59 protein-coding genes (2 of these 59 running past the window's edge) are annotated in these 54743 nt (G+C 64.3%); 31 read left to right on the top strand and 28 right to left on the bottom strand.

Translation table 11 applies throughout. The features are described 5' to 3' along the window. The 6 genes from fliS to ACSQ25_RS05665 form a co-directional block, all read left to right on the top strand. Positions 1-135, top strand: the 3' end of a protein-coding gene (gene fliS, locus ACSQ25_RS05690) for a flagellar export chaperone FliS (RefSeq protein ID WP_436104738.1). It extends 354 nt beyond the left edge of the window; 135 of the gene's 489 nt are visible here — the last part of the coding sequence; its start codon lies beyond the left edge, outside the window; the stop codon is at positions 133-135. After that, entirely contained in the window at positions 132-470 is a 339-nt protein-coding gene (locus ACSQ25_RS05685) for a flagellar protein FliT (protein ID WP_436104737.1), read from the top strand. Before fliS ends, ACSQ25_RS05685 begins: the two co-directional genes overlap by 4 nt. Positions 471-517: 47 nt before the next feature. Further along, entirely contained in the window at positions 518-1627 is a 1110-nt protein-coding gene (gene fliK, locus ACSQ25_RS05680) for a flagellar hook-length control protein FliK (protein WP_436104736.1), read from the top strand. After that, positions 1620-2000, top strand: a complete 381-nt coding sequence (locus tag ACSQ25_RS05675) for an EscU/YscU/HrcU family type III secretion system export apparatus switch protein (protein ID WP_436104735.1) — start codon at positions 1620-1622, stop codon at positions 1998-2000. The genes fliK and ACSQ25_RS05675 overlap by 8 nt, the downstream gene beginning before the upstream one ends. Next, a complete protein-coding gene (locus ACSQ25_RS05670; protein WP_436104734.1) occupies positions 1993-2742 on the top strand; it encodes a flagellar brake protein in 750 nt (249 codons plus the stop codon). The genes ACSQ25_RS05675 and ACSQ25_RS05670 overlap by 8 nt, the downstream gene beginning before the upstream one ends. Before the next feature lie 114 nt (positions 2743-2856). Then, entirely contained in the window at positions 2857-3321 is a 465-nt protein-coding gene (locus tag ACSQ25_RS05665) for a carboxymuconolactone decarboxylase family protein (protein WP_436104733.1), read from the top strand. On the opposite strand, the gene ACSQ25_RS05660 is transcribed toward ACSQ25_RS05665, so the two are convergent. Next, the gene (locus tag ACSQ25_RS05660; RefSeq protein WP_436104732.1) at positions 3322-3942 is read right to left on the bottom strand and encodes a response regulator transcription factor; all 621 of its coding nucleotides are present in this window, start codon (positions 3940-3942) and stop codon (positions 3322-3324) included. Positions 3943-4127: 185 nt separating this feature from the next. Between ACSQ25_RS05660 and ACSQ25_RS05655 the strand changes: the two genes are divergently transcribed. Next, positions 4128-4589: an RrF2 family transcriptional regulator gene (locus tag ACSQ25_RS05655; RefSeq protein WP_436108026.1), complete on the top strand. Its 462-nt coding sequence runs from the start codon at positions 4128-4130 to the stop codon at positions 4587-4589. A 69-nt stretch (positions 4590-4658) separates the two neighbouring features. Here ACSQ25_RS05655 and fliE read toward each other — a convergent pair whose 3' ends face one another. After that, the gene (fliE, locus tag ACSQ25_RS05650) at positions 4659-5027 is read right to left on the bottom strand and encodes a flagellar hook-basal body complex protein FliE (protein ID WP_436104731.1); all 369 of its coding nucleotides are present in this window, start codon (positions 5025-5027) and stop codon (positions 4659-4661) included. Positions 5028-5202: 175 nt separating this feature from the next. Here fliE and fliF point away from each other — a divergent pair, with 175 nt between their 5' ends. From fliF to ACSQ25_RS05575, 15 genes are all read left to right on the top strand, one after another. Continuing rightward, entirely contained in the window at positions 5203-6891 is a 1689-nt protein-coding gene (gene fliF / locus ACSQ25_RS05645; RefSeq protein ID WP_436104730.1) for a flagellar basal-body MS-ring/collar protein FliF, read from the top strand. Beyond that, the gene (gene fliG / locus ACSQ25_RS05640; protein ID WP_436104729.1) at positions 6884-7888 is read left to right on the top strand and encodes a flagellar motor switch protein FliG; all 1005 of its coding nucleotides are present in this window, start codon (positions 6884-6886) and stop codon (positions 7886-7888) included. Before fliF ends, fliG begins: the two co-directional genes overlap by 8 nt. Next, complete coding sequence (locus ACSQ25_RS05635) at positions 7888-8592, top strand: flagellar assembly protein FliH (protein WP_436104728.1); 705 nt, start codon at positions 7888-7890, stop codon at positions 8590-8592. Before fliG ends, ACSQ25_RS05635 begins: the two co-directional genes overlap by 1 nt. Next, the gene (gene fliI, locus ACSQ25_RS05630) at positions 8589-9989 is read left to right on the top strand and encodes a flagellar protein export ATPase FliI (RefSeq protein WP_436104727.1); all 1401 of its coding nucleotides are present in this window, start codon (positions 8589-8591) and stop codon (positions 9987-9989) included. The genes ACSQ25_RS05635 and fliI overlap by 4 nt, the downstream gene beginning before the upstream one ends. Before the next feature lie 34 nt (positions 9990-10023). Further along, on the top strand, positions 10024-10467 hold the full coding sequence (gene fliJ, locus ACSQ25_RS05625; RefSeq protein ID WP_436104726.1) for a flagellar export protein FliJ: 444 nt from the start codon (positions 10024-10026) through the stop codon (positions 10465-10467). A gap of 20 nt (positions 10468-10487) precedes the next feature. After that, a complete protein-coding gene (locus ACSQ25_RS05620) occupies positions 10488-11765 on the top strand; it encodes a flagellar hook-length control protein FliK (protein ID WP_436104725.1) in 1278 nt (425 codons plus the stop codon). Between the two features lie 134 nt (positions 11766-11899). Beyond that, entirely contained in the window at positions 11900-12427 is a 528-nt protein-coding gene (gene fliL / locus ACSQ25_RS05615; RefSeq protein WP_436104724.1) for a flagellar basal body-associated protein FliL, read from the top strand. A 10-nt stretch (positions 12428-12437) separates the two neighbouring features. After that, on the top strand, positions 12438-13421 hold the full coding sequence (gene fliM / locus ACSQ25_RS05610) for a flagellar motor switch protein FliM (protein WP_436104723.1): 984 nt from the start codon (positions 12438-12440) through the stop codon (positions 13419-13421). Between the two features lie 48 nt (positions 13422-13469). After that, a complete protein-coding gene (fliN, locus tag ACSQ25_RS05605; protein ID WP_436104722.1) occupies positions 13470-13904 on the top strand; it encodes a flagellar motor switch protein FliN in 435 nt (144 codons plus the stop codon). Continuing rightward, positions 13901-14695, top strand: a complete 795-nt coding sequence (gene fliO, locus ACSQ25_RS05600) for a flagellar biosynthetic protein FliO (RefSeq protein ID WP_436104721.1) — start codon at positions 13901-13903, stop codon at positions 14693-14695. The genes fliN and fliO overlap by 4 nt, the downstream gene beginning before the upstream one ends. Continuing rightward, entirely contained in the window at positions 14685-15434 is a 750-nt protein-coding gene (fliP, locus tag ACSQ25_RS05595; RefSeq protein WP_436104720.1) for a flagellar type III secretion system pore protein FliP, read from the top strand. The genes fliO and fliP overlap by 11 nt, the downstream gene beginning before the upstream one ends. Before the next feature lie 10 nt (positions 15435-15444). Further along, entirely contained in the window at positions 15445-15714 is a 270-nt protein-coding gene (fliQ, locus tag ACSQ25_RS05590) for a flagellar biosynthesis protein FliQ (protein WP_436104719.1), read from the top strand. 16 nt (positions 15715-15730) lie between these two features. Next, on the top strand, positions 15731-16579 hold the full coding sequence (gene fliR, locus ACSQ25_RS05585; RefSeq protein ID WP_436104718.1) for a flagellar biosynthetic protein FliR: 849 nt from the start codon (positions 15731-15733) through the stop codon (positions 16577-16579). A gap of 39 nt (positions 16580-16618) precedes the next feature. Beyond that, positions 16619-17017: a DUF5329 domain-containing protein gene (locus ACSQ25_RS05580; protein ID WP_436104717.1), complete on the top strand. Its 399-nt coding sequence runs from the start codon at positions 16619-16621 to the stop codon at positions 17015-17017. Positions 17018-17047: 30 nt separating this feature from the next. Further along, the gene (locus ACSQ25_RS05575; RefSeq protein ID WP_436104716.1) at positions 17048-17662 is read left to right on the top strand and encodes a pyridoxamine 5'-phosphate oxidase family protein; all 615 of its coding nucleotides are present in this window, start codon (positions 17048-17050) and stop codon (positions 17660-17662) included. A 39-nt stretch (positions 17663-17701) separates the two neighbouring features. Here ACSQ25_RS05575 and ACSQ25_RS05570 read toward each other — a convergent pair whose 3' ends face one another. The 12 genes from ACSQ25_RS05570 to flgB form a co-directional block, all read right to left on the bottom strand. Continuing rightward, positions 17702-18670 (bottom strand): IS1595 family transposase, encoded by a 969-nt coding sequence (locus ACSQ25_RS05570; RefSeq protein WP_436104715.1) that lies wholly within the window; start codon positions 18668-18670, stop codon positions 17702-17704. A gap of 172 nt (positions 18671-18842) precedes the next feature. Beyond that, the gene (flgL, locus tag ACSQ25_RS05565) at positions 18843-20072 is read right to left on the bottom strand and encodes a flagellar hook-associated protein FlgL (protein WP_436104714.1); all 1230 of its coding nucleotides are present in this window, start codon (positions 20070-20072) and stop codon (positions 18843-18845) included. Between the two features lie 19 nt (positions 20073-20091). Next, positions 20092-22050, bottom strand: coding sequence for a flagellar hook-associated protein FlgK (gene flgK / locus ACSQ25_RS05560; protein ID WP_436104713.1), 1959 nt, complete (start codon positions 22048-22050; stop codon positions 20092-20094). Between the two features lie 183 nt (positions 22051-22233). Continuing rightward, positions 22234-23193, bottom strand: a complete 960-nt coding sequence (gene flgJ, locus ACSQ25_RS05555) for a flagellar assembly peptidoglycan hydrolase FlgJ (RefSeq protein WP_436104712.1) — start codon at positions 23191-23193, stop codon at positions 22234-22236. A gap of 14 nt (positions 23194-23207) precedes the next feature. Then, positions 23208-24311, bottom strand: a complete 1104-nt coding sequence (locus ACSQ25_RS05550; protein ID WP_436104711.1) for a flagellar basal body P-ring protein FlgI — start codon at positions 24309-24311, stop codon at positions 23208-23210. 8 nt (positions 24312-24319) lie between these two features. After that, positions 24320-24970 (bottom strand): flagellar basal body L-ring protein FlgH, encoded by a 651-nt coding sequence (locus tag ACSQ25_RS05545; RefSeq protein WP_436104710.1) that lies wholly within the window; start codon positions 24968-24970, stop codon positions 24320-24322. 2 nt (positions 24971-24972) lie between these two features. Beyond that, positions 24973-25755 (bottom strand): flagellar basal-body rod protein FlgG, encoded by a 783-nt coding sequence (gene flgG / locus ACSQ25_RS05540; protein WP_436104709.1) that lies wholly within the window; start codon positions 25753-25755, stop codon positions 24973-24975. A gap of 64 nt (positions 25756-25819) precedes the next feature. Next, positions 25820-26560: a flagellar basal-body rod protein FlgF gene (gene flgF / locus ACSQ25_RS05535; protein ID WP_436104708.1), complete on the bottom strand. Its 741-nt coding sequence runs from the start codon at positions 26558-26560 to the stop codon at positions 25820-25822. Between the two features lie 23 nt (positions 26561-26583). Continuing rightward, positions 26584-28110: a flagellar hook protein FlgE gene (locus ACSQ25_RS05530; RefSeq protein WP_436104707.1), complete on the bottom strand. Its 1527-nt coding sequence runs from the start codon at positions 28108-28110 to the stop codon at positions 26584-26586. Positions 28111-28120: 10 nt separating this feature from the next. Then, complete coding sequence (locus ACSQ25_RS05525) at positions 28121-28831, bottom strand: flagellar hook assembly protein FlgD (protein WP_436104706.1); 711 nt, start codon at positions 28829-28831, stop codon at positions 28121-28123. 10 nt (positions 28832-28841) lie between these two features. Further along, positions 28842-29243, bottom strand: coding sequence for a flagellar basal body rod protein FlgC (flgC, locus tag ACSQ25_RS05520; RefSeq protein WP_436104705.1), 402 nt, complete (start codon positions 29241-29243; stop codon positions 28842-28844). 11 nt (positions 29244-29254) lie between these two features. Next, positions 29255-29671 (bottom strand): flagellar basal body rod protein FlgB, encoded by a 417-nt coding sequence (gene flgB, locus ACSQ25_RS05515; protein WP_436104704.1) that lies wholly within the window; start codon positions 29669-29671, stop codon positions 29255-29257. 158 nt (positions 29672-29829) lie between these two features. Here flgB and flgA point away from each other — a divergent pair, with 158 nt between their 5' ends. The 3 genes from flgA (at position 29830) to ACSQ25_RS05500 (ending at position 31454) form a co-directional block, all read left to right on the top strand. Further along, a complete protein-coding gene (gene flgA, locus ACSQ25_RS05510) occupies positions 29830-30528 on the top strand; it encodes a flagellar basal body P-ring formation chaperone FlgA (RefSeq protein WP_436104703.1) in 699 nt (232 codons plus the stop codon). Between the two features lie 125 nt (positions 30529-30653). After that, entirely contained in the window at positions 30654-30977 is a 324-nt protein-coding gene (gene flgM / locus ACSQ25_RS05505; RefSeq protein ID WP_436104702.1) for a flagellar biosynthesis anti-sigma factor FlgM, read from the top strand. A gap of 6 nt (positions 30978-30983) precedes the next feature. Further along, a complete protein-coding gene (locus tag ACSQ25_RS05500) occupies positions 30984-31454 on the top strand; it encodes a flagella synthesis protein FlgN (RefSeq protein ID WP_436104701.1) in 471 nt (156 codons plus the stop codon). Between the two features lie 68 nt (positions 31455-31522). On the opposite strand, the gene ACSQ25_RS05495 is transcribed toward ACSQ25_RS05500, so the two are convergent. Continuing rightward, positions 31523-31969 carry a hypothetical protein gene (locus ACSQ25_RS05495; protein WP_436104700.1) on the bottom strand — a complete coding sequence of 149 codons (447 nt, stop codon included), beginning with the start codon at positions 31967-31969 and terminating at the stop codon, positions 31523-31525. Between the two features lie 326 nt (positions 31970-32295). On the opposite strand from ACSQ25_RS05495, the gene ACSQ25_RS05490 reads away from it, so the two are divergent. Beyond that, positions 32296-33465 carry a sensor histidine kinase gene (locus ACSQ25_RS05490; protein ID WP_436104699.1) on the top strand — a complete coding sequence of 390 codons (1170 nt, stop codon included), beginning with the start codon at positions 32296-32298 and terminating at the stop codon, positions 33463-33465. Further along, positions 33458-33814, top strand: coding sequence for a response regulator (locus ACSQ25_RS05485; RefSeq protein ID WP_436104698.1), 357 nt, complete (start codon positions 33458-33460; stop codon positions 33812-33814). Before ACSQ25_RS05490 ends, ACSQ25_RS05485 begins: the two co-directional genes overlap by 8 nt. A 3-nt stretch (positions 33815-33817) precedes the next feature. Here ACSQ25_RS05485 and ACSQ25_RS05480 read toward each other — a convergent pair whose 3' ends face one another. After that, positions 33818-36391, bottom strand: a complete 2574-nt coding sequence (locus ACSQ25_RS05480) for an EAL domain-containing protein (RefSeq protein ID WP_436104697.1) — start codon at positions 36389-36391, stop codon at positions 33818-33820. Between the two features lie 279 nt (positions 36392-36670). On the opposite strand from ACSQ25_RS05480, the gene ACSQ25_RS05475 reads away from it, so the two are divergent. Further along, positions 36671-37717, top strand: coding sequence for a M35 family metallo-endopeptidase (locus ACSQ25_RS05475; protein WP_436104696.1), 1047 nt, complete (start codon positions 36671-36673; stop codon positions 37715-37717). Positions 37718-37944: 227 nt separating this feature from the next. Beyond that, complete coding sequence (locus ACSQ25_RS05470; protein ID WP_436104695.1) at positions 37945-39033, top strand: M35 family metallo-endopeptidase; 1089 nt, start codon at positions 37945-37947, stop codon at positions 39031-39033. 44 nt (positions 39034-39077) lie between these two features. Here ACSQ25_RS05470 and ACSQ25_RS05465 read toward each other — a convergent pair whose 3' ends face one another. From ACSQ25_RS05465 to ACSQ25_RS05435, 7 genes are all read right to left on the bottom strand, one after another. Beyond that, the gene (locus ACSQ25_RS05465; RefSeq protein WP_436104694.1) at positions 39078-39572 is read right to left on the bottom strand and encodes a hypothetical protein; all 495 of its coding nucleotides are present in this window, start codon (positions 39570-39572) and stop codon (positions 39078-39080) included. A gap of 18 nt (positions 39573-39590) precedes the next feature. Continuing rightward, a complete protein-coding gene (gene motD / locus ACSQ25_RS05460) occupies positions 39591-40319 on the bottom strand; it encodes a flagellar motor protein MotD (protein ID WP_436104693.1) in 729 nt (242 codons plus the stop codon). A gap of 12 nt (positions 40320-40331) precedes the next feature. Then, positions 40332-41075 carry a flagellar motor protein gene (locus ACSQ25_RS05455; RefSeq protein ID WP_436104692.1) on the bottom strand — a complete coding sequence of 248 codons (744 nt, stop codon included), beginning with the start codon at positions 41073-41075 and terminating at the stop codon, positions 40332-40334. Then, complete coding sequence (locus ACSQ25_RS05450) at positions 41057-41788, bottom strand: RNA polymerase sigma factor FliA (protein ID WP_436104691.1); 732 nt, start codon at positions 41786-41788, stop codon at positions 41057-41059. The genes ACSQ25_RS05455 and ACSQ25_RS05450 overlap by 19 nt, the downstream gene beginning before the upstream one ends. 140 nt (positions 41789-41928) lie before the next feature. Beyond that, complete coding sequence (locus ACSQ25_RS05445) at positions 41929-42726, bottom strand: MinD/ParA family ATP-binding protein (RefSeq protein ID WP_436104690.1); 798 nt, start codon at positions 42724-42726, stop codon at positions 41929-41931. Continuing rightward, entirely contained in the window at positions 42719-44155 is a 1437-nt protein-coding gene (gene flhF / locus ACSQ25_RS05440; RefSeq protein WP_436104689.1) for a flagellar biosynthesis protein FlhF, read from the bottom strand. Before flhF ends, ACSQ25_RS05445 begins: the two co-directional genes overlap by 8 nt. A gap of 255 nt (positions 44156-44410) precedes the next feature. Beyond that, positions 44411-44641 (bottom strand): hypothetical protein, encoded by a 231-nt coding sequence (locus ACSQ25_RS05435; RefSeq protein WP_436104688.1) that lies wholly within the window; start codon positions 44639-44641, stop codon positions 44411-44413. A 478-nt stretch (positions 44642-45119) separates the two neighbouring features. Here ACSQ25_RS05435 and ACSQ25_RS05430 point away from each other — a divergent pair, with 478 nt between their 5' ends. Further along, positions 45120-46538, top strand: a complete 1419-nt coding sequence (locus ACSQ25_RS05430) for a mannose-1-phosphate guanylyltransferase/mannose-6-phosphate isomerase (protein WP_436104687.1) — start codon at positions 45120-45122, stop codon at positions 46536-46538. Between the two features lie 104 nt (positions 46539-46642). Here the strand turns inward: ACSQ25_RS05430 and flhA are convergent, their stop codons facing one another. Beyond that, positions 46643-48763, bottom strand: a complete 2121-nt coding sequence (flhA, locus tag ACSQ25_RS05425) for a flagellar biosynthesis protein FlhA (RefSeq protein WP_436104686.1) — start codon at positions 48761-48763, stop codon at positions 46643-46645. Beyond that, the gene (gene flhB, locus ACSQ25_RS05420) at positions 48763-49944 is read right to left on the bottom strand and encodes a flagellar biosynthesis protein FlhB (protein WP_436104685.1); all 1182 of its coding nucleotides are present in this window, start codon (positions 49942-49944) and stop codon (positions 48763-48765) included. The genes flhA and flhB overlap by 1 nt, the downstream gene beginning before the upstream one ends. A 308-nt stretch (positions 49945-50252) precedes the next feature. Between flhB and ACSQ25_RS05415 the strand changes: the two genes are divergently transcribed. Next, a complete protein-coding gene (locus ACSQ25_RS05415) occupies positions 50253-50588 on the top strand; it encodes a hypothetical protein (protein WP_436104684.1) in 336 nt (111 codons plus the stop codon). Between the two features lie 103 nt (positions 50589-50691). Here the strand turns inward: ACSQ25_RS05415 and ACSQ25_RS05410 are convergent, their stop codons facing one another. From ACSQ25_RS05410 to rfbA, 3 genes are all read right to left on the bottom strand, one after another. Next, positions 50692-53532 carry a YjbH domain-containing protein gene (locus tag ACSQ25_RS05410; protein WP_436104683.1) on the bottom strand — a complete coding sequence of 947 codons (2841 nt, stop codon included), beginning with the start codon at positions 53530-53532 and terminating at the stop codon, positions 50692-50694. A gap of 110 nt (positions 53533-53642) precedes the next feature. Then, a complete protein-coding gene (gene rfbC, locus ACSQ25_RS05405) occupies positions 53643-54194 on the bottom strand; it encodes a dTDP-4-dehydrorhamnose 3,5-epimerase (protein ID WP_436104682.1) in 552 nt (183 codons plus the stop codon). Between the two features lie 10 nt (positions 54195-54204). Next, positions 54205-54743: the 3' portion of a glucose-1-phosphate thymidylyltransferase RfbA gene (gene rfbA / locus ACSQ25_RS05400; protein ID WP_436104681.1), read on the bottom strand. It continues 340 nt past the right edge of the window; only the last 539 of its 879 coding nucleotides appear in the window; the start codon falls outside the window, past its right edge — the gene reads right to left on this strand; the stop codon is at positions 54205-54207.

The raw sequence follows: 54743 nt of genomic DNA, 5'->3' as shown, positions 1-54743 counted from the left end.
GAGCTGAAAAGCGCATGGGAGGCAATCGCCCCGTCGCCGGCCGCGCCTGGCGTCCAGGGAGCCGCCGCGGCACGTCCGCAAAGCAGCCCTTACGATGCACTGGGTCCCCGTACCGCCGCATTTGTGAGCGCATGATGATGAATAGCGACGAAGTGATTTCGCTGTACGAATCGGTCGGCGACCTGACCGGCAAGATGCTGCAGGCGGCCCGCTCCGGCGACTGGGACCATCTGGCCGAACTCGAGTCGCGCTGCGCGAGTCACGTGCAGGTGTTGCGCGAAGGCGAAGCCGTGGTCGGACTGTCCGGCGAGAGACGTTCACGCAAGGTCGCCCTCATCCGCAAGATCCTTGCCGACGACCGCGCCATCCGTGATCTGACCACGCCCTGGATGGCCAGGCTCAGTGCGATGATGCAAAGCACCGGTACCGAGCGCAAGCTGGCCAATGCCTACGGCGGCCAGGGTTTCTGAAAGATCCGCTCCATGGCGTGTGCAACGCCATGCCAGCCTTTTGAATCATGTTACCAGCCGATAGCAACGGGCTTGCATCAGTCAGCCGCATCCTGCCGACGCAAGGCGCCGCCGACCCGCGACAGCAAGCCTTCCAGCGCGCCCTTGCCCCCCAGCTGGGCAAGGCGCTGCACGGCGAAGTCCTGGCAAAACTGAGCGACGGCAGTTTCGTCGTCAAGGTCGCCAACATCCCCGCCCGCATGCAGCTGCCGGAAGGCAGTAAAGTGGGCGCCGACGTGCCGCTGACCCTCGTCTCGGTGCAGCCGCGCCCCACCTTCCAGGTCGGGCTCGGGGCCAATCCCGTCTTCAGCGAAGCCGGCCCGCCGCTGCCCCAGGGCGCCGACCCGGGCAAGGCGCCGCTCGCCATGCGCGAAGGCAGCGCCGTGGGTCGCGCCGCCGCGCTTCTGCAGGCCACCGCGGCGGGAACGGCCGCCCAGACCCTCGGCACGGAAGCCGACAACACCACCCTCAGCCAGGCCGGCAAGACCATCGGCGGCGTGCTCGCGGCCGCCCAGAATGCCGGGGCGCCGCTGACGGCGGCCCTCGGCCGTGCACCCGTGGTGGCCGCTGCCGGCATGGATGCCTCCAGCATCGCCGCCGGCCTGCAGCAGGCCGTCGGCAAGAGCGGCCTGTTCTACGAATCGCACGTGGCCGAATGGGCGCAGGGAGCGCGCCCGCTGGCCGAGCTGAACGCGGAACCGCAGCAGCAGCTGGCGAAGGAAGGCCTGCGCCAGCTTCCCCTCGACCCGGCCACCGCCCAGTTCATCAACCTGCAGCTGGCCACCCAGGAACAGGCCCAGCTTGCCTGGCAGGGCAACCTGTGGCCGGGACAGCCGATGCAGCTGGAAGTGCAGCGTGACAGCCGCGAAGGCCACGACGGGGCTGGCGAGGAAGAGACGCCCTGGCACAGCCGCCTGCGCCTGCGCTTTCCCGAGCTGGGCGAACTCGACGCCCGCCTGACGCTCACCGGCGGCCGCCTGCAGCTGCAGTTCGCGGCCGGCAGCGAGTCCACCGCCGCCCTGCTGCGCCGGCACATGGGCAGCCTGGCCGGCGCGCTGGATGCGGCGGGCACCCAGCTGGCGGGTTTCGAGGTGCGCGCGCATCCAGGCGATGACTGAACCGAAGAAGGAACCAGGCCAGCGCCGCCAGAGCGCCGTCGCCCTCGCCTACGGCAGCGGCGACCCGGCGCCGAAGGTCGTGGCCAAGGGCCAGGGCCTGGTCGCCGAGCAGATCATGCGCCGGGCCAAGGACGCCGGCGTGTTCGTCCACGAATCCAAGGAACTGGTGTCCCTGCTCATGCAGGTGGACCTCGACCGCGAAATTCCGCCGGCGCTGTATCGGGCAATTGCGGAACTGTTGGCATGGCTATATCATATTGAGTCGGCTCAGAAACAAGGGTTGCCGCTCGAACAAGCGCTGCCGCCCCCACCCGATCCGACGCCCCACCTCAACCTGGACGACGCGGCGAACGCTGGTACAAGCAATGAATAATCAGGAACTCGACAATTGGCACGACTACGAGGTGGGGTCGCGCCGTGAAATCGTGCAGCTGCTGCGCCAGATCGGCGAAAAGCACCAGCTGGTGCGCATGCTGATCAAGGGCGAGGCCGACGTCTGCGTCACCACCGTCCTCGACGTCGACCAGGACAGCAACACGGTCGTGCTCGACCGCTCGATCGAACGCATGCAGAACGAGCGCATCATCGACGCCGGCAAGGTGCGCTGTGAGACCACGCTCGACAAGATCCGCATCCTGTTCACCGCCGAGAACCTGCGCCCCACCCTGTTCGAGGGCGAAGCCGCGCTGCGTGCCGACATCCCGCCGAGCCTGATCCGCCTGCAGCGCCGCGAGTACTACCGGATGGAGACGCCGGTATCGAACCCGGTGCGCGCGATCATTCCGCTGCCGCTCGATGCGGGCGCCGGCACCGGCGTGTTCCCCCTGCATGACATCAGCTGCGGCGGCATCGCCATCCTCGACAACAAGCTCCAGCTCAGCACGACGATCGGCGAGGTCCTCCCCAACTGCCGCATCGAACTGCCCGAGATCGGCCCGGTCACGGTCTCGCTCGAGATCCGCAACTCGCTCGACCTGACCCTGCTGAACAACAAGACCAGCCGCCGCATCGGCCTGCAGTTCGCCGACATCTCGCGCGGCGGCATGGCCGGGGTGCAGCGCTACATCACCAAGCTCGAACGCGAGCGCAACGCGCGCCTGGCCGGCCTGGCCTGAGCCGGCGACAGCGCAAAAAAAACGCGGCCGCATGTCACACCTCGCGCGGCTGGCTCGTCTTGCAGGCATGGAGGGCGCAAAGGGCGCCTTCCCCACCCTGAAAGGACTTGTACCATGAGCCACACCGCCCGCATTCCCCTGTTCACCCTGGCCCCCGCCAACCTGAAGGCGATGATCGCCCTGTCCCAGTCCACCAAGAACAGCTCGCTCGGTGCGCGCCTGGTGGAACTGGTGCAGCTGCGGGTGTCGCAGGTTAATGGTTGCGGGGTCTGCGTCGACATGCACTGGCGCGACCTGATCAAACAAGGCCTTGATCCGCGTCACCTGAACGCCCTTGCCGCCTGGCGCGAAGCGCCCTTCTTCAGCGAACGCGAACGCGCCGCCCTGGCCTGGGCCGACGCCGTCAACGCGCTGCCGGGACGCGACGATACCGACGCCGCCTGGCCGGCGCTGCGCGAGCATTTCAGTGACGTGGAGATTGCCGAACTGGCTTATACGATTGCCGCCATCCGCGGCTGGAACGCCATCAACCTGAGCCTGCGCAACCCGGTGCCCGAGCATCCGGCACCAGGCATGTAATCAGACGGACATCCCGGCGCCGCCGCCCGGCCGGATCAGGCCGCGCTGGGTCGCGACCACCACGGCATGGGTGCGCGCGGTGGCGTCGAGCTTGCTCATGACGCCCTTCACGTGGGTCTTCACGGTGCCCACGCCGATGCCGAGCTTGCGGGCGATCGACTTGTTGCAGCAACCCTGGGCCAGCAGCTGCAGCACGTCGGTCTCGCGCCCGGTCAGCGATTCGCGGGTGAGGCTGTCGGCGACGCTGCGCGTCATCGACTCGCTCAGGTAGCGCTGGCCGCGCGCCAGCAGCTCGACGGCGTGCGCCAGTTCGTCGGTGCCGCAGGACTGCAGCAGGTAGCCGGCCACGCCGGCATCCATCGCCAGGCGCACTTCCCACTCCTTGTCGAACTGGGTCACCACCAGCACGCCGGGCGGCTGGGTGCCTGAGGCCGGCTGGCGCGCCAGCGCGACGCCGGTGTCGTAATCGGTGACCAGCACGCGCGCGACGCGCTGGGCCTCCGGCTGGCGCATGTGGGTCGTGACGCGCAGGCCGGGGTGGTCGGCCAGAATGGCATGCAGCCCGACGGTCATGATCGGGTCGGCGTGCATGATATGGACGGCGGAAGAGATCGGTAGCATGTGTTGACTCCGGCATACGACGGCGGACGGTGAGGCCTGGTCTTGCATGGCCCGGACTTCCGACATATTGAAACGACAAGAACAGTAAGGCAAGTAATGCTTTGTAATAACTGGTCAATATGTATGCCATCTGTATGAGGAGCCAATGCCCGCCCGCAGTAGGTATGGGATATACTTCCCTGATCATGCGCCTGACTTCCTTCACCGATTACACCTTGCGGACCCTGCTCCACCTCGGCAGCAATCCGGGCCGTCTGGTGACGATCCAGGAAATCGCGGACCTGCACAACATCTCGAAGAACCACCTGATGAAGGTCGTGCACGAGCTGGGCCGCAACGGCGTCATCGAGACCATCCGCGGCCGCAACGGCGGTTTCCGCCTGGCGCACAAGCCGGAAGACATCAATGTCGGCGCGGTGGTGCGCCAGAGCGAGAGCGATTTCTACATGGCCGAGTGCTTCGACCCGGGCGGCAACCCGTGCGGGCTGGTCAAGAACTGTTCCCTGAAAGGCGTGCTCAGCAACGCCACCGCGGCCTACCTGGCCGAGCTGGACCGGCACACCCTGGCCTCGCTGCTGCCGGAACCGGCGCCGCGCGACGGCACGATTCCCATCACTTTCCACCGTAAGGAAACGCAGGCGGCCTGAGCCATTCGGCCGGATCGCGAAAAAAAACCGGCCTCGTGGCCGGTTCCTTTTTGGTACTGCTTGCCAGGCTTACACCTGCATGTTCATGATGTCGTGATAGGCTGACACCAGTTTGTTGCGTACTTGCACCGTACCCTGGAAGGCGATGCTGGATTTCTGCATCGCAATCATGGTGTCGGACAGACTCACGGTATCATCCCCCATCGCGAAACGCTTGCCGAGTTCTTCCGCATGCTTCTGGGTATTGCTGACTCCCTGCAGCGAGGTCTTCAGCGCATCGGCGAAGTCGAGCTTGGCAACACCGCCCTGAGGGGCCACCCCGCCCAGGCCCGCGGGCGCAAGGGGGCTCGCCGCCGGCTTGGTCGCCGCGGATTTCAGTTGTTCCATCATCGCCTGGATGCGGCTGCTGTCGATGCCGCCGATTCCGCCAATACTCATCGTTTTCTCCTGCTCGTGAGGCAATCCACTTTGTTCAGGCTGTCAGATTACCAGCGGCGCGGCAAATTCCTCCTTCGAAGAAGCATGGATTTCCACCCCTATTTCAGGGTTTGAATGTTGCTTTGAGGCTTCATAATCCTGCTTAATCTCTCCCTCCTGGACCCACACCCACACCATGGCAGCAGCTGCTGATGAACTGATCGACACCCCGGCGCCCGACCAAGAGGCGAAACAGGGATTTTTCCAGACCACCATGGGAAAGCGCGTCGCCATCGGCGGCGGTATCGCGCTGGTCACCGCCATCATGATCGCGCTCTGGATGTGGAGCCAGGCGCCGGAATACCGCGTGCTGTTCTCGAACTACAGCGACCGCGACGGTGGTGCGATCACGGCCTCGCTCGACCAGATGGGGGTGGAGTACAAGTTTTCGGAAGGCGGCTCGGCGATCCTGGTCCCGGCCGAGAAGATCCATGACCTGCGCCTGAAGCTGGCCGCGCAAGGCCTGCCGAAGGGCGGCAACGTCGGCTTCGAGCTGCTGGAAAACCAGAAGCTGGGCGTGTCGCAGTTCCTGGAACAGGTCAATTACCAGCGCTCGCTCGAGGGCGAGCTGGCGCGTTCGATCCAGTCGCTCGGCTCGGTGAGCGCCGCGCGCGTCCACCTGGCGCTGCCGAAACCCTCGGTCTTCGTGCGCGACCAGCAGAAACCCACCGCCTCGGTACTGCTGAACCTGCAGCCGGGCCGCGCCCTCGACCCGGGCCAGGTCAGCGCCATCGTTCACCTGGTCGCCTCGAGCGTGCCGGAACTGACCATCGGTAACGTCACCGTCGTCGACCAGAACGGCAACCTGCTGTCGGACACCTCCAACAAGGCCGCCGGCAACAAGGGCCTGGACGCGACCCAGCTCAAGTACGTCGAGCAGGTCCAGCAGAACATCATCAAGCAGGTCGAATCGATCATCGCCCCGCTGGTGGGCAAGGAAAACGTGCGCGCCGAGGCAACCGCCGAGATCGACTTCGCCCAGGTCGACACCGCCGCCGAGATGTACAAGCCGAACTCGCCGCCGGAACCGCAGGCGATCCGCAGCCAGCAGACCTCGGAATCGAGCCAGCCGGGCGCCGGCGCGTCGGGCGTGCCGGGTGCGCTGTCGAACCAGCCGCCGGGCGTGGCCACGGCGCCGATCGACGGCCAGCCGCCCGCCGCGGCAGCTGCAGCCGGCGGACCGACCCGCAAGGACGCGACCACCAACTACGAAGTCGACAAGACCATCCGCTACGAGCAGCGCCCGATGGGCGGCATCAAGCGCCTCACCGTTGGCGTGGTCGTGAATCACCGCCGCAGCGTCGATCCGAAGACCGGCAAGATCGTCGTCAAGCCGCTGGCGGCCGCCGAAGTGGCCCAGATCAACGAGCTGGTGAAGCAGGCGATGGGCTATTCGCAGCAGCGCGGCGACACCCTGAACGTGACCAATGCCCCGTTCGACGGCGTCGACCGTCCGGACGACACCCCGCAGCAGCTCGACTGGTGGCGCGATCCGGCCAACCTGCCGCTGGCCAAGGAAATCGGCAAGTACCTGCTGCTGTTCGCGGTGCTGGCCTTCCTCTACTACCGGATCCTGCTGCCGCTGATGCGCCCGGCGATCAAGAAGTTCGACGAGGTCACGGCCCTGCCGCCGCAACCGGAACCGGAAGAAGAGATGTCGAAAGAAGTCGCGGCCGAGATCGCCGAAGAAGAAATGGAAGAACAGGAAGTCGAGCGCCGGAATCAGGGCTACCGGGCGAACCTGGAGATGGCGCAGGAACTGGCCCGCAAGGACCCGCGCATCGTCGCTAACGTCGTGAAAGCATGGTTGGGATCAAATGAGTGACAAGGACAAGGAAGGCGTAACCCAGGCAGCGATCCTGATGCTGGCCCTGGGTGAGGCGGAAGCGGCCGAAGTGATGAAATTCCTCGGCCCGCGCGAAGTGCTGAAGCTGGGCGGCGCGATGGCGCAGATGAAGGCGGTGCAGCACGGCGAAGTGGTGAAGGTGCTGGAAGCCTTCGTCGAAGAGACCAACCTGCATTCGACCGTCGGCCTCGATTCGGACGAGTACATCCGCCAGGTGCTGACCAAGGCGCTGGGCGACGACAAGGCCGCCGTGCTGCTCAACCGCATCCTGGGCGGCAAGGACGCGTCGGGCATCGAGAGCCTGAAGTGGATGGATTCGCCCTCGGTGGCCGAACTGATCCGCAACGAGCACCCGCAGATCATCGCCACCATCCTGGTCCACCTCGAGCGCGACCAGGCCTGCGAAATCCTGGCCCACTTCACCGAGCGCCTGCGCAACGACGTGGTGCTGCGTATCGCCACCCTGGACGGCGTGCAGCCGGCCGCCCTGCGCGAGCTGAACGACGTGCTGACCAAGCTGCTGTCGGGTAACGAGAACATCAAGAAGTCCTCGCTGGGCGGCGTACGCACCGCGGCCGAGATCCTGAATTTCATGAGCGGCGAGCAGGAAGCGGCCGTCATGGACAATATCAAGAACTACGACAACGACATGGCGCAGAAGATCATGGACGAGATGTTCGTGTTCGACAACATTATCGACATCGACGACCGCGGCATCCAGCTGCTGCTGCGCGAAGTGCAATCCGAGATGCTGATCATCGCACTCAAGGGCGCCTCGCAAGACCTGCGCGAGAAGATTTTCAAGAACATGTCGCAGCGTGCGGGAGAGATGATGCGCGAAGACCTGGAGTCCAAGGGGCCGGTGCGCCTGTCGGAAGTGGAATCCCAGCAGAAACAGATCCTGCAGATCGTGCGCCGCCTGGCGGACGAAGGCCAGATCGTGCTGGGCGGTAAAGGTGAGGATTCCTTCGTCTGATGATTCCTAAGGAACAGCAAAGCGCTTACCAGCGCTGGGAAATGACCTCGTTCGGCGACGAACGCCCGAGCACCCAGGCGCGCCGCGCCGCGATGGCGCCTCCTCCTGCCCCCGAGCCGGTGGAAATCGTGCCGCACATGGCGCTGCCGACCATCGAAGAACTGGAAGCGATCCGCGAGCAGGCCCGTGCCGAGGGTTACGCCGAAGGCTTGCAGGAAGGCCGCGCAGCCGGCCATGCCGAAGGCTATGCCGACGGCGCCCGCGCCGGCCAGATCGAGACCGAGGGCGAGCTGGAAAACCTGCGCGCGATCGCCGCCGGCTTCAGCGACGCCGTGGTGCAGGCCGACGAGACCATCGCCCACGACGTGCTGGAACTGGCCCTGCGCCTGGCGCGCGGCATGGTGCGCACCGCCTTCGACGTGCGCCCCGAGCTGATCCTGCCGGTGGTGCAGGAAGCGATCGGCTACCTGCCGGTGCTGGCCCAGCCGGCCACCCTCACCCTGAACCCGGAAGACGCCGAGATCGTGCGCCAGGCCATGGGCCAGGAACTGATCAAGGGCGGCTGGCGCATCGTCGACGATGCCATGATGGCGCGCGGCGGCTGCAAGGTAGACACCGCCAGCAACCAGATCGATGCGCAGGCGCAGGCGCGCTGGGCGCGCCTGACCCACGCCCTGCAAAGCAACGTCGATTGGTTGGCATGACGACCACCGACCGCCACACCGCCCGCTGGAAATCCTTCATCAAGGACTGCGACTCCCTGGTCGGCCTGGCCGAGCCGATGCAGGTCTCGGGCCGCGTCACGCGCGTGGCCGGCCTGGTGATGGAATGCGTCGGCCTCAAGCTGGCGGTCGGCAGCGCCTGCACCATCCCGGTCGCCAACGGCCAGCGGATCGAGGCCGAAGTGGTCGGCTTCGAGGGCGAGCGCCTGTTCCTGATGCCGCAGAGCGACGTCGAAGGCGTGGTGCCGGGCTCGCGCGTGTTCCCGGTCGAGACGGCGCTGCCGAAGCCGGGCAGCGTGCAGCACCCGCGCCGCCGTCCGAGCGACCGCGCGCGCCACCTGCCGGTCGGCATGCAGCTGCTGGGCCGGGTAGTCGACGGCGCCGGCCGCCCGCTGGACGGCAAGGGGCCGCTCAACACCGACGAGGTCGGGCCGCTGAACGCCCGCCCGATCAACCCGCTCGACCGCGCGCCGATCTCGGAAACCCTGGACGTCGGCGTGCGCGCCATCAACGCCATGCTGACGGTCGGCCGCGGCCAGCGCCTCGGCCTGTTCGCGGGTACCGGCGTCGGCAAGTCCGTCCTGCTGGGCATGATCGCGCGCTACACCACCGCCGACGTGATCGTCGTCGGCCTGATCGGCGAGCGGGGACGCGAAGTCAAGGAATTCATCGAGCAGATCCTGGGGCCGGAAGGCCGCGCCCGCTCGGCCGTGGTGGCCGCGCCGGCCGACTCGCCGCCCCTGATGCGCCTGCAGGGTGCCGCGTATGCCACCGCGATCGCCGAGCACTTCCGCGAGCAGGGCAAGAACGTCCTGCTGATCATGGATTCGCTGACCCGCTACGCGATGGCCCAGCGCGAGATCGCCCTGGCCATCGGCGAACCGCCGGCCACCAAAGGCTATCCGCCTTCGGTGTTCGCCAAGCTGCCGGTGCTGGTGGAACGGGCCGGCAACGGCGTCGAGGGCGGCGGCTCGATCACCGCCTTCTATACCGTGCTGTCCGAGGGCGACGACCAGCAAGACCCGATCGCGGATGCGGCACGCGGTATCCTGGACGGCCACATCGTCCTGAACCGCCACCTGGCCGAAGCCGGCCACTACCCGGCGATCGACATCGAACAGTCGATCTCGCGGGCGATGCACGGCATCACCTCGCACGAGCACCAGCTGGCGGCGCGCAAACTGAAGCAGCTGTACTCGCGCTACCAGCGCTCGCGCGACCTGATCAGCGTCGGCGCCTATGCCGCCGGCAGCGACCCGGTGCTGGACCAGGCGATCGCCAAGCACGAGCAGATCGAGCACTTCCTGTGCCAGGAAATCCACGACAACGCGGGCATGCTGGAGAGCTTGGGGCAATTGACCTCTCTATTCCAAGGATAAGTTGATGCTTCTGGGCACTATACTGTGACCCATTATGGCCAACACTTCCGCCCTCGAAACCCTGATCGACCTGGCACAGCGCGATTCCGACGCGATCGCCAAGCGCCTGGGTGCGGCCCTGAAGGCGGTCGAAGAGGCCGAGCAGAAGCTGGTGATGCTGGATGGCTATCGCGACGAGTATGTTCGCAAGCTCGACGCGGCCCAGGCGGCGGGCATCACGCCCTTCGCGTACCACAACTTCGTCGCCTTCATCGGCAAGCTGGACAACGCCATCATCGGCCAGCGCGAGGTGATCAAGCATGCGCAGTACAAGGCGGACACGGAAAAACAGGCATGGCAGGAAAGCGAGCGCAAGCGCCTGTCCTACCGCACGCTGAACGAACGCGCCGCCGCCGAGGCACTGGCGATCGAGAACAAGCGCGACCAGAAACTGATGGACGACCACGCCGCCCGCGGCGCCCGCTACAAACAACGCTGAATACAGGCTGAGCATTCATCATGACGATGCAGACCACATCCCTTCCGTTCCAGGTGTCTGGCGCCAGCGCGCTGGCCCAGCCGCAACCTCAGTTGCAACGTTCTGCCGCAGCCGGCGTGCAGGCGCCCGAGAACGAACTGTTCAGCGCTTCGCTGTCGCGCGCGATGGCGCCGACCCAGCCGCCTTCCCCTGCACCGGCAGCAACGCCGGCGCAAGCCGCCAAGCCGGCCGCGCCCGCCAAGCAGCAGGCCGCCGACAAGCCGGCGGTCCAGGGTCCGAAGAGTGCTGCGCGCGAGCCCGCCAAACAGAACGAGGCAGCATCGGAGGCACCGGCGCAGGCCGCGGCCACGAGCGAATCGGCGGACCCGGCCAAGGATGCGGAAGCCGCCGCCGATTCGGCCACTGCCGCCGCCGAAGCCGCGACCACCCCGGTCACCGACATGCTCGCCTTCATGGCCAGCCTGACCCAGCCGGCCCCGGCAGCGCCGGTCGCCGCACAGGAAGCCGGCGCCGCCGCGCTCCAGGCGGCATTCGCGAAACTCGAGACTGCCGGCACCCCTGTCACGGCAACGGATCCGGCCCTGGCCGCGGCCACTGAAGGCGAGGCCGCAGGCTTCTCGCTGGCCGCCGGCGTGCAGCCGGGCGCGCAGGAGAGTGCCGACCTGCGCACCCTGCAGCAGACCGCGCAGGCAGCTGTCGCGGCCGATCCGGGCAAGGTCCAGCCGCAGGGCCGCGAGGCCGCCGCCAACGCGGCAGCCGCCGAGGCGCCGCTGCCTTCCGTCACCCAGCTGCAGGCCCAGGCCGCGAAGCTCGAGACGGTGCCGAACCCGGCCGCCGTGCCGACCGACCGCATCCCGGCCCGCGTCGGCACCCAGTCCTGGGACAACCAGGTCAGCCAGCGCATCGTCTACATGGTGGGCAAGGAACAGGCCGCGACCTTGACGCTGAACCCGCCGGACCTCGGCCCGGTGCAGGTGGTGCTGAACGTGAGCAACGACGGGGCCAGCGTGGCCTTCTCGTCGAACCAGCAGGAAGTCCGCCAGGCCTTGGAAAACGCCCTGCCGCGCCTGCGTGAAATGATGAGCGAGAGCGGCATCGCGCTCGGTAATGCGACCGTGGATGCCGGCACGCCGGACCAGCGCCAGGCCCAGCAGGATGGGGAGCGCCGCAATGGCGGTGGCGGCGGATTCGGCAATGTCGGCGGCACGGCCGCCGCGAATGACGATGGCGCCGGCGCCCGGCCGGCAACCCGCACCGTGGCGCTGGGTGACAGCGGCATGGTCGATACGTTTGCATAAGCTCATCACAGGCGCGCAACAATCGGCGGGATTGCCGTCCGTTACCCCCTCTTTTCAGGGCATGACGGTCTTGGCTCCCCCGCGATAATGCCATAATGACGGACCCATTCTTTTAGGCAGCAAAGAGACATCTGATGGCGAATGCAAAACCAAAGGCCGACCCGAAGGCGGACGCAGCAGCAGCTCCGGCCGGCTCCAAGAAGAAGCTGATCGTGATCGCCGTGGCGGCCGTGCTGCTGCTCGGCGGTGGCGGCGGTGCGGCCTGGTATTTCATGCAGGACGACGCGGTGGCCGGGCAGCACAGCCCTGAGGAAGCCGGAAAGAAGAAAAAGAAAGAATCCGACGCCAAGCCGGAATACGTGCCGGTCGAGTCCTTCACGGTCAACCTGCAGCCGGAAAATGGCGAGCAGTACCTGCAGGTGCAGTTCACCCTGCAGGTCGATGGCACCGAACAGGCAACCCTGATCAAGGACAATATGGCGATCGTGCGCAACCGCGTGCTGCTTCTCCTGTCGGGCAAGAAAGCATCGGAAATCAGCACCGTCCAAGGCAAGCAGCAGCTCGCCGCCGAAATCCAGGCGATCATCAAGGAACCGTTCGAGAAAGAAGGCGACGAGCAGGAAGTAACGGACGTATTATTTACCTCGTTCATCATCCAGTAACAGAAGCACCATGGCCGATAATTTCCTCTCACAGGAAGAAGTCGATGCCCTCTTAAAAGGGGTCAACGGCGATCAGGACGACATTGCGGCGCCTGAAGACACCTCGGGAGTCCGTACCTATAACTTGGCGACGCAGGAGCGGATCGTCCGCGGCCGCATGCCGACGCTCGAGATCATCAACGAGCGTTTCGCCAGGTATCTGCGGGTTGGCCTGTTCAACTTCCTGCGCCGCAGCGCCGAGGTCTCGGTGGGCTCGGTGCGGGTCTCCAAGTACAGCGAGTTCATCCGCAACCTGGTGGTCCCGACCAACCTCAACCTGATCCACATGAAGCCGCTGCGCGGCACGGCCCTGATGGTGTTCGACCCGGGCCTGGTGTTCCTGCTGGTGGACAACCTGTTCGGCGGCGACGGCCGCTTCCACACCCGCGTGGAAGGCCGCGACTTTACCCAGACCGAGCAGCGCATCATCATGCGCATCCTCGACATCGTGTTCGAGGCCTATGCCAAGTCCTGGGAGCCGGTGTACCCGATCGAGTTCGAGTACATCCGTTCCGAAATGAACACGCAGTTCGCCAACATCGCGACCCCGAACGAAGTCGTGGTGTCCTGCACCTTCACCATCGAACTCGGTTCGGTGTCGGGCCAGATCCACTTCTGCATGCCCTATTCGATGATCGAGCCGATCCGCGACGCGCTGACCTCGAGCATCCAGGGCGAGGCCCTGGAAGTCGACAAGCGCTGGGTGCGCCTGATGACCCAGCAGATCCAGGTCGCCGAGGTCGAGCTGGTGGCGGTGCTGGGCGAAGGCCGTGCCAACTTCGACGAGATCCTCAACATGAAGGTCGGCGACATCATCCCGATCACGGTCCCGGAACTGCTGCAGGCCACGGTCGACGGCGTGCCGGTGATGGATTGCACCTATGGCGTCTTCAATGGACAGTACGCCTTGAAGGTCGAAAAGTTGCTCGCCAACAGCGACAATTTCAATAAATAACAGCATTGAATCTGCCCGCGCAGGCCGCGGGCGACACAGGAGAGCATTATGTCTGATACCCAGGACGACCAGGGCAGCCTCGACGACGATTGGGGCGCGGCGATTGCCGAGCAGGCCGCGGCCGAAGCGGCGGCACTCGAGCGCCAGCAGGCGCAGCAGGCGACCGCCACCGCCGCCGTGTTCAAGGATTTTTCGAACAAGGGCGCGCGCAACGATACGCCGAACGATATCGACTTCATCCTCGACATCCCGGTCCAGCTGACCGTGGAACTCGGCCGCACCAAGATCGCGATCAAGAACCTGCTGCAGCTGGCCCAGGGCTCCGTGGTCGAGCTCGACGGCCTGGCTGGCGAGCCGATGGACGTGCTGGTCAACGGCTGCCTGATCGCCCAGGGCGAGGTCGTGGTCGTGAACGACAAGTTCGGTATCCGCCTGACTGATATCATTACGCCATCGGAACGGATCAGAAAACTGAATAAATGACCTCTAGCAACGATCACGTACGGCGGAAAGGGAACCCGACCGCCGTACGGTTTGTGGCAGCGCTGCTGTTCGCACCATTGGCAGCCTGCGCCGCGCCCGTCGGCGCAGACCAGGCGCCTGCGCTCCAACAGCAGCAACAGACCGCGCCGGCCCCGCAACAGGCGGCACCCGCAGCCACCGCACCGATCCCTGTCCCGGCTCCCGCCTCGCAGGAAACCCAGCCGCTTCCCCGCGGCGCCACCACCACCGGCCGCCCGGCCACGCCCGCCCGTCCCGCTCCGTCCGGCCCGGTCTCGACGCCGATCCAGTCACCCGCCCCCGCACCCGTCGACGCCATGCCGGCTCCCGCAGCCGAGCAGCCTGCCGTCCCGGCCGCGACGGCGCCCGCACCCGTCCAGCGTCCACCCCAGGTCGTGATGCCCGCCTCGAACACGCCCGCGACCGGCAGCCTGCTGCAGACCATCCTGGCCCTGGTGCTGGTGCTCGGCCTGCTGCTCGGCCTGGCCTGGTTCCTGAAACGCTACGGCCCGCGCGCCATGGGCGCGAGCGCCAACGTGAAGCTGGTCGGTGCCCTCAATATCGGCGGCCGCGAGCGTATCATGGTGGTCGAAGTGGGCGACCAGTGGATCGTCGTCGGCGCTTCGCCGGGACGGGTCAATGCCCTGGCCACCATGCCGCGCCAGGAAGGCGTGCACACCGATGGGCAGGCCACGCTCGCCGCCCACGGACCAGGTGCCGGCAGCTTCGGCGACTGGCTCAAGAAAACGATAGACAACCGTAATGCGAAATAAAAAACTCCTGCTGGGCGCCGGACTCGTCGGCCTGGCCCTGCTGCCCTTGGCGGTCCTGGCCCAGCCCGGCATCCCGGCCTTCACCACCAGCCCCGCCGCTGGCGGCGGCACGCAATTCTCGCTGCCGGTCCAGACCCTGATCCTGCTGACGGCGCTGACCTTCCTGCCGGCCGCGCTGCTGATGATGACCGCCTTCACCCGCATCATCATCGTGCTGTCGCTGCTGCGCCAGGCGCTCGGCACCCAGACCGCGCCGCCGAACCAGGTGATGGTCGGGCTGGCGCTGTTCCTGACCTTCTTCGTGATGGGCCCGACCTTCGATCGCATGTACACCGAGGCCTACCTGCCCCTGCAGCAGAACAGGATGCAGATGAGCGAGGCGCTCGATCGCGGCGTGGTGCCGCTCAAGGAATTCATGATCAAGCAGACCCGACAGTCCGACCTGGCCCTGTTCGTCAAGATCTCGCGCTCGCCCGCCCTGCAGGGTCCGGAAGACGTCCCGCTGCGCGTCCTGATCCCGGCCTTCGTGACGAGTGAACTCAAGACGGCGTTCCAGATCGGCTTCGCGATCTTCATCCCCTTCCTGATCATCGACATGGTGGTGGCTTCGGTGCTGATGGCGATGGGTATGATGATGATGTCGCCGGCCGTGATCTCGCTGCCGTTCAAGCTGATGCTGTTCGTGCTGGTCGACGGCTGGCAGCTGCTGCTGGGCTCCTTGTCCCAGAGTTTCTACTAGGGAGACGCGCATGACTCCGGAATCCGTCATGACCATGGGCCGCACCGCGATGGAGATCACGCTGATGGTCTCCGCTCCGATGTTGCTGGTGGCGCTGATCATCGGTCTGCTCATCAGTATCTTCCAGGCCGCGACCCAGATCAACGAAGCGACGCTGTCCTTCATCCCGAAGCTGATCGGCATCTTCATCGCCCTGGTCCTGGCCGGGCCCTGGATGCTGTCCACCATGCTCGACTACATGCGCGGCGTGTTCACCAGCATTCCCGGCCTGATCGGCTGAGCCTGGGCCTGCCCCGATGCTGAGCCTGACTACGGGCGAGATGAACGCCTGGATCGCAGGGCTGCTGTGGCCGCTCACGCGCATCCTCGGCCTGGTCGCCGCCGCGCCGCTGTTCGGCAATGCCGGCGTGCCGATGCAGATCAAGCTCGCCCTCGGCGTGCTGCTGGCCGCCGTCATCGCCCCCACCGTGCCCGAGATCCCCGCGGTCGAGCCCACCTCGTGGGCCGGCATCCTGATCCTGGTGAAGGAACTCCTGATCGGCGTGGCGATGGGCTTCGCGATGCGCATCGTGTTCGCCGCCATCGAGTACGCCGGCGAGGTGGCCAGCATGACGATGGGCCTGGGCTTCGCCGTGTTCTTCGACCCGAATTCGCACGGCCGCTCGTCGGCGGTCGGCCAGTTCCTGGCGCTGGTGGCGACCATGGCCTTCCTGGCCGTGAACGCCCACCTGATCCTGCTGGCGGCGCTGGCCGAAAGCTTCCATGCGCTGCCGATTTCCGCGACCCCGTTTTCCGGCAACGCGCCGCTCGAGCTGGCGCGTTGGGGCGGGAAGATCTTCTCGAGCGGGCTGCAGCTGGCGCTGCCGATCGTGGCCGCCCTGCTGGTCACCAACGTCGCCCTCGGCATCCTGACGCGCGCCGCGCCCCAGCTGAACATCTTCGGTATCGGTTTCCCGGTGACGCTGGGCGTGGGCTTCCTGACCCTGAGCCTGGCCCTGCCCTACCTGGGCATGCCGATCGTGAACCTGTTCAACGAAGGCATCGAGGCCGGGCGCGCGGTGCCGCGCGCCGGCGTCCAGCGCAATGCCGCGCCGGCGCCGGCACCGGCGACCGCCAACCCGGCCGCGCGCCCCGCGCCGGGTTAGCGCGGTATGCTTGCCCGGTCATCAGCCATTCGCGATCCCATGAAGACGGTCCGTCCCCTGCACCTCCTTGCCACAAGCCTGCTCGCCGGCATCTGCCTCGGCGCGGGCGCCACGCCCACCCCGCCCGCCATCCGTGCCGAGATCGACGCCCTGATGTCGCACATGAAGGCCTCGGGCTGCCAGTTCGAGCGCAACGGCAGCTGGCACAGTGCCACCGATGCGCAGGCTCACCTGATCCGCAAGCTGGAGTACATCGAGAAGCGCCGCGAGACCCTCGCCAGCACCGAGCAGTTCATCGAGGTCGCGGCCGCGAAGAGCAGCTTCACGGGCAAGCCCTACCGGGTCAAATGCGGTGGCGGCGCAGCGCTGCCCAGCCGCGACTGGCTGAACCGGGAACTGCAGGCGCTGCGCGCGGCGAGCCGGAAGACCAGGCCCTGAAGGCCGCCATCCATCCACTTCCCATCGTCCATGTCAGAACACCTCATCACCGACCTCGCCTCGCTGGAAGCCCTGTTCGGCGAAGTCGCGCCGCCCTCGATCGCCAAGGAGACCGACAGCCTGCATCCGCTGTACGCGCGCTGGATCGCAGCTGCGCGCTTCGCACTGCTGGCGACCAATGGTCCGGACGGGCTGGACATCTCTCCGCGTGGCGACGCCGGCGCGCTGGTGCGCATCGTGGATGAACACACCCTGCTGCTGCCCGAGCGGCGCGGGAACAACCGCATCGACAGCCTGCGCAACCTGATCGGAGATCCGCGCATAGGGCTGATCTTCATGATTCCAGGCGTGGGCGAAACCCTGCGGGTACGCGGCAGCGCCCGGATATGCGTCGACCCCGCATTGCTGGCATCCTTCGCCGTCGACGGCAAGCGGCCGCATTGCGTGCTGCGCGTGACGGTCACCAAGGTGTTTTTCCAGTGCGCGCGTTCGATCCTGCGTTCGCGACTCTGGCACCCCGGAGAACACGATCGCTCGGGGGTACCGACGCCGGGAACGATGTTGACCGCGCTCACGAGAGGCGGCATGGATGGTGAAGCCTACGACAGCGGCTTGCCGCAGCGGCAGCGCGAAACACTGTATTAGCGCCGCCTGACCTACCCAAAAACAAAGGCGCTGTCACCGTTATCTATGGATGACTCTGATTGCGATGCGCAGCAATTGTTCAGCAGAAGTAATCCGTCCGCCATCAAGTGCCCAGCGCCAGCCCAGGTAATTCGGTAAATAGCGCGAGGCGACGCCGTGAAAACGCGCCAGCCATTCGCGCAGGCGCTGGTGATAGGCATTGACGTTCTGGACATGGATGGCGCTGGCGCTGCCGCGACGGACCCGCTCGCCCGCGTGCAGGTTCACTGCCTCATGGGCGATGCCGTGTTTGCGGGAAAAAGCCCGGTAGGAGGCGTTCGCGTCGCTGACCAGCAGTGCTTGCCTGTCGAGCTTGGGCAAGAGGTGGCGCTCCAGCTGCGCCACCGTCAGGGCGCCGCGACCAGCGAGCGCATCGATGGTTTGGCCGCTGCGGTCACGCGCGACCAGGATGCAGTCGAGTTCGCGTGAGATCCCGCGCCTGCTGGCCCGGCCACCACGCTTGCGCGGCGCACGCTCCAGTTTGCGCGCGCCTTTCTGAGACTCCAGCATGAACATTTCATCGGCCTCGACGACGCCGCTCAAGTACCGTGGTCGATCGTGCTTGACCCGCTCGAGGAAGCGGTGACGCCAGCGGAAGGCGGTATTACGGTGCACGTGTACTTGCTTGGCCGCCGCGCGCACCGGTTTCGAATCGAGCATTGCAGCCAAGTAATCAAGCCATTTGTCGCGCAGCCGCAGCCGTGCCAGCGGCGTGCCGCTCAGGTCGTTGAAGCTGCGCCTGCATTCGCGGCAACGGTAGCGCTGCAGGCCGTTGGCCTGGCCATGCCGATAGTAGCGTTCGCATGCGCAGCGCGGGCATTGGCGTTTGGCTGCGCCAATCTGCCCGATCAGGGCGACTACTTGGTCGAGCCCGGCAGCCGGATGCAGCGCGGCAAGCGTTTGCAGCCGTTGTGGCTGGTTCAGATCGGGCAGCTGTGCAAACCATTGAGTGAAGCTGGGCGCTTTCATGGCCGGTTCCTGTCGATGCGGACAGGACTTGGACCATGGGTGAACTCAGCAGTTCAATCCTCATCCATAGCTAACGATGACAGCGCCAAAACAAAAAAGACCAGGCCGAAGCCTAATGCCAGTCAGCTTAACTGGCATTAGGCTTGCGCCGGATTTTTTCTTAACAGAAAGATCAGAGATAGTTAAACAGCGACAATCCAGACATCGTCTTGAACGACATCTGCGCCGCTTGTAGCGTGCTCTGCTGCATCGAAAAATCGGAAATCGCCTTGACCATGTCCAGGTCCTGCAGGTCGCCCAGGGTGGCCGCGTACTGGATGTCGAGGTCGTCGCCGGCGCTGTCGAGGTAGTCGAGTTCCTTCATGTGCGCACCGACCGAGGCCTGCACGGTCAGCACGTTGTCGTGGGCCGCCTGCAGGTTGTCGAGCGCGGTATTCAGCTTGTTGGTCAGCAGCGCCTTGCCGCCCGCGCCCTCGGCCGGGCCGCGCAGGGCCGCGATCAGGTCGGTCACGGTGGTGAACACCGACTGCTTCTCGCTCGGCTTGGCCGTGAAGATGTCGCCGTCGGCCGGCTCGCCCTTGATGTCGAAGCTCAGGCCGCCGAAGCTGATCGACTTGCCCGCCTCGTAGGGGATGCCGGTTTGGCCCGGAACCGCGGCCTCGGTGCCATCGGTAGTATCGACCACGCTGTAGGTGGTCACGGCCGGCGTGCCGGTCACCGAAAAGCTGAGTTTGTAGTCGCGTCCCGCGTTGGCCAGGGCACGGTCGGTCACCGAGCCCGAAGAGATGATGGCGCCGCCGGTATTGTTCTTGGCGGCCTGGGTCTGGAAGCTGCCATTGCCGGTCGGGTTGTTTTCGAACACGGCGGCGCCCGAGGCCGACAGCGGGATTTTGCGCGAAGCTCCTACCTGCAGCTGGCGCTGGCCCTGGTCGCCCTGGTAGACGGCGCCGCCGGGCGTGCGGGTAAACGGCTGGGTGGTCGCCATATAGCCCGAGAACAGGTAGCCCCCTGCCCCGTCGGTGGTATTGGCCACGCCCAGCAGGTCTTGCAGGCGTCCCTCCATCTCGATAGCGAGGGCTTGGCGGTCCTGCGGCTGCATGCTCCCGTTGCCGGCATTGACCGCCAGCAGCTGGATGTCCTGCAGCAGGTCGCCGGCATTCTGCAGCGCGCCTTCGACCGCCGTCAGGGAGGAGCGCGCGCTGGCGCGGTTGGTGGCGAACTGCGCGTTCATCTCCTTCGACTGGCTCACTTCCAGGGCACGGGCCGAGGCTACCGGGTCGTCGGCCGGGGTCAGGATGCGGCGCTCGGTCGACAGCTGCATCTGGGTGCGCGCCAGGGCGCTCTGCAGCGTATTGAGCTGGGCGGTGGCGTTGCCGTAGATCGACAGGGTACTGATGCGCATAAACTACCTCTATGACTGGTTAGCGGCCGATCGACAGCAGGGTGTCGAAGATGGTGCCGGCGATCTGCATGACCTTGCCCGCGGCCTGGTAGGCCTGCTGGTACTTGATCAGGTTGGTGGCCTCTTCGTCCAGGTTCACGCCCGAGACGTCGGACGCGCTGGCCTTGGCCTGGGTCAGCAGCGCCTCGGCCGCCTCGCCGTTGACCTGCACTTCGCGGGTCTTGTTGCCCACGGTACTGACCAGCTGGGCGTAGGACGACTGCAGGGTGGCGGTCCCGTTGTTGAAGATGTTCTTGGTCTGCAGGTCGGCCAGCAGGCCGATGTTGCGGGTGTCGCCCACGCCGCCGGCATTGCCCGCGATGCTGAAGCTGTCGCCATTGCCCGGGGTGCCCGTCATGGTCACGCTGATGCCGCCGAAGCTGTAGGTGGAACCGTCACCAAAGGGCACATTGGTGGCCGGCGCCGCATAGTCGATGACCTTGCCGGCACTGTCTTTCACGCTGACCACGGCGCCCGGCGGGAAGCCGCTCAGGTTGCCGGCGTTGAAGCTCAGCGTGACCGGCAGCGCCGGCGCGCCGGTGAGAAAGTCTTCAGTAACCTGGCCTTCGCTGATCTTGCCGGTGCCGGTATTGCTCACCGGCGCGCTGGTGGCGATCGGCGCGGCGGCGGCGATGCTGGCCACGTCCTTGATCAGGAGCTTGAAGTTGGCGGCGCCGCCGATGGTCGGACGTACCAGGAATTCGTCGTCCTTGGCGGCCAGGCCGGAAATGCTGAAGTCGACGCCGTCGATGGTCTGGGTGGTGCCGGCCGCGCTGTAGGGCGTGATCGCGGTCGACTTGTTGTCCGACAGGCGGATCACGTTGTAGTTGGTCCCGTCGAACTCGACCTTGTAGTCGCTGTCCACCAGCTTGCTCGGATCGCTGACCTTGGCCTGCACCTGGGTGGTGCTGGTGAGCGCGTTGTTGATGTTCTTGCCCACGTAGGCCGGCGCCACGCCGAAGAAATCCTTGCCGGGCGCGCCGTTCTGGTCCAGGCCGAGCTTGTGCTGGGCGTTGAACTCCATGGCGAGGCCGATCGCGACCTTGCCCAGCGCGCTCTGGGCCGGGTCCAGGGTCTTGCTGCGGAAGTCGAGCGCGCCGCCGATCTGTCCGCCGGACAGGGCGTTATCGGCCAGCACGGTGACCTTGCTGCCGGTCACATAGCCCACCTCGATGCGGGTCAGGTCGGTCGGCGACTTGGTGGCCGCCAGCTGGAAGGCGCGCTGGCCCACCACCAGCGGCTGGCCGCTGCCGATCGAGACCGTCAGGCTGTTGTTATCGCCCGGCATCACAGTCGCCTTGACCTGGGTGTTCAGTTCCATCACCAGCTGATCGCGCTTGTCGAGCAGGTCGTTCGGCGCGCGCTGCTGGGCCGCGGCGAAGGTCCCGATCTTGTCGTTCAGGTCGGCGATCTGGGTGGCGTAGGAATTGATCATCGTGACGCTCGACTCGATGCTGCTGTTCACACCTTCGCGGATCTCGCCCAGGCGCGCATCCAGCGCCTGGAAGCGGGTGGCCAGGGTGTCGGCGCCGGACAACATCGACTGGCGCGACGCGACCGAGGCACGGTTCGCGGCCATGTCCTGCACGCCTTTGAAGAAGCTGTGCAGCGAGGGCGAGAGGCCGGCGGTCTGGTCGGCCAGCATGTTGTCGATCTGGCTGATCTGGGAGTAATACGAATCCAGGCCGCTCTTGCTGGACTGGGCGTTACGCACCTGCAGGTTGAGGAATTCGTCGCTGTAGCGCTTGATCTGGGAGATCTGGGTGCCGGTGCCCTGGAAGCCGACGCCGGTATCGAGCATCGGGCCGGTGGCCTGCACCACCACCTGGCGGTTGTAACCGGCCACGCTGGCGTTGGTGATGTTGTGGCCAGTCGTGGACAGGCCTGCCTGTGCCGCGAACAGGCCGGTCTTGCCAATGCTGAGGAGGTTACCGGACATGTCTTCCTTCTTTCTCTAACGTTCTTATCAACGGCAGCTTTTGCAAAAACTTGACTGGTCGATCTGACAAGCTTCTCGTAGGGTGGGCGGGTTTCCCGCCCACGCGTCCAACTAAAACATGCGTTATCACAGCGCGTCCGTGAGTTGAACGCGTGGGCGGCGAAGCCGCCCACCCTACGATGTTCACGCCAATGAATTCTTGATGATGCGGGTCAGCTTGGCCGCGTACATCGGGTCGGTCGCATAGCCGGCGCGCTGCAGGCCCTGGGCGAAGGCGGTGGCGTCGCCGCCGCTGGCCAGCACCTTCTCGTAGCGCGGGTTCTTGGCCAGCATGTTGGCGTAGTCCTTGAACGAGTCGGCCGGGGTGTCGTAGGCGCGGAACTTCTCGACCTTCGTGTGCGGGCGGCCGTTGACGTACTCGGTGGTCACTGCGGTGGCAACCTTGCCTTTCCAGCCAGGGCCGGCCTTGATGCCGAACAGGTTGTTGCTGTTCGTGCCGTCGGCATTGCGGATCATGCGCTTGCCCCAGCCGCTTTCTAGTGCCGCCTGGCCGAGCATGAACTTGGCCGGCACGCCGGTGGCGCGCTCCGCTTCCGCCGCATGGACGTGCAGCTTTTCCTGGAAGGCGCGCACGTGCGGCGCCTGGACCCGGCCACTGTCAGTGGTCAGCGGCAGCGCCGGGGCGCCCGGCTGCTTCGCGCCGGACTTGATCATGGTGGCCGCGTCCATGCCCGGACGCATGCTGCCGTCGAGCGGCGCCAGCTTCGACGCCGCGGCCGCGGCCTGCCCCGTTGCGACGCCGTCGGCACCGATGGCCAGCGCCTGCGCCCCCAGCTGGTTCGACGTCAGCTGGCGGGTCAGCACGTCGGCCAGGCCCATGCCGCGCTTGGCCAGGTTCTGGCTCAGCTGCTGGTCCAGCATGCCGGTGAACATCTTGGACTGGTTATTGTCCATCAGGCCATCCTGGGGCGTCGCGTCGCGCATGCTCTTCATCATCATGTTGATGAACATGGCTTCGAACTGGGTGGCGGCTTCCTTCAGCGCGGCCGGTGAGCCGTTCTTGGCGCCTTGCTTGAGTTCGCCCAGGCCCTTGGTGTCGAGGGCGAACTTGCTGGTCAGGTCAGTGGAAGGAGAGCCGATCATGATGAGCCTGCCTGTTAGATGATCTCGAGTTCGGCGCGCAGCGAACCGGCGGCCTTGAGTGCCTGCAGGATCGCCAGCAGGTCTTGCGGGGTGGTGCCGATCGAATTCATGGCCTTGACCACTTCGGCCAGCGAGGCGCCGCCCTTGATCATCAGCACCCGGCCCGGTTCCTTCTTGACGTCAACCGAATTGTTGCGGGTGACGGCGGTCTGGCCGAAGGAGCCCGGGGCCGGCTGGCTGACACTGGTGTCGGCGCCGACCGTCACGGTCAGGTTGCCGTGCGAGATCGCGCAATTCTCCAGCATCACCGCCTGGTTCATCACGACCGAACCGGTGCGGGCATTCATGATGACCTTGGCCGCGTCCCTGGCGCGCGCCACGTCGATGCCCTCCAGCTGGCCGATGAAGGCCACCCGCTGGTCGCTCGAGGACGGGGTGCGCACGCGGATCACGCGGCCATCCAGGGCGGTGGCGATGCCGGCGCCGAACTGGTCGTTGATGGCTTCGACCACCCTTGCGGCGGTCGAGAAATCGGTCTGCTTCAGTTCCAGGCGGATCTGGTTGTCGGAACCCAGGTTCGAGGCGACGGCGCGCTCGACGGTGGCCCCTTCCGAAATCTTGCCGACTGACAGGTGATTGACCTGCACCTGGGCGCCACCGGCCTGGGCGCCGACACCGCCGACCAGCACATTGCCCTGGGCCATGGCGTACACCTGGCCATCCGCGCCGTGCAGCGGGGTCATCAGCAAAGTGCCGCCGCGCAGGCTCTTCGCGTTACCGATCGAGGACACGGTGATGTCGATGGTCTGGCCCGGCTGGGCGAAGGCCGGCAGCGAGGTCGTGACCATCACGGCCGCGACGTTCTTCAGCTGCAGCTGGGTGCCCGGCGGCAGGTTGACGCCCTTCTGCTGCAGCATCGCCTGGATCGACTGCACGGTGAACGGGGTCTGGCTGGTCTGGTCGCCGGTGCCGTCCAGGCCCATGACGATGCCGTAGCCCGACAACTGGTTCTGGCGCACGCCGGCGATGCTGGCGAGATCCTTGAGGCGCTCGGCCTGGGCCAACGGAGCCACGCCGAGCAGGGCTGCACAGAAGAGAGCGATGGGAGCGAATTTCATGGCGGGCCTCAGAACGGCAGCATCGACTGGAAGAAGCGCGAGAACATATTGCTCACCTCGGCCTTGTCGACGCGGCTGTTGGTACGGTATTCGACGCGCGCGTCGGCGATCACGGTGGAAGCGACGATATTGCCTGGCTGGATAGTGTCCGGCGCGACCATGCCCGAGAAGCGGATGTACTCGATGCCCTTGTTCATCGCGACCTGCTTCTCGCCAGCGACGATCAGGTTGCCGTTGGGGAGCACTTCGGTGACGGTCACGCCCAGCGTGCCGGTGAAGTTGTTCGAGGCGCTCTGGGTGTCGGCATCGGCGAACTTGTTCGCGCCTTCCAGCGCCACGCCCGCACCGATCCTGGCCTGCAGCGGACCCGGCACCGAGAAACTGGCGCTGCCCGACTTGCTGCCGGTGCTGGCGCCGGATTTGCCGGCCGAGGTGCGCTCGCTGATGTTCACCGTCAGCAGGTCGCCGATGTGGCGCGCGCGGCGGTCTTCGAACATCGGACGGTAGCTGTTGGCGTTGTAGATGGCGCCGTCGTTGGCCGGCGCGGCCTGCACCAGCATCGGACGGGCCGAGGTCGGCCCCTGGACGATGGTGCTCGGGGTGGTCGAGCAGCCGGCAACAGCCAGTGCGGCGACAACGATGGCGATAGTACTTTTCATGTTTATAACTGGGACAGTTTCTGCAGCATCTGGTCGGAGGTGGTGATCGCCTTGCTGTTGATCTCGTAGGCGCGCTGGGTCTGGATCATGTTGACCATTTCCTCGACCACGTTCACGTTCGACGATTCGACATAGCCCTGCATCAGCACGCCGGAGCCGTTGGTGCCGGGCACGTTCAGGTTCGGGTTGCCCGAAGCACCGGTCTCGACGTACAGGTTCTCGCCGCGCGATTCGAGGCCGGCCGGGTTGATGAAGGTCGCCAGCTGCAGCGAGCCGACCTGGGTCGGGGCCACGGTGCCCGCAATCTTCACCGAGACGGTGCCGTCACGGCCGACGGTGATCGATTCGGCATTCGCCGGAATGGTGATGGCGGGCTGGACCACGAAGCCGCTGGACGTGACCAGCTGGCCGTTGGCGTCGGTCTGGAAGGAGCCGTCGCGGGTGTAGGCCTGGGTGCCGTCCGGCAGCAGGACCGGGAAGAATCCCGAGCCGTTGACCATGACGTCCTTCGAATTGCCGGTCAGCTGGGGATTACCCTGGGTGAAGATGCGCTCGGTGGCGACGGTGCGCACACCGGTACCGATCTGCAGGCCCGACGGCAGATTGGTCTGCTGCGAGGACTGGGCGCCCGGCTGGCGCACGTTCTGGTACAGCAGGTCCTCGAACACCGCGCGCGAGCGCTTGAAGCCATTGGTGCTGACGTTGGCGAGGTTGTTCGAAATGACGTCGAGGTTGGTCTGCTGCGCTTCGAGGCCGGTCTTGGCGATAAACAGCGAACGGATCATGGAATTCTCCTTAGGGCGGCAGACGAAGTCCGCCACGTACAGGAGAATTATGCTGCAGCAACTATTAATTCAAAGCGAGGATCTGGGTGGCTTTCGCTGCGTTATTCTCGGCGTTCTTCAGCAGGCTCATTTGCGTCTCGAATGAACGTGCCAACGAGATCATGCTGACCATCGAATCGATGGCCGACACATTGCTGCCCTCGAGCGCGCCGCCGGCCACCCTCACCGCGGCATCCGGCTGGGCCGTGCCGCCATCCTTCAGGCGGAACAGGCCGTCGTCGCCGCGCACCAGGTTCTCGGCCGGCGGGTTCACCAGTTTCAGGCGGCCGAGGATATTGCTTGCTGCCGGCTGGTCGGTGGTGGAGATGGTCGAGATGGTGCCGTCGCCGCCCACGGTCACGGTGACGTCGGGCGGGATCGTGATCGGGCCGCCCTCGCCGGCGATGGTGGCGCCGCCGGCGGTGGTCAGCAAGCCGTTCTGGCTGGTCTGCAGCGAACCGTTGCGGGTGTACGCCTCGGTGCCGTCCGGCATCTGGACCGCGAGCCAGCCCTGCCCCTTGACGGCGACGTCGAGCTCGCGCCCGGTGACCTGCAGCGCGCCCGCGCTGAAATCGGCAGCCGGGGTCGAGTTGACCACGAAGGCGCGCGTCGGCAGGCCTTCGCCCTGCACCGGCACGGCGCGGAACACGTCCAGCTGGGCACGGAAGCCCGTGGTGTTCACGTTGGCCAGGTTGTTCGAGGTCGTGGCCTGCTGTTCCAGGATGTGCTTGGCGCCGCTGGCGGCGGTGTAGATCAGGCGGTCCATCGTTTATCTCCCCGTGACGACGATTAACGCAGGTTCACCAGGGTCTGCAGCACCGAATCCTGGGTCTTGATGGTCTGCGCATTGGCTTGGTACACGCGCTGCGCGGTGATCATGTTGACCAGTTCCGCGGTCAGGTCGACGTTCGAGCTTTCCACCGCCGACTGCTGCAGCACGCCGAAGCTGCCCGAGTTCGGGGTGCCGACCAGCGGCACGCCCGAGCTGGCCGATTCGGCCCAGGCATTGTTGCCCAGCGGCTCAAGCCCGTTCGGGTTGGTGAAGTTCGCCAGGATCACCTGGCCCAGCGGCTTGGTCTGGCCATTGCTGTACTGGCCCAGGACGGTGCCGTCCAGGCCCGTGGTGAAGCGCTGCAGGTTGCCGGCCGCATAGCCGTCCTGGACCAGCTTCTTCTCGCTGGTGGCGGTGCCATACTGGGTGGTGCCGTCGTAGTCGATGGTGATCGGCAGGGTCAGTTCGGCGCCGGTCGACGGGAACACCGGCAGGGTCACGGCGATCTTGCCGGCATCGGTCGAGCTGACCTTGTTCAGGCCGCCACTGGTGTCGAAGGCCAGGGTGCCGATCGGCTTGGCCGGGACCTTGATCGCCTTGGCGATGGCGGCATCGACCTCGTCCGGGGTACCGCCCGGCACCGCCGCGGCATTGGTGGCCGCGGTGCCGATCTCGGTCTGGGTCGCGGCGGTCGCGCCGGCGGTGCCGGCTGCGGCCGATACGACGCCGGAAGCGGCGCTGGCATAGGCGCCGAGGGCGGCGGCAATGGTGGCCGGCACCGGCGGCACCGCCTTGGTCGCGGCTTCCCAGTTGCTGCGCGCGGTATTCACGGCGGCATTGCCGCCGGCTGCGGCGGCCACGGCCAGGTTGGTCACTTCGGTGCCGTTGTTGGCCGCATACACGTCCCAGGTACCTGGAGTCGTGCCCTTGACGTAGAAGGTCGACAGCACGTGCGGATTGCCCAGCGTGTCATACACGCTCATCGGGGTCTGCTTGTTGTAGGTGGTCGGGTCGTCCGCATTGAAGGGCGCGTTGGTCGGCGGCAGGCTGCGCGAGTCGAGATTCAGCTCCATCTTGACCTCTTCGGTCTTGACCGGTTCCAGGTCGGCGGTGTCGATCTGCAGCGGGGTCGGGGCGCCGGCCACCAGCGCGCCGTTCGCGTTCAGGCCGTAGCCGGTCAGCTTGGCGCCCTGGGCGTTGATCAGGAAGCCGCTCTTGTCCAGCGAGAACTGGCCGTTGCGGCTGTACTGCACCATGCCCGAGGCTTCGGTGCGGAAGAAGCCAGCGCCGTTGATGGCGATGTCGAGCGGGTTGTTCGAGGCTTCGACGTTACCCTGCGTGAACTGCTGGGCGATGTTGGCGACCTTGACGCCGATACCGGCCGAGATGCCGCCGGCGCCGTTCAGCGAGTTGGCGTAGACGTCGGCGAACTGGGTGGTCGAGCCCTTGAAGCCGACCGTGCTCGCATTGGCGATGTTGTTGCCGATAACGTCGAGGGATTTGGCTGCGCCGTTCAAGCCGCTCAGGCCTTGTTGGAAAGACATGGTGTACTCCTTACAGGACTTGTTTGATATCGGCCATGGTGACGACACCCTTGACCGGCAGGTTCAGCTTGACGCCGTCCTTCGAATTGGTGGTGACGCTGGCGACGCTGTCGAAGGACAGGGTGCGCGCATCCTTCAGTTCCTCGCCGGCGCGGCTGGCGATCACCTTGTAGGTATAGGTACCGTCCGGCAGCGTGACCGGCTTGCCGTCGGCATCGACCTTGGTCGGGTCGACCACGCCGTCCCAGGCGATCGGCAGCACGCCGGGCTGCTGGGCGCCGAGTTCGATGGTGGCGACTTCCTTGCCGGTGGCATTGCTGGTGACCACCACCTGGACCTTGTCGGCCGCGCTGTCGAGCTCGACACCGAGGATGGCCTTGCCGCCGCTGAGCTGGGCCTGGTAACCCTCGACCAGCACGCCGTGGCCGATCAGGTTGGTCGCCTGCATCGCTTCGGACGACTGGTAGCTGGCCTTGAGCGATTCCAGCGTGCTGTTGAGCTTGTTGACGCCGGTGACGGTCTGCAACTGGGCCAGCTGGCTGGTGACCTGGGCATTGTCGAGCGGGTTCAGCGGATCCTGATTCTTCAGCTGGGTCACCAGGAGGGTCATGAACTTGTCGGTGTCGGCCTGCACGCCGTCGACCTCGGCCTTCTTGGCGTTCATGGTCGACATCAGGTCGTTGACATTGGCGCCCGGGTTGGCGGTGTTAATGGTGGTCATGGCTTAGTCTTTATTGGCCGAGGGTGAGCGTCTTGAGCAGCATGCTCTTGGCCGCATTCATGGTTTCGACGTTGGTCTGGTAGGAGCGCGAGGCCGACAGCATGTTGACCATCTCGTCGACCACGTTCACGTTCGGCATCGCCACATAGCCCTTTTCGTCGGCCATCGGGTGCTTGGGGTCGTAGACCTGCTTGAGCGGCGACGGGTCTTCGACCACTTCGCGCACGCGCACGGCGCTACCGCCGGACTGCTGGGGCACGGCCTCGAACACGACCGCCTTGGCGCGGTAGGCTTCGCCGGTGGGGCTGGTGGCGCTGTCGGCGTTGGCCAGGTTGGAGGCCACGGTATTCAGGCGCTGGGCCTGGGCGCTCATGGCCGAACCGGAAACGTTGAAGATATTGAAGAGCGACATAATTGGAGTCCTTATTGACCCTGGATGGCCGCCAGCAGGCCCCTGATCTGGTGGTTGATCATCGTGATGCCGGCCTCGTAGCGCAGCGCGTTGTCGGCGAACTGGTTGCGCTCGACGTCCATGTCGACGGTATTGCCGTCGACGCTGCCCTGCACGTCGCCGCGGTACAGCACCGGGGTGCCGTTGGCGAGCACGTCGCCGGTCGGCTTGCCGCGGCCGATATGGCTCTGGGCGGTGGTGGCCAGCGGGCCGCCGGCGCCTTTGCCGGCCAGCGCACTCTGCAGCGCGTTGCTGAAGTCGATGTCGCGCGCCTTGTAATTCGGGGTGTCGGCGTTGGCGATGTTCGACGCCAGCAGTTCCTGGCGCTGGGCGCGCAGGGACAGGGCCGTTTCGTTGAAACTCAGGTACTGGTCGATCTTGCCGATCATGCCGCCTCCTGCTGGACACTTGTTGGGACAGCACCGATGATACGTACAGGCAACACTTCCCAATCGGTCGAGTAAGACGGCCAAAACCCGGCTATTCAAAGTTTCGCGGCAAGTCGGCGCTGCCTAAAATGGCAGCATCTACCCTTTCCATCGGTCCCATGAAACGCATCCTCGCCTCCTTGCTCATCCTTGCAGCGCCCCTGGCGAGCGCCCAGCAGGCAGTCAATGCCGGACGCCAGAACCTGCCGGCACTGCGCACGGTCGCCGAGCAATACCTGCAGACCCAGAGCGCCGGCCTGCCGGGCAAGGTCACGGTCAAGGTGGGCCAGGTCGATCCGCGCACCAGCCTGGCGGCCTGCCCGGCGCCGGAAGCCTTCCAGCAGCCGGGCGCGCGTGCGTGGGGCAAAACAACGGTCGGGGTGCGCTGCACCGCGCCCTCGCCATGGACGGTGTATATTCAGGCCACGGTGAACGTGGTGGCCGACTACGTCGCGGCCGCCGTGCCGCTGGCCCAGGGCCAGCCGGTCGACGCCGGCCAGCTCGTCATGATGCAGGGCGACATCGCCGCGATGCCGAACGGCATCATCACCGACATGGCCCAGGCCATCGGCCGCACGCCGACCGCCTCGCTGCCCGCCGGCACCCCGCTGCGTCTCGATACGCTGAAATCGAAGCCGGTGGTCCAGCAGGGCCAGGCGGTGCGCCTGGTATCGAAAGGAAGCAACTTCTCGGTTTCAAGCGAAGCGAAGGCGATCAACACTGCCGGCGAAGGCCAGGTGGCGCAGGCGCGCACCCAGTCGGGCACCGTGGTCAGCGGTACCGCGCGGGCCGGCGGCATCATCGAAGTGGCGATCTGACGCCGCCTTTATCGACGCCGCATATTTTTACTCACCACCCTTTTCTGCGCTAAAGTTTGTGAAATCCTTGCCGATACCAGACGCAGATCCCGGAGTTTCCGCTCCGAACAGAGAAGGATGATGCTGTGAAAATCAACGATACCCTCAAGAGCAACCCAGGCCTTCAGCCGACCAACACCAACGGCACCGCGAATGCACGCGGCGCCGACAAGGCCGCCACGACCGCGGGCACGGCTGCCACGCCGGCCGCGACCGACAGCGTGCGCCTGTCCTCGCAGGGCCAGGCCATGGTCAGCGCCGTGGGTGGCAACAACCAGGTGTTCGACACCAAGAAAGTCGAGCGCATCAAGATGGCCATCGCCGATGGCCAGTTCCAGGTCAACTCCGAGAAAGTCGCCGACGGCCTGCTCGATACCGTGCGCGACTTGCTCCATTCACGCAAGCGATAAACCTTCATGCCCATCAGCCCGATCACGACCGTCCCTCAAGAACAGCAACACGTCAGCGCCCTGCTGGAGCTGATGAAACAGGAACAGCAGCTGCTGGTCGCAGCTGACGCCGACGGGCTGGCACACCTTACTCCCCGCAAGAACGCACTGCTGCAGGCGCTCGCCGAATTGTCGGCCCAGCGCCACGCGGCGCTGCTTGCCGCCGGCTGCGAAGGCTCGGAAGCGGGCATGGAACCCTGGCTGGCCGTGGGCGGCAACCCGGAAGCGTCCGCCCAATGGGAAGCCCTGCTGGCGCTGGCCCGTGAGGCCAAGGAACTCAATCGCGTCAACGGCATGCTGATCAACAAGCAGCTGGCGCACAACCAGGGCGTGCTCAACGCGCTGCGCATGCCGGCCGGCGCGGAAGCCGGCGGCGTGTACGGCGCCAGCGGCCAGGCGGTCGGCGCCGGGCCCTCGAAACGCTACGTGATCGGCTGAAGGACAACCCGACTGCCCATGAAAAACGGCCGCCCACTGGGCGGCCGTTGTCATTTCGTGGAGCGGTGTTATTTACCGAACGCGCGCATGTCGGTCTTGCGCAGCAGGGCTACGTTGGCGCGCTGCTCCTTCGTGAAGCCAGCCAGCATCTCGGCCGCCTGCTTCTTGTTCATGCTCGGCTCCAGGCCCACGAACATCCCGGCGTGCACCATCGCGTAGCTCATGAGCGCGAACTCGCGGGTGCTCAGGCCGTGTTTCGCCAGCACCGCCCTGGCGCGCGGTTCCTTGTCGAGCACGCGGGCGAATTCCTCGGCCGACAGGTTGTTGTTCTTGCCGTCGTCGCGCTCTTCATCGTCGTCCTTTTCGAGCTTCTTGATATCCGGCGCGGCGGCCTTCAGCTTGGCCAGCAGTGCCGGGGTGAGCAGGAAGCGCTCTTCGGGCTCGGCAGCGCCGGCATGGCTCGAGCACAGCAGTAACGCGACGAAGGCGCTGGCAAACAGTCTGGTCATTTTCATGGGGCATCCTTTCAATGCTGCGATAAGGACGCAATGATAGGACGAAGTCATTCCTGTGGAGCCCCCCACGCGTGGTGGAATGTTTCGCCTGAAAATACCAGAAAATATCCTCCAATATTGCCCGATTATTTTCGGCCAATATTGTACGCATTATGTCCGATATAAGCGAGCTGCTTTTTCCCTATTTAAGGGCGGATCGATAAAGGAACAGGCTTTCCGGATAGCTGTTAGTATGAATTTCCGCTCTAGGTGATTTTCGCTGAATCGGCAATAAAGGATTTAATAAAATGTTCCAGAATGGACTAAGCCGATTCATCGACAGTAATATGGAACCGATCATGCAGGCCTGGGAGGATTTCGCGCGAACGATCGAGCCGCCTGCCCTCGCAATGGATGATGTCGAACTGCGTGACCATGCCAAGCAAATGTTGCACGCCTTCGCTGCCGACCTCGACACCCCGCAATCCGAGCACGAGCGCTTCGCCAAATCAAAAGGCCTTGGAAAGCGCGGCCCTGACGATACGGCCGCCGAAACGCATGCCGAGGCGCGGCTCCTGTCGGGCTACACCGTCGTCCAGCTGGTCTCCGAATACCGCGCCCTGCGTTCGAGCGTGCTGATGCTGTGGGCTGCCGAGGCCAAGGGCCAGCAACGCAATGATCTTTCCGACGTTACCCGCTTTAACGAGGCGGTCGACCAGGCCCTGGCCGAGTCGATTGCGCGCTACGAATTCATGGTCAAACAGTCGCAGAACATGTTCCTTGCCATCCTCGGGCATGACTTGCGCAATCCGCTTGGCACCGTGGTCAGCGGGGCAAGCTTCCTCATGCAGGCGGATCTGCCGCCCAAATTCATCCTGGTCGCGACGCGGATGTTCAACAGCGGCAAACGCATGAGCAAGCTGATCAACGACCTGATCGATTTCACCCGCACCCATCTGGGCCCCGGCATTCCTGTGCGCGTCAAACAAGGCAGTCTCGTCGCGCTGTGCGAAGAAGTCGTCAACGAGGCACGCACCTTCCATCCGGAGCGCTCGATCGATCTGCAGGTTCCGCCGAAGCTCGACGCCATCTTCGATGAAGGCCGCCTGGCGCAGGCGCTGTCGAATTTGATCGGCAACGCGATCCAGTACAGCAGCCCGGACTTCCCGGTGAGCGTGCGGCTCAGCAGCCAGGACGACCAGGTGGCCATTGCGGTCAACAATCAGGGGGCGACCATCCCGGTGGACAGCATGGCGACGATCTTCGACCCGATGGTACGGATTGCCATGCATGCCAACCAGATCGAGCACGACTATACGGAGCGCACCAGCCTTGGCATCGGTCTCTACATTTCCAGGGAAATCATCCACGCGCACGACGGCAAGATTGAAGTGACATCGAATGTGGAAGACGGAACGACCTTCACCGTAAAAATGCCGCGCCTGCCGGCGGGATTCAGGCCTTCCGACAGCGTCGCACACACCAGGCGTCGCGTGGAAGACAGCCAATATGATTGAACGCCGCTGCAAGACGCTGGTCGTCGACGACGAGCCCGATCTCGCGGATATAGCCGGAGAATTACTGGGCTACCATGGTATTGATGCACTGGTTGTTTATTCTGCCCACGATGCACTCAAGCTTTTGGAAACGCGGTCGGATATCGATGCACTCTTTTCCGATGTGATGATGCCTTCCATGACGGGGCTCGAATTGGCGGAAACCGTTGCCGAAATTTATCCGAGCATTAAAATCGTTTTGACTTCCGGATTTACGGCGCCGATTCACTGGGCGCGGCAGAAGCGGCGTTTTCCTTTTATTACAAAACCATATTCGATTGACGCCGTCATTCCCCTTTTGGGGTGCTAGGCATCATCGAACACCCATTCGAAGCATCGCTTCGATGCTCTCCGGCGCGACCGGCCTGCTGAAGCAGTAGCCCTGCATCTGGTCGCAGCCGTGCTGCTGCAGGAAGGCCAGCTGCTCGCTGGTCTCGACGCCTTCCGCGATGACGTTCAGCTTCATGGAATGCGCCAGCGCGATCACGGCGTTGACGATGGCCGCGTCGTCGGCATCCTGGGTCAGGTCCATCACGAAGGAGCGGTCGATCTTCAGGCTGTGGATCGGGAAGCGCTTCAGGCTGGCCAGGCTCGAGTAGCCGGTGCCGAAATCGTCGATCGCCAGCTGCACCCCCATCGCGGCCAGCCGGCCCATGGTCTCGGTGGCCGCCATCGGGTTTTCCATCAACACGCTTTCGGTGATCTCGAGGGTCAGGCTGCCCGGGTCGCAACCGGTCTCCTGGAGCAACGCGGCGACGCGCTGGGCCACGTCCTGGCCCAGGAACTGGCGCGCGGACAGGTTAACGCTGATGCGCAGCGGACTCAGGCCGGCGCCGCGCCATGCCACCTGCTGGCGCATGGCGGTGGCCAGCACCCAGTCGCCGATCGGCACGATCAGGCCGGTCTCCTCGGCCAGCGGGATGAAGTCCGCGGGCGACACCATCGGCCGCCCGAGCGGCTGCCAGCGCAGCAGTGCTTCGACTCCGGTCACCAGGCCGCTGCCGATGTCCACCACCGGCTGGTAATAGAGCAGGAACTCCTCGCGCTGCAGGGCGCGCTGCAGCGCCCCTTCCATGCGCAGGTGCAGTTCCGCCTGCTCGCCCATCTCGGCCGTGTAGAAGGAGTAGTGGTTGCCGCCCCGCCCCTTGGAGCCGTACATGGCGCTGTCGGCGCACTTGAGCAGGGTGGCGCTGTCCTCGCCGTCGCGCGGGTACATCGCGATCCCGATGCTCCCGGAGGGGAACACTTCCTGGCCGCACAGCAGCATGGGCTGGAACAGGTTGTCGAGCAGCTTGCGCGCCACCTTGGCCGCGTCTTCCTCGCCTGCCAGGTCGGGCAGCACCACCACGAATTCGTCGCCGCCCTGGCGCGCCACGGTGTCGCTCTCGCGCAGGCTGCTGGACAGGCGGCGCGCGATCTCGACGATCAGGGCGTCGCCGGCATCGTGGCCGAGACTGTCGTTGACGTGCTTGAAGCGGTCCAGGTCGATGAACATCAGCGCCACCTGGCGCCCGGCGCGGTGGGCGTGCATGATGGCCTGGCCGAGCCGGTCCTGCATCAGGATCCGGTTCGGCAGCCCGGTCAGGGCGTCATGGTTGGCCATGCGCAGCAAGGCCTCCTCGGCCTTCTTCTGGCGCTGGATATCCTTGATGACGCAGATGAAGCGATGGTTGCCGTTCGCGTCGCGCATGCTCGAGACGTTGACGCTGACCCAGACCTGCGCGCCGTCGCGCCGGATCAGGCGCTTCTCGCGCTGGTAGTCGCTGATCTCGCCGGTCTTCAGGCGGGCGTTCAGGGCCAGTTCTTCCGGCAGGTCTTCCTCGCAGGTGAGCTGCTGGAAGAAGCGCTGCAGCAGCTCGATCTCGGAATAGCCGAGGATCTGCGACATCTTGCTGTTGGTGCGCAGCACGCGGCCGTCGGCGCCCAGCAGCACGATGCCGACCGCGGCCTGGTTGAAGGTGAGGCGGAAGAATTCCTCGCTCTCCTGCAGGCGCAGCCTGGCCTTGCGGCGGAAGGTGATGTCCTGCCCGATCAGCAGCAGTATGTGGCTGCCGTCCTTGCGCGTGCGGCGGATGTTGAAGTCGACGTAGCGCACGCCATCGGCGCCGCCGTCGAGGGTGACCAGCACGTTGTCATGCGGCGCGCCGGAAGCCAGGGCCTCGGCGGCCCGGTTGACCAGTTCCGGGCTGGGGATCAGTTCTTCCAGCTGCAGCCTGCTTTCCTGCAGCAGGCCGTCGGGCACGCCCAGCAGGTCGGCCATCATGCGATTCATGGAACTGACGCGCAGTTCGGCATCGACCACCACCAGGCCGGCTGGCATGCCGTCGATGACCTGCTCCAGGTAGTTCTGGTTCTGCAGGCTGCTGCGCTGGCTGGCATGGAAATAGGTATCGAGCGCCAGGCCCATGTCGAAGCAGACGATCTTCAGCACCGCGTCGACGGCGGCGTGGAAGCGCTCCGGCTGGCCCTGCAGGCGGCGTTCCAGCATGCCGACCAGCTCCGACAGGTACTTGCGGTAGGCCCCGATGTACCACTTCGGATCGAGCCCGATGCGCTGGTGGGTCGCGCCCACGCGCAGGCGCTCGCGCATATAGTCCTCGCCGTATTCACCCGCCGTCAGGCTGCTGAAGTAGCGGGCCTGCAGGTGCCGCAGGCGCGCCTCGGCGCCGGTGCCCAGCATGTCGCGCAGGCCGGGGAAGGACATCAGGTGCGCATAGAAACGGTCCGAGAAGGCATCGCGGTGGCACTCGAGCAGTTCGTGCACGTCGCGCAGGGCCGCGACGTCGGGCTCGCCCAGTTCCAGGAAAGCCTTGCGTGCTTCCACCTCCTCGCGGTCGATCCCGATCTCGCGGGCGAGTTCGTCGACGAAATCATGGAGGCCGTTCATGGCCTGCCTCCTGCGCGTCCGGGACGGGATCGATGCTGGGTAATCATGGAAGGCCTGCCGAAGTAGGAGATGTTTATTCCTGGATAAAGTCATTGCATGATAGCAATGGCCTTGTCCTGAATCGAGCAAATAATCACTAATTATCACATTTGTTGTTTATTAGCCATATCGCCAGTGTGGTTTTGTTGCTCGGGGTAAATAGACGCTTGGGATAACGCAAAGGCGGGGACAGCGTGGCGGCGCACAGTAGGCCGATCAATCATCCTAAGAGGAATTTCCATGCGCCACTCTTCCCTGCTTTCCTGCCTGCTGGCCCTGACCACCCTGCCCGCACTGGCGCAGGACGTGAGCGTGACGATCGCGCCGGTGCGCGACAAGTTTGCGCGCAGCGACGAGGTGCTGGTGCGCGTGACCCTGCTGAACACCAGCGCCACGCCCCAGTTCCTGCTCAAGTGGCATACCCCGGCCGGCGGCGTCGCGGCACCGCTGTTCGAGGTGCTGCGCGAGGGCCAGCCGGTGCGCTACCTCGGCATCAAGGTCAAGCGCGCCGCCCCCGGCCCGGACGACTACCTGCGGCTGGAACCGGGCGCGTCGCTGAGCAGCACGGTCGAGCTGTCGGCGCTGTACGAAATGAACGTGACCGGACCCTACCAGCTGCGCTACCGCACCGCGTCGAGCGGCCTGTTCGCCGGCGCCGGGATGCGGCCCATGCCCGGCACGCTGGCCTCGAGCCAGGTGGGGATCTGGATCGACGGCCGCCTGCCGCGCGGAGCACGCCCGCCCGCCAAGCAGGCAGCCACCGGGGGCGGCCTGGAATTCAGCAAATGCTCGAACGCGCAGCAGGAACAGCTGGCGGCGGCGGTGGACGCGGGCAAGGCGATGACGGTCGATGCCCACAACTACCTGGCGGCCGGGGCCGGCGGAAACCAGTACGGCGCTCGCTACGCCAACTGGTTCGGCGTGTTCGACGCCGGCCGCGCCGCCATCGTCAGCAGCAACTACACGGCCATCCGCGACGCCTTCGAGAACAAGCCCCTGAAGATCGACTGCGGCTGCAACGAGGATTATTTCGCCTACGTGTACCCGGCCCAGCCCTATGCGATCTACGTCTGCAAGGCCTTCTGGACGGCGCCGCTGACCGGCACCGACTCGCGCGGCGGCACCCTGCTGCACGAGCTGAGCCACTTCGACGTGGTGGCCGCCACCGACGACCACGTGTATGGCCAGCAGGGTGCGGCCGAGCTGGCGCGCATGGACCCGGCGCGCGCCGTCCGCAACGCCGATTCGCATGAGTATTTTGGTGAGAATTCGCCGCCGCAGCAGTAGCCAGCGCATATCCGAATTGCTAGCACTTGTGTATACAAACCGCCAGCGCACGATTGCCGATTTTTGCGTTTTGTTGACACTTCACAAAAATTGTCACGTTCGCGTCGATTCAACTTTACACAAATCCATGTTTCCGTAAATATCCACTTGAGTTATCTCATGTCTCATGGATAGCTCGATAAGGCTGGAGTAGAGCCGCATAACTAATTTTCATACGGAGAATGAGCATGAGCTTGAAAGGCATCTGGAAGTCGGCATTGGGCATGGCTGCGCTCGCGGCAGCCTGCAACGTCGCCGCGGCGCCGAAGGGCGTGGCGGTCACCGTGGTTCCCGAAAAGAACGCGCTGGGACAGAACGACGACGTGGTGGTACGCGTCACCATCACCAACAACTCGGGCGCGCCGCAGTACATCATGAAGGCACGCACGCCCTTCGAAGGCATGGAGGAAGCGCTGTTCGACATCAGGCGCGACGGCCAGCCGGTGCCCTACCTCGGCGCCCACATCAAGCGCGCGGCCCCGACCCGGGCCGACTACTTCCTGCTCAAGCCGGGCGCCTCGCACAGCGTCAAGGTCGAACTCTCGGCCCTGTACGACATGAGCGTCAGCGGCGACTACCAGATCAGCTACAAGCAGATGTCGCCGCAGCTGTTCCTGGACGCCCCGGGCGACGCCGGCGGTGACAACGCCACCCTGGTGTCCGCGCCGGCCTCCGTGTGGATCGACGGCCGCTTCGCGCGCGGCCAGAAGTCGCAGGTGATGCTCGACATCGAAGCGATGAAGCAGGCCGCCGCCCAGCCGTCCGCCGCCAGCCTGAGCTTCAGCAGGTGCACCACCACCCAGCAGACCACGGTCACCCAGGCGATGTCGGCCGGCTCGGCGATGGCGAGCGACGGCGACGCCTACATGCAGCGCGGCGTGATCGGCACCCGCTACACCAAGTGGTTCGGCACCAACACCAGCACCCGCGTGGCCACCGTCAAGTCGCACTTCGCCGCCATCAAGGACGCCTTCGCGAACAAGCCGGTGACGGTCGACTGCGGCTGCAACAAGACTTACTACGCCTATGTGTATCCGACCCAGCCGTACAAGATCTACGTCTGCAAGGCCTTCTGGGCGGCGCCGATGACCGGCACCGATTCGAAGGGCGGCACCCTGGTGCACGAGATGAGCCACTTCAACGTGGTGGCCGGTACCGATGACCATGTGTACGGCCAATCGGGCGCGGCCAGCCTGGCGATCAGCAATCCGGACCTGGCGGTGCAGAACGCCGACTCGCATGAATACTTCGGCGAGAACACGCCTGCGCTGAACTAAGCTGATACCCGGCATGACGACGGGCCGGAATACCGGCCCGTTTTTTATTTGCTGAAGCTGAACCTGACCGGCGCCGCCGGACTGTTCCTGACGGCCTCGAGCTGCGCGACATCCGCCAGCCACGGGCCGTCGTAGCGGATCTCGTAGCTGTGCTTTCCCTTCGCGAAGGCATAGGAAGGCGTGATGTCGATGGTATTCATGTGCATGGTGTGCGGCGCCACCGCCTGGTAGTCGCCGGCCGTGAGCGCGCCGCGCTTGACCATCATGCCGGTATAGCCGACCGGCTTGCCCGTGGCATCGCGCAGGTCGAAGCGCCGTCCGGTGATCTCGTCGCCGGCGGCGACTTCGCGCGGGACGTAGATGGTGGTGTCGCCATGGTTCTCGACGATCAGGCGCACTTTCACCTTGGCGCCGGCCGTCTCGACTTCGAGCTGGTGGCGCACCTGCGCCTCCTTTTCCACCGCGCCGACGGCGCCGGCCGCGCTCACCAGGCCTCCGAGGACCAGCAGCAGCGCTGGAGGGATACGTTTGACATGCATGGAGTCTCCCGAAGTTTGTTATGGCATGGACGCCAGGATCATCACCGCCACGCGCCGGTTGCGCGCCTGGTTGGCCGGCGTGTCGTTCGGCGCCACCGGACGCGTGGCGCCGTGGCCGATGGCGGACAGGCGCGCATCCTGTACCCCGTTCTCGATGAACAGGCGCACCACGCTGGCCGCGCGCACCGCCGACAGTTCCCAGTTCGAGGCGAACTTCTCGTTGGTGATCGGCAGCTTGTCGGTATGGCCTTCGACCTCGATCCGGTGCGGAGCGTTCTTCAGCAGCCCCGCCACCTGGCCCAGCACCGCGCGCGCCTCCTGCTGCAGGGTCGCTTCGCCCTGCGCGAACAGCATGCTGGCGTTGAGTTCGATGCCGATGCCGCGCGCGTTCTGCGTCACCCGCACCTGGCCCGATTTCACCAGCGGCATCAGGGTCGCGGTCAGGTCTTTCGCCAGCACCTCCATGCGCTCGCGCTCGCGCCGCGCCGCCTCCTGGCGCTTGCGGTTGACGATGTGCGACAGCGGCAGCACCGGCTCGACGCTGGTATGCGCCTGCGGCGCCACGCTGCGCCCGCCGAAGGCGTCGCCCAGCGCTTCGGACAGCACCGCGTACTTACCTTCGTTAACGATGGAGATCGCATACATGACGACAAAGAAGGCGAACAGCAGCGTGATGAAATCGGCGTAGGAGATCAGCCAGCGCTCGTGGTGTTCGCCGGGGCCGTCGTCGTAGCGTTTTCGCGCCATGCCGGGCAGCCCTTAATGGCGCGCGAGCAGGCTCGCCACCCGCTCGTCGACCACGCGGGTGTGGTCGCCGCTGGCGAGGTCGTGGAAGACTTCGGCGAGGATTTCGTACTGGGCTACCTTGTCGGTGACGATGCCCTTCAGCTTGTTCCCCACCGGGTAGAAGAACAGGTTGGCCAGCCCCACGCCGTAGACGGTGGAGACGAAGGCCACCGCGATGCCGGAACCGAGGCGCGAGGGGTCGGACAGGTTTTCCATCACGTGGATCAGGCCCAGCACCGCTCCCAGGATGCCGATGGTGGGCGCATAGCCGGCCGCCGATTCCCAGATGCGCGCCGCCTGGCGCTGCGAGAATTCGTAGGCGTTGATCTCGTTCTCGAGCAGGCTGCGGATCTTGTCGGGATGGATGCCGTCGACCACCAGGCGCAGGCCCTTCTGGATGAATCTGTCGGGGGTGGCCATGTACTGCTCGAGCGAGAGCAGGCCGTCGCGCCGCGCGGACAGGCTCCACAGCGCGATCTCGCGCGACAGCTTGTCGCGCCCGGACTTCGGCGGGAAGAACACCCAGCGCAGCATGCGCAGGCCCAGCATGAAGCTGCGCCGCTCGCTCTGCAGCAGGGTGGCCCCCAGCGTGCCGACCACCACGATGGCAAAGGCGGCCGGCTGCACCAGCGAAGCGAACTTGCCGCCGTCCAGCGTATGGCCGACCAGGATGCCCGCGAGCGCGAGCACCAGGCCGGCTACGCTTGCCCAGTCCACAACTGCTCCTTGAGGGCGGCGCGCAGGCGCGACACGGCCTGGGTGTGCAGCTGCGACACCCGCGATTCGCTCACGCCCATGACGGCACCGATTTCCTTCAGGTTCAGCTCTTCTTCGTAGTAGAGGCCCATCAGCATCTTCTCGCGCGGCGGCAGGTTGTCGATGGCGTCGATCACGGCCTGGCGGAAGCCCGTATCGAGCAGGCTGCGCAGCGGGTCGCTGTCGTCCACCGCATAGCGGTCGAGGAAGCCGTCACTGCCCTCCTCGGAGTCGTGGAAGTCTTCGTAGTAGAGCAGCTGGTGGCCGCCGCCGTCGCCCAGCATCTCCTGGTAGTCGGCGAGCGACATCTTGAGCGACTTGGCGATCTCGGATTCGCTGGCCGGGCGGCCCAGGCGCTGCTGCAGCGCCTCCATCGCGGCCTCGACCTTGCGCATGTTCTGGCGCGTACTGCGCGGCATCCAGTCGCTGTTGCGCAGCTCGTCCAGCATGGCGCCGCGGATGCGCAGCACGGCATAGGTCTCGAACTGGGCGCCGTGGTTGTCTTCGTAGCGGTTGATCGCGTCGAGCAGGCCCATCATGCCGGCCTGCACCAGGTCATCGACTTCCACCGAAGGCGGCAGCTTGGCCTTCATGTGGTGGGCAAGACGCTTCACCAACGGCATGTGCTCCGTCAGCAAATGGTTCTTGTCCGCTTTCCCTTTGACCGTGTACATGCGTTTTGCTTTTCTCTTCCGCTATCTCTGCTTTTCCGTAGGGTGGTCGGCTCTGCCGACCGCGCGTTCAACCAGCAGACGCGTTACCACATCGCTGACACTGGCTGGACGCGCGGTCGGCAAAGCCGACCACCCTACGATTATCCCCTGCCCAGGCCCGGCATCGCGTGCAGCGCGAACTTCCCTGCCAGGCGCCGGAAGGCGACCGAGGCCCCCGCCAGCGGGAAGGCATCGACCACCGCCCGGCCCAGGCGCGCGGCGCGGTGCAGGTACTCGTCGGCCGGCACCGAACCCATGGCGCTCAGGCTGACCGCCAGGTAACGTGTTGCCGCAGTTGACATATTATCGTATACAAGCTTGGCCTCCGCCTCCGTCGCGCCGGTCACCAGGATGCCGAAGGGACGGCGGCCCAGCTGCTGCGCCAGGCGCTTGATCAGCGCATAGGCATTCGTGATCGAGGCGGCCGAGGTCCCGACCTGCACCACGATCTCCGAACTGGCCATCAGCGCCAGCGGGAATTCGCCATCCGGACCCAGCTCGCCGTCGACCATCACGATGCCGGCCTGCTTGACCAGCACGTCGAAGGTCTTGGCCAGGCGGCGCGTATCCGCACTGTCCTTTGGATCGCCGAGCGACGCGACCGAGAAGCCTTGCGGGACCTGGTGGATCACCTGGTTCAGGCCGCACTCCTGGCGCGCCACGTCCGCCAGCGTGGCGGCGCGGCTCAGGCCCAGCCGGCGCGCCACGCCGTAGTCGCGCTCGCAGGCGTCGACGATCAGGACTTCGTTCCCCAGCTGGGCCAGCGAGGCGCCCAGGTTGACCAGCATGGCGCCCTTGTCGTCTTCAGGCGTAGCGGAAAGGAAGGTGACGATGCGCGGGCGCGGGCCCTGCAGCATGCGGCGCAGGCCTTCGGCCTGGTCGAAATCGAAACTAGCCAAGCTGCACCTCGCGCAGGTTGCGGTCCTGGCCAGCTGCGGCCATCATCATCGGCAGGTCGGCGTCGCCGAACTGGGCGGAGGCATTGCGGGTATTGCGGAAAGCGCGGTCGATCAGCATGGCGCGGTCGGCCAGGTGCAGGTCTTCCGGCACGCGCTGGCCGTTCGAGATGTAGTGCAGGTTCAGCTTCTGGCGGATCACGACGTCCAGCACGTTGCCGATCGAGGCGGCTTCGTCCAGCTTGGTCATGATGCAGCCGGCCAGGCCGCTGCCCTGATAGGCGCGCACCACTTCGTTCAGGGTCTCGTTGGTCGAGGTCGCGTTCAGGCACAGCAGGCGCTTCACGTCGGCGCCGGATTCGGACAGCATCGCCACCTGTTCCGTCACCATCTGGTCGCGCTGCGACATGCCGATGGTGTCGATCAGGACGGTGTGCTTGTTCTTGAGTTCTTTGAGGGCGATGCGCAGGTCGGCCTCGTCCTTCACCGAGTGCACCATCACGCCCAGGATCTTGCCGTAGATGCGCAGCTGCTCATGGCCGCCGATACGGTAGGCGTCGGTGGTGATCAGGGCCAGCTTGTCCGGGCCGTGGCGCATCACGCAGCGCGCCGCCAGCTTGGCGGTGGTGGTGGTCTTGCCGACGCCGGTCGGGCCGACCAGGGCGAAGACGCCGCCTTTGTTCAACAGGTCGTCTTCGTTCGTGATGGTGGTCAGGTTACGGGCGAGGACGGTCTTGATCCAGCGCAGCGCATCGGCCGCGTCCTTGGTGGCGGGCATCTTGTCGATCAGGTAGCGCGCCAGCGTGGCGGAGAAGCCGGCTGCCAGCATCTCGCGCAGCACGGCGGCCTTCTGCGGCTCGCGCTGGGCCGTCGCGTTCCAGGACAGTTCGGCCAGCTGGGTTTCCATCAGGCCGCGCATGGCGCGGATCTCGTTCATCATGCCGCTCATCTCGAGCGCGGCCGATTCCTTGGCCTGGGCGATGGCGGCGCTCATCATCTGGGTCATGGCGGCCATGTCGATCGCCGACTCCTGAGCAGGGGCGCGGCGGTTGACGTAGGTCGGCGGGACTTCCGGCTCGGCGACTGGCGCGGTACGGCGCTCGACGTAGGCTTGGCCGGCGAACGCATCCAGCCTGGGAGCGGCGGCGCGCGGTGCCGGCTGGCGTGGTTCAGGGGCGGCCGGGGCGCGGGTGAAGACGGGTTCCGGGTCGAAGTCGCTGTCGAAGGCCTGGAAGCCCTGGAAGGACGGCTTCTGCGGCTCTTCGATGGCGGGGGAAGCCAGCGAGGCGACATCGTCGTTGTCCAGTGCCAGGATCTCGACCACGCCGTCGACCGGGCGGTTGGAGAGGATGACCGCGTCAGGGCCGAGCGCCTCGCGCACCTTGCGCAAGGCGTCACGGGAAGTAGCCGCTGTAAATTTCTTCACGTTCATCGTTGTTCTCCGCACTTCAACTGTACTGTTCTATTTGCGATGGGCACAATTGCCCGTCCATAGTCAGCATTATTGGCGATGCCGTGGGGAAACCATCTTGGGAAAAGGGAGGGGAAAGAGCCCTATTTCAACTTAGGGATCTTGGAAGGAATGTTCTATCGCATAAACGCCCGGCAGCTCGGCCAACGACAAACGCCAGCTACTCGAGCTGGCGTAACTTCGTCTGCTGCTCAGCTTACTTCTACGTGCAGACAATCAGCTCCAGTAACCGCGATGTTCGACCGCTTGCTCTTCGAGCCATTCGATCGCCTGTGCGATGTTGGAACTGGGGATGTTCCCTTCTTCGAGTGCAGCACGAACCTTCCACTCTGGCTGTCGGGCCAGGATGGCGCGGAACTGCTCCCGTGTGTAGATAGATGCTTCAGCCTGAATTGAACGCTCGATCGTGGGTGCCGAGCTTTGAACGCGATTATTTAGATGCATCATCGATCGTCTCCTTCTCATTGGAGATACGATCCTAGCACGCATGCATAAATAATATCTGTTCGATATCGCACTAACTAGACATTAAGCAATTCCTTGAGGCAAGGATCGGAAACCATCAGCATCTTGACAGTCTAGATACTTTGTGCTACGACCATTTACTCAGCATTTGTTACAAACCCCGGATGAGACCGGTTACCAGATAGTTTGGTAATTGGAATTTAGCTGGGCCACAGCACCTTTATCGGCCGCATATCGCTGCAAGCACGACTGCGCGGGATTAGCTCACAAACAAGTACTCACCGTTACTTTTTCGGGTAAACTAGTTTGTTAGCCTATGTCAATTTTCGCTGCTAAGTTGCTCACTAGTAGTTGGAACTGAAGCGAACAGACGCATTGGACGCCGGAGACGCCTTGAAATATAAGCACTCTATTACTTAAAGTACAACCCAAACACAGATTAAATTAAGAAAAGTATCTCATGAAGATTTGCCCAGTTATTCTCTCTGGCGGCGTCGGAACCCGTTTATGGCCACTGTCGCGTGCAGTGATGCCCAAACAACTGCTCCCTTTGGTAACCGACAAAACAATGCTGCAGGAGACCGCTCTACGCGTCCATGACTGCCAAAGGTTCACGGCTCCGCTAGTCGTCTGTGGCAACGAGCACCGTTTTTTAGTTGCTGAGCAACTACGCGAGGTGGGCATTGCCCCACAAGGCATTTTGCTTGAGCCGGTTGGCCGCAATACCGCACCTGCGATCGCCACTGCAGCTCTTTACCTGCACGCTCAGGACCCAGATGCGATCATGCTGGTGTTGCCTGCTGATCACGTGATCGAGAAGAATGACGCTTTTCTTCGGTCAGTTGACCGGGCAGCGGCGTTAGTTCAAAACGGCTCTTTGGTTACTTTCGGTATCGTCCCGAATAGTCCCGACACAGGTTATGGCTACATCCAGCGCGGGCAACTAATTGGAGGCAGCGCTGATAGTTACAGAATCGAGCGCTTTGTTGAAAAGCCGGACCACAACACTGCAGAAGGATTCTTATCCGCAGGCGGCTATTACTGGAACAGCGGTATGTTCATGTTCCGTGCAGATCGTTTCCTCGCTGAGATCGCGCAGCATGCACCGGCGATTGCCGAGGCTACCAAGTTGGCCATGCAAAGCGCCTATCGTGACCTGGATTTCTGCCGCCTAGATGGAGCTGCTTTCGCAGCCTGCCCTTCCAATTCGATTGACTACGCTGTGATGGAACACACGTCTAGCGGCGTGGTTATAGCTGCAGACATCGGCTGGAGCGATGTCGGCTCGTGGGCGGCGCTGGCTGATGTGCAGTGTGCGGACGCTGACGGTAATGTGCAACGCGGGGACGTTTATCTGGACGGCGTGAGCAATACTTTAGTACGCGCAGAGAGTCGTGTTGTCGCTGTCGTCGGTGTCAAAGATCTGGTAGTAGTCGAGACGCCCGACGCAGTATTGGTCTCGCACAAGGACCATGTCCAGCGTGTCAAGAACGTTGTCGAACACCTCAAGGTGAACGAACGTACCGAGCATGTACACCACACCCGAGTCTACCGGCCGTGGGGCCATTACGAAGGTATTGATGCCGGCGACCGCTTTCAGGTCAAGCGCATCACCGTCAAACCGGGGGAAAAGCTATCGCTGCAGATGCATCATCATCGCGCCGAGCACTGGATCGTGGTATCGGGCACCGCCCTCGTTACATGTGGCGACAAGATGAGTCTGTTGTCGGAAAACGAATCCACGTATATCCCGATCGGCATGACACATCGCCTTGAAAACCCGGGCAAGCTCCCGCTGCACCTGATTGAAGTGCAATCTGGCAGCTATCTGGGCGAAGACGACATTGTGCGCTTTGAAGACATCTATCTGCGTACTTAAATTACCTCAGTCTGCGCTGACGTAAATTACTACGTCAGAAGCTACTGTCGGGCAATCGACTGTTGCGACAGTCGATTGCCTGACCTACCGATCCTTACTTCCGACTACATCGGCACGCCCACCAGGCTGGTCACCCGAATCGTCTTCGTCTCCGGAATTTCGTTGTGCGAGAGCACCTTCAACTGCGGCACTGCACGGCGCAGGAAGCGCGAGAGCAGCACGCGTAGCGGAGCCGGCACCAGCAGCACCGGGCTCAGGCCCATCTGTTCCTGCTGCGCCGCCGCATTCGCCGCCTGCTGGGCGATGGTGTCGGCCAGGCCTGGCTCGATGCCGGCGCCGTCGCCGCCCGCGCCCATTGCCTGCATCAACAGACGCTCGAGGCGGTTGTCGAGGGTCATGACTGACAGCTCATTGGTGCCAGGGAACAGCTGCTGCACGATCGCCCGGCCCAGCGCCACTCGCACCATCGCGGTCAGCTCGCCCGGATCCTGGGTCTGGTTGGCGTATTCCGACAGTGACTCGATGATGGTGCGCATGTCACGGATGTGCACGCCTTCCTGCAGCAGGTTCTGCAGCACTTTCTGCAGGGTCGACAGCGACACGACCTTCGGTACCAGGTCTTCAACCAGTTTCGGCGTTTCCCTGCCCAAGTGGTCCAGCAGCGCCTGCACTTCCAGGCGGCCCAGCAGTTCCGACGCATGGGTCGTGATTAGATGGTTCAGGTGGGTCGCCACCACGGTGCCGGCGTCGACCACGGTGTAGCCCATGCTCTGAGCTTCGTCGCGCAGGCTGGCGTCGATCCAGGTCGCCGGCAGGCCGAAGGCCGGATCGGTCGTCACCAGGCCCGGCAGCGTGCCGCTGGCCATGCCCGGGTTGATCGCCAGGAACTGGCCGTTCATGGCTTCGCCGGTGCCCACTTCCACGCCCTTGAGGGTGATGCGGTAGGCCGAGGGCTTGAGTTCCAGGTTGTCGCGGATGTGCACCGGCGGCGCCAGGAAGCCGACTTCTTGGGCGAACTTCTTGCGGATGCCCTTGATGCGCTTGAGCAGCTCGCCGCCCTGGGTCTTGTCGACCAGCGGGATCAGGCGGTAGCCCACTTCCAGACCGAGGGTGTCGACCGCCATGACGTCCTGCCAGGTCGCTTCTTCCGACTCGGCCGGGGCGGCTGCGCCCCCGGCAGCTGCCGTTGCCGCCGCTTCCGCCGCCGCGGCCGCTTCCTTGGCCGGGCCCTCCTTCTTGCGCTTGGCAATCATGTAACCGCTGCCGCACAGGGCGCCGCCCAGCAGCAGGAACACCAGGTTCGGCATGCCCGGGATCACGCCCAGCGCGAAGATGATGCCGCCGGTGATGTACAGGGCTTCCGGGCGGGCGAACAGCTGGTTGGTCACCTGGCTGCTGATATCGTCCTCGTTGGCCACGCGTGATACGACCATACCGGCCGCGATCGAGATGATCAGCGAAGGAATCTGGGCCACCAGGCCGTCACCGATGGCCAGCAGCGTGTACACCTCGGCGGCCTCGCCGAAGCTCAGGTCGTGCTGCACCACACCGATGATCAGGCCGCCGATGACGTTGATCAGGGTGATCATGATGCCGGCGACCGCATCGCCCTTGACGTACTTGGAGGCACCGTCCATGGCGCCGTAGAACTCGGCTTCCTGCGCCACTTCATTGCGGCGCTTGCGGGCATCGGCTTCGCCGATCAGGCCGGCGTTCAGGTCGGCGTCGATCGCCATCTGCTTGCCTGGCATCGCATCCAGGGCGAAGCGCGCGCCGACTTCGGCGATACGGCCCGCACCCTTGGTCACCACCGAGAAGTTGATGATGGTGAGGATGATGAACACGACGATACCGACCGTGAAGTTGCCCCCGATGAGGAAGTGGCCGAAGGCTTCCACCACTTTACCGGCAGCGGCGCCGCCGGTGTGGCCTTCGGTCAGGACGATACGGGTAGAAGCGACGTTCAGCGCCAGGCGCAGCATGGTCGAGATCAGCAGGATGGCCGGGAAGGCCATGAAGTCGAGCGGCTTGACCGTGTACAGAGCGGTCAGCAGGACGATGACGGACAGCGCGATGTTAAAGCTGAAGAACACGTCCAGCACGAAGGCCGGCAGCGGCAGGATCATCATCGCCAACAGGATGATGATGAAGATCGGTGCGGCGAGCGCGCTGGCGCCCTTGGCCGCGAGGCCGCCCGTCCATGCCGGCAGTTTGATGCTGTTCATTAATGCAATGCTCCGTTATTGGTTCCTGCACCCGGACCCTTGTAGGCCGGGTCGTTCGGGTCCATCTCCGCCGGCACCGCCAGCTTCGTCGGGCGATCGGGGTACATGCCTTCGCCCTTCTTGTAGGCGCGCAGCTGGTAGACGTAGGCCAGGACTTCGGCCACGGCCGAGAACAGCTTCTCCGGGATCTCTTCGTCGATGTCGGTGTGCTTGTAGAGCGCACGGGCCAGTGCCGGGGCTTCCAGCAGGGTCACCTTGTGCTCGGCGCCGAGTTCGCGGATCTTGGCCGCCACATCGTCGACGCCCTTGGCCACCACGCGCGGCGCACCCTTTTGGCCGTCGCTGTACTTCAGCGCCACCGCGTAATGGGTCGGGTTGGTGACGATCACATCCGCAGTAGGGACATTCTGCATCATGCGTCCGCGCGCCATTTCGCGCTGCATCTGGCGAATCTTGCCCTTAATCTGAGGATTGCCGTCCGATTCCTTCGACTCCTGGATCATTTCCTGGCGCGTCATTTTCATCTTGTCGTGGTAGTGCCACAGCTGCCAGGGACCGTCGATGGCCGCGATCACGCCCAGGGCGCCGGTGATGAACAGGAATGCCTTGGCCACCAGCTCGCCTACGTGGGCGGTGCCGGCGCCCAGCGGTTCGACCGCCAGGCCGATGACCGCTTCCTTCTGCCCCATGATGACGACCCAGGCCACGGCGCCGACCATCAGGGTCTTGGCGATGGCCTTCAGCAGTTCGATCAGGGCATTGGTGGAGAACATGTTGCCGATGCCCTTGATCGGGTCCAGCTTCATGAAGTTCGGCACAAAGGCCTTGGCGGAGAAGTTCCAGCCGCCGATCAGGAGCGGCGAGGCGAGCGCGACCAGCATGATGAGGCCGGCCAGCGGCAGGCAGGCGATCAGGACCGATACCAGGTCGGCCGTGACCCGTTCGATCAGGACGGTGGGGTTATAGACTTGGTCGCGGCTGAGCGAGAGGCCGGACTGCATTGCCTGCTCCAGCTTGCCGATCAGCGAGCCGCCGGTCATCCACAGGCCGGCGCCCGCGGTCATCAGGACGGTGAAGGTGGCGATTTCGCGCGAACGGGGGACGTCGCCTTCTTCACGCGCCTTTTCGAGCCTCCTGGGTGACGCTGGTTCTGTCCGTTCTGCGTCGCTGTCGTCCGCCATCGCGCGTTCCTGTCCTGTGCTGTTTATTGGTACAAGTCAGCATTTTCGTCGATATTGCCCTACATCCATACTTCAAACAGGGGAGTAAAGCACCTCATATTCGAGGAGCAGGGCAGAACGTTGTATTCAAGCATCGTTAGTGCATGCCGTACGCATGAACGTGCATAAGAGATGTGTCTTGGCGGAAATCATATGCCAGAATGTAACGGGCAGTTCCTTTTTTATCCAAGGAAATGTTTTAGTAATATAATGTGCTAGCAATTGTTGCACTGTGCGCTTCTGTAATCTGAACAATCAAGGACCTAATTATGAAAAAGCTTCTCGCCGCTAGCGCGATCCTGAGCCTGCTGTCGACCCAAGTACTGGCCCAGACCGGCGTGCCGGCCGCTGCAGCCAACTCCGCCGCAACCGGCACCGCAGGCGCCGCCAGCGCCACTGGCACTGCCGGCGCAGCCGGTACTGCAGGCGCCGCTGGCGCGGCAGCAGGCACTGCCAGCACCGCTGGCTTCTTGGGCGGCACCGCGCTGGCCGGCCTGTCGACCACCACCTTGGTCGCCATCGGCGCTGCTGTCGCTGCCGTCGGCGTCGCTGCTTCGAACAACGATTCGAGCACCTCGCACGCGGCTACGACCCACCACCAGTAATCTGGTGGACGCTCGTCGTCCGGTAACAAAAACAATACTGGCCGCAAATGCGGCCAGTATTGTTTTATACGTTAAAACTTTGTGCTGGCAATGCCGCCACCCATCAATACGTGCCGCTCCAGGTGACGGCAATCTCCTTTGAACCAGGCACGACGGCGAAGCGTGACTTCGAATCGTCCCGCTGGGCTTGCCAAAGCCAACTGCCGATCGCGTAGCCGACGACGCCGCCCGCGACGACATCCGAGACCCAGTGTTGGCGATCAGCAACCCGTCCCAGCGAGCCGACAGCAGCCAGCCCATATAGCCAGGGCGCATCATATTCCTGCGCGAAAGGCGTTACGGCCGCAAAGGCGACGGCTGCATGATTCGATGGGAAGGAGGCATCGGAGCGCTTGGCACTGCGGCTGCTCGCCCCCAGCTCTTCATACGGTCGCGCACGGCCGATCACCCGCTTGCTCACCATCGATACCCCGGCGGCGGCGGCGATGGACTGTAGCGAAATGATGCCCATGTTTTGCATGCGCTGGTCTCCGATGGCTATAGCCGCGCCCGCTGCGCCGGCCAGCACGACCGGCATGGCTTTGCCCACATTGCCCCAGGCGTCGACAACCCGGTGCTCTTGGCGCGGACGAACGAAACGGTCTACCGGCCTGTCGAGCGCAGCCCCTGCCAGAATCGCACCGCCGGCCAGCAAGGATCCTTGCGCCCATTGCGGCAGAGTCGGCGTGGTTGACACAGCCTGCTCCAGACGCCAGCGGAAGGCTGGCCAAGCGCTCGGCAATGGGCGGACCGGTTGGGTGATCACGTCCAGGTGTTGCTCATCCTTGCGTTCCGCGAAATTCCCAAGACCATCATAGGCTGTGAGATCGCGCCGGGGGTTCTCGAAGATGTCGTACAGGTCGCCGGGGCTGCCCACCATCTGGCCCACGTCGCGGGTCCATGGAGCCAAAGCGAAGCCTGCAGTGGCTTGGGAATCCGACGGCAACATGATGTTCAGCGGCACCGACAGGAAGATGCCCTTGTCGTTATACGGATCCGACGGCTTCCCTGGACTAGTGATGTCCTTCCCGTTGGTCTTCGTAAACCACGCACCGATTTCCACACCGGAACGGAAACGGCGCTTGAACTCCAGGCGTACGCCCTCATCCTTCGCCAGGAAACGCCCGGCCCGGCCGGTGACAGTGATGTCATAGGGCAGCCGGTAATGCAGTGCGCCGAAGGCGGTTACTACGTCATAGTCGCGCTTGCCGAACCAGCCCTTGTAGTCACGCTGTTGCAGGGCATCGACCGTCAGGTCTACCGCCCAGCGCTCGTCTTTCGGCAAATAAAGGACCTGTCCGCCTGCCCCGCGGAACATCTCTTCATACAGGCCAGCCGAGACGCGTGCGTACAGGCGTTCGTCCAGGGTCATGTACTTGTTGAGCAAGGCCCGGTTCAACTTGAAGCGGGCGCCCCGCTTGTACTCCGCGATATCGGTGCGCACGTGCGGCAGGAGACTGTTCGAAGACTGGATAACGCCGGAAACGTTCTCGAACAGGTTGAGCTTGAAAGCACTGTTGAAATACAGGCCCTCGCCCAGGCGCTGGTCATAGTTGGCCACAGCCGAAGTCTCGTAGCGCAAGGCCCCGCTCGGGTCGTTGAAGAAGAAGGACAGCTTCGGCACGATCTTGAAGCGGTTGGCCTCACGGTCTTCCGAACTGACCTGCACCATGTTACCTTCGTGCCCGACACGCACAGCGAGTGCTTCCGCATTCTCGCGCATAGCGTCAAGCATTCCCTGCTGCTCATCACTGACCTTGTCGCTTGGATTCGAGTAGCGCACCGACACTGACTGAAGGAAGCGTTCGCGATCGCTCAGGCCGGTCAGGTAGTCGCTCAATCGCTGCAGGTCAACGAATTCGTAGGTGGCGATCGGCTGCTCGAGCTTGGTGTAAATGACGTGAATCGATCGGGTGCCAGTCGGCGCAAACGCCACCGCCGTCCTGCTCGCCCGCCCGACAGCTCGTCCAAGATTCGATATGCGATTGTTGGTGAGCGTCAAACGCATCGTCGTGCCGTCGAGCTCGACCCGAACGTTACGGAAGTTCTGCTTGACCAGCGCCTGGACGAGGGCAGCACCGTAGCTACTGTCCTGTTGCCATTGCTCTATCGTCGCGCGAACGGCCCTGGGTTTGGCCTGAAAATAGGCTGGCTCGTATAATTTCGGGATGAATTCGCGTTCGGCGAACGGGATCGTCAGATAGGCATGGGCACTGAAGTGATCACGGTGCCGTGCGATCTGGGCACCGAGCCATCCCCAGCGATATTCCGCGGCAACAACAGGTCCTTTCTTTCGCCGCCCGGCATTGGTATTGGCGGCACTAAAATCCTTGGCGTAGTCGTTCGCATCATATTCTGTGACGATGGCCACTCCCGGCATGCTGAGCGGTGCCCAGCGAACGCCGGCGAAAGCGCCGGACGGCCTGCTGCGGCCGAACCCGAAACTAGCCTCGAGGTTGCGGGCCTTGCCAAAGGTCTTCGAAGCCACCACATACTGGCCTTTGAACAGCTCGGTGCCGAGCAGATCGGTGGCTCCGACGGCAAGGGCCGGCATCCACGTCGACTCCTGGAAAATCCGGAGTTTGGCGTCAACAACCTTGTCCTTGTAGCGGCCGTACTTGCTCCCATACTCCCCTTCGACCCGGCTGAAGCCCGGGATACCCGTGATCGACACGTAGCGGCCGGTAACCTGCAAAAATGGGAGCGGCGTTACCGTTGCCCATAGGCTGCCGTAAGGGCTGTCGTAACCGTAGCCAACCGTAAACGTCGAGTCCGATTCAACGACGGCATTGGGCATGTTGACGTAACCAGACTGACCTTGAACGGTCGGAGTCGCACCGAAAGCATTTGCAGCACCGAAGACGACCCAGCCGTACTTGAAGGAGTTTTTAAATATTGAAAACACTTGAGAATAAGAAAACGCGGTTCGGCCGAATGCAAGTCCATGCGAACGGGCAGAAAATATGAGTACGAAGATTGGGGAGTCGAACCGTTATACCCAACGTGGAGCAAGCATCACCCGAACAACTCGGCCTCATCCAAGGGTTTGCCAGCCGCATCCTTTGCCGCCAGCTGCGGCAGAAAGTCGATTGGCCATTCGATGCCAACTGTCGGGTCGTTCCACAACAGACTGCGCTCGTGCTCGGGATACCAGTAGTCGGTGGTCTTGTAAAGGAACTCTGCCGAGTCGCTTAGGACAACGAAGCCGTGAGCGAATCCGGGCGGCACCCATACCTGGGCGTGGTTCTCGGCGCTGAGGATTTCGCCGACCCACTGACCGAATGTCGGCGAAGACTTCCGCAGGTCGACAGCGACGTCGAACACAGTGCCCTGCACCACTCTGACCAGCTTTCCTTGTGGATGCCGAATTTGATAATGGAGGCCTCGTAGGACCGCTTTCGAAGACTTACTATGATTATCTTGCACAAACTCGACATCGAGACTTGTTGCCTGAGAAAAATCACGTGAGTTGAAGCTCTCGTAAAAAAAGCCGCGTGCGTCGCCAAACACTTTGGGCGTCAGGACCAGCACTTCAGGAATGGCTGTAGGGGTAACAGAATACGGCATGCTTACAACCTTATTTCAACAAGTTCAACAAATACTGACCGTACCCGTTCTTGGACAATGGTGACGCTAACTTCTGCAGGGAAGCGGCATCGATCCACCCTTGGCGATAGGCAATCTCTTCCGGACATGCCACTTGCAAACCCTGACGCTTTTGCAGTGTGGCAATGAAACTCGCGGCTTCAAGCAGGCTGTCATGGGTGCCGGTGTCCAGCCAGGCGAAGCCGCGCCCCATGATTTCCACATCGAGCTTCCCGCGCTCTAGGTAGCATTTGTTAACGTCTGTAATCTCCAGTTCGCCGCGCGCGGATGGGGTGATATCCGCCGCGATCGAACAGACGTCGTTATCGTAGAAATACAGGCCAGTCACGGCATAGTGGGATTTGGGCACCTTTGGCTTTTCCTCGATACTGAGCGCGCGCTGATTGCTGTCGAATTCAACGACGCCGTAGCGCTCAGGGTCGTGCACATGGTAGGCAAACACAGTTGCGCCATCGGTACGGGCACTTGCGTTATGCAATTGCTTGACCAAGTCATGACCATAAAAGATGT

Origin of the sequence: Massilia sp. LjRoot122, from assembly GCF_964252725.1 — a bacterium.
Lineage (GTDB): Bacteria > Pseudomonadota > Gammaproteobacteria > Burkholderiales > Burkholderiaceae_D > Telluria.
Note: the sequence above shows the minus strand (reverse complement) of the source record. Positions and strands in the feature narration are given on the sequence as shown.

Bases quoted from the DNA above. Each gene is read 5' to 3' on its own strand.
- ACSQ25_RS05685 (WP_436104737.1), top strand. From the start codon at position 132: ATGATGATGAATAGCGACGAAGTGATTTCGCTGTACGAATCGGTCGGC.
- fliK (WP_436104736.1), top strand. From the start codon at position 518: ATGTTACCAGCCGATAGCAACGGGCTTGCATCAGTCAGCCGCATCCTG.
- ACSQ25_RS05675 (WP_436104735.1), top strand. From the start codon at position 1,620: ATGACTGAACCGAAGAAGGAACCAGGCCAGCGCCGCCAGAGCGCCGTC.
- ACSQ25_RS05670 (WP_436104734.1), top strand. From the start codon at position 1,993: ATGAATAATCAGGAACTCGACAATTGGCACGACTACGAGGTGGGGTCG.
- ACSQ25_RS05665 (WP_436104733.1), top strand. From the start codon at position 2,857: ATGAGCCACACCGCCCGCATTCCCCTGTTCACCCTGGCCCCCGCCAAC.
- ACSQ25_RS05660 (WP_436104732.1), bottom strand. From the start codon at position 3,942: ATGCTACCGATCTCTTCCGCCGTCCATATCATGCACGCCGACCCGATC.
- ACSQ25_RS05655 (WP_436108026.1), top strand. From the start codon at position 4,128: ATGCGCCTGACTTCCTTCACCGATTACACCTTGCGGACCCTGCTCCAC.
- fliE (WP_436104731.1), bottom strand. From the start codon at position 5,027: ATGAGTATTGGCGGAATCGGCGGCATCGACAGCAGCCGCATCCAGGCG.
- fliF (WP_436104730.1), top strand. From the start codon at position 5,203: ATGGCAGCAGCTGCTGATGAACTGATCGACACCCCGGCGCCCGACCAA.
- fliG (WP_436104729.1), top strand. From the start codon at position 6,884: ATGAGTGACAAGGACAAGGAAGGCGTAACCCAGGCAGCGATCCTGATG.
- ACSQ25_RS05635 (WP_436104728.1), top strand. From the start codon at position 7,888: ATGATTCCTAAGGAACAGCAAAGCGCTTACCAGCGCTGGGAAATGACC.
- fliI (WP_436104727.1), top strand. From the start codon at position 8,589: ATGACGACCACCGACCGCCACACCGCCCGCTGGAAATCCTTCATCAAG.
- fliJ (WP_436104726.1), top strand. From the start codon at position 10,024: ATGGCCAACACTTCCGCCCTCGAAACCCTGATCGACCTGGCACAGCGC.
- ACSQ25_RS05620 (WP_436104725.1), top strand. From the start codon at position 10,488: ATGACGATGCAGACCACATCCCTTCCGTTCCAGGTGTCTGGCGCCAGC.
- fliL (WP_436104724.1), top strand. From the start codon at position 11,900: ATGGCGAATGCAAAACCAAAGGCCGACCCGAAGGCGGACGCAGCAGCA.
- fliM (WP_436104723.1), top strand. From the start codon at position 12,438: ATGGCCGATAATTTCCTCTCACAGGAAGAAGTCGATGCCCTCTTAAAA.
- fliN (WP_436104722.1), top strand. From the start codon at position 13,470: ATGTCTGATACCCAGGACGACCAGGGCAGCCTCGACGACGATTGGGGC.
- fliO (WP_436104721.1), top strand. From the start codon at position 13,901: ATGACCTCTAGCAACGATCACGTACGGCGGAAAGGGAACCCGACCGCC.
- fliP (WP_436104720.1), top strand. From the start codon at position 14,685: ATGCGAAATAAAAAACTCCTGCTGGGCGCCGGACTCGTCGGCCTGGCC.
- fliQ (WP_436104719.1), top strand. From the start codon at position 15,445: ATGACTCCGGAATCCGTCATGACCATGGGCCGCACCGCGATGGAGATC.
- fliR (WP_436104718.1), top strand. From the start codon at position 15,731: ATGCTGAGCCTGACTACGGGCGAGATGAACGCCTGGATCGCAGGGCTG.
- ACSQ25_RS05580 (WP_436104717.1), top strand. From the start codon at position 16,619: ATGAAGACGGTCCGTCCCCTGCACCTCCTTGCCACAAGCCTGCTCGCC.
- ACSQ25_RS05575 (WP_436104716.1), top strand. From the start codon at position 17,048: ATGTCAGAACACCTCATCACCGACCTCGCCTCGCTGGAAGCCCTGTTC.
- ACSQ25_RS05570 (WP_436104715.1), bottom strand. From the start codon at position 18,670: ATGAAAGCGCCCAGCTTCACTCAATGGTTTGCACAGCTGCCCGATCTG.
- flgL (WP_436104714.1), bottom strand. From the start codon at position 20,072: ATGCGCATCAGTACCCTGTCGATCTACGGCAACGCCACCGCCCAGCTC.
- flgK (WP_436104713.1), bottom strand. From the start codon at position 22,050: ATGTCCGGTAACCTCCTCAGCATTGGCAAGACCGGCCTGTTCGCGGCA.
- flgJ (WP_436104712.1), bottom strand. From the start codon at position 23,193: ATGATCGGCTCTCCTTCCACTGACCTGACCAGCAAGTTCGCCCTCGAC.
- ACSQ25_RS05550 (WP_436104711.1), bottom strand. From the start codon at position 24,311: ATGAAATTCGCTCCCATCGCTCTCTTCTGTGCAGCCCTGCTCGGCGTG.
- ACSQ25_RS05545 (WP_436104710.1), bottom strand. From the start codon at position 24,970: ATGAAAAGTACTATCGCCATCGTTGTCGCCGCACTGGCTGTTGCCGGC.
- flgG (WP_436104709.1), bottom strand. From the start codon at position 25,755: ATGATCCGTTCGCTGTTTATCGCCAAGACCGGCCTCGAAGCGCAGCAG.
- flgF (WP_436104708.1), bottom strand. From the start codon at position 26,560: ATGGACCGCCTGATCTACACCGCCGCCAGCGGCGCCAAGCACATCCTG.
- ACSQ25_RS05530 (WP_436104707.1), bottom strand. From the start codon at position 28,110: ATGTCTTTCCAACAAGGCCTGAGCGGCTTGAACGGCGCAGCCAAATCC.
- ACSQ25_RS05525 (WP_436104706.1), bottom strand. From the start codon at position 28,831: ATGACCACCATTAACACCGCCAACCCGGGCGCCAATGTCAACGACCTG.
- flgC (WP_436104705.1), bottom strand. From the start codon at position 29,243: ATGTCGCTCTTCAATATCTTCAACGTTTCCGGTTCGGCCATGAGCGCC.
- flgB (WP_436104704.1), bottom strand. From the start codon at position 29,671: ATGATCGGCAAGATCGACCAGTACCTGAGTTTCAACGAAACGGCCCTG.
- flgA (WP_436104703.1), top strand. From the start codon at position 29,830: ATGAAACGCATCCTCGCCTCCTTGCTCATCCTTGCAGCGCCCCTGGCG.
- ACSQ25_RS05500 (WP_436104701.1), top strand. From the start codon at position 30,984: ATGCCCATCAGCCCGATCACGACCGTCCCTCAAGAACAGCAACACGTC.
- ACSQ25_RS05495 (WP_436104700.1), bottom strand. From the start codon at position 31,969: ATGAAAATGACCAGACTGTTTGCCAGCGCCTTCGTCGCGTTACTGCTG.
- ACSQ25_RS05490 (WP_436104699.1), top strand. From the start codon at position 32,296: ATGGAACCGATCATGCAGGCCTGGGAGGATTTCGCGCGAACGATCGAG.
- ACSQ25_RS05485 (WP_436104698.1), top strand. From the start codon at position 33,458: ATGATTGAACGCCGCTGCAAGACGCTGGTCGTCGACGACGAGCCCGAT.
- ACSQ25_RS05480 (WP_436104697.1), bottom strand. From the start codon at position 36,391: ATGAACGGCCTCCATGATTTCGTCGACGAACTCGCCCGCGAGATCGGG.
- ACSQ25_RS05475 (WP_436104696.1), top strand. From the start codon at position 36,671: ATGCGCCACTCTTCCCTGCTTTCCTGCCTGCTGGCCCTGACCACCCTG.
- ACSQ25_RS05470 (WP_436104695.1), top strand. From the start codon at position 37,945: ATGAGCTTGAAAGGCATCTGGAAGTCGGCATTGGGCATGGCTGCGCTC.
- ACSQ25_RS05465 (WP_436104694.1), bottom strand. From the start codon at position 39,572: ATGCATGTCAAACGTATCCCTCCAGCGCTGCTGCTGGTCCTCGGAGGC.
- motD (WP_436104693.1), bottom strand. From the start codon at position 40,319: ATGGCGCGAAAACGCTACGACGACGGCCCCGGCGAACACCACGAGCGC.
- ACSQ25_RS05450 (WP_436104691.1), bottom strand. From the start codon at position 41,788: ATGTACACGGTCAAAGGGAAAGCGGACAAGAACCATTTGCTGACGGAG.
- flhF (WP_436104689.1), bottom strand. From the start codon at position 44,155: ATGAACGTGAAGAAATTTACAGCGGCTACTTCCCGTGACGCCTTGCGC.
- ACSQ25_RS05435 (WP_436104688.1), bottom strand. From the start codon at position 44,641: ATGATGCATCTAAATAATCGCGTTCAAAGCTCGGCACCCACGATCGAG.
- ACSQ25_RS05430 (WP_436104687.1), top strand. From the start codon at position 45,120: ATGAAGATTTGCCCAGTTATTCTCTCTGGCGGCGTCGGAACCCGTTTA.
- flhA (WP_436104686.1), bottom strand. From the start codon at position 48,763: ATGAACAGCATCAAACTGCCGGCATGGACGGGCGGCCTCGCGGCCAAG.
- flhB (WP_436104685.1), bottom strand. From the start codon at position 49,944: ATGGCGGACGACAGCGACGCAGAACGGACAGAACCAGCGTCACCCAGG.
- ACSQ25_RS05415 (WP_436104684.1), top strand. From the start codon at position 50,253: ATGAAAAAGCTTCTCGCCGCTAGCGCGATCCTGAGCCTGCTGTCGACC.
- rfbC (WP_436104682.1), bottom strand. From the start codon at position 54,194: ATGCCGTATTCTGTTACCCCTACAGCCATTCCTGAAGTGCTGGTCCTG.